Annotated in this window: 45 protein-coding genes and 1 tRNA gene (1 of these 46 running past the window's edge); 27 read left to right on the forward strand and 19 right to left on the reverse strand. The window is 71.7% G+C overall.

The annotated features are described in order from the left end of the window. From ACFWYM_RS19245 to ACFWYM_RS19255, 3 genes are all read right to left on the reverse strand, one after another. A partial coding sequence (locus tag ACFWYM_RS19245) for an NAD(P)H-dependent oxidoreductase subunit E (RefSeq protein WP_384838083.1) occupies nt 1-507 on the reverse strand: 507 nt, incomplete at its 3' end. Beyond that, nucleotides 507-2,423, reverse strand: coding sequence for a molybdopterin oxidoreductase family protein (locus ACFWYM_RS19250; RefSeq protein WP_384838086.1), 1,917 nt, complete (start codon nt 2,421-2,423; stop codon nt 507-509). The genes ACFWYM_RS19245 and ACFWYM_RS19250, both read right to left, overlap by 1 nt. Continuing rightward, entirely contained in the window at nt 2,420-3,391 is a 972-nt protein-coding gene (locus tag ACFWYM_RS19255) for a 2-dehydropantoate 2-reductase (protein ID WP_384838089.1), read from the reverse strand. Before ACFWYM_RS19255 ends, ACFWYM_RS19250 begins: the two co-directional genes overlap by 4 nt. 206 nt (nt 3,392-3,597) lie before the next feature. Between ACFWYM_RS19255 and ACFWYM_RS19260 the strand changes: the two genes are divergently transcribed. The 3 genes from ACFWYM_RS19260 to ACFWYM_RS19270 all read left to right on the forward strand — a co-directional run bounded on the left by ACFWYM_RS19260 (nt 3,598) and on the right by ACFWYM_RS19270 (nt 7,259). Then, entirely contained in the window at nt 3,598-4,932 is a 1,335-nt protein-coding gene (locus tag ACFWYM_RS19260; protein WP_384838092.1) for an OFA family MFS transporter, read from the forward strand. Between the two features lie 531 nt (nt 4,933-5,463). After that, a complete protein-coding gene (locus ACFWYM_RS19265) occupies nt 5,464-6,411 on the forward strand; it encodes a beta-ketoacyl-ACP synthase III (protein WP_384838095.1) in 948 nt (315 codons plus the stop codon). Nucleotides 6,412-6,581: 170 nt separating this feature from the next. Next, entirely contained in the window at nt 6,582-7,259 is a 678-nt protein-coding gene (locus tag ACFWYM_RS19270) for a GntR family transcriptional regulator (RefSeq protein ID WP_384838098.1), read from the forward strand. A 352-nt stretch (nt 7,260-7,611) separates the two neighbouring features. Here the strand turns inward: ACFWYM_RS19270 and ACFWYM_RS19275 are convergent, their stop codons facing one another. Further along, nucleotides 7,612-8,841, reverse strand: coding sequence for a low temperature requirement protein A (locus ACFWYM_RS19275; protein WP_384838101.1), 1,230 nt, complete (start codon nt 8,839-8,841; stop codon nt 7,612-7,614). A gap of 291 nt (nt 8,842-9,132) precedes the next feature. Between ACFWYM_RS19275 and ACFWYM_RS19280 the strand changes: the two genes are divergently transcribed. From ACFWYM_RS19280 to ACFWYM_RS19355, 16 genes are all read left to right on the forward strand, one after another. Then, nucleotides 9,133-10,314 (forward strand): ROK family protein, encoded by a 1,182-nt coding sequence (locus ACFWYM_RS19280; RefSeq protein ID WP_384838103.1) that lies wholly within the window; start codon nt 9,133-9,135, stop codon nt 10,312-10,314. Between the two features lie 228 nt (nt 10,315-10,542). Continuing rightward, complete coding sequence (locus ACFWYM_RS19285) at nt 10,543-12,117, forward strand: sugar ABC transporter ATP-binding protein (protein ID WP_384838106.1); 1,575 nt, start codon at nt 10,543-10,545, stop codon at nt 12,115-12,117. Then, complete coding sequence (locus ACFWYM_RS19290; protein ID WP_384838109.1) at nt 12,114-13,121, forward strand: ABC transporter permease; 1,008 nt, start codon at nt 12,114-12,116, stop codon at nt 13,119-13,121. The genes ACFWYM_RS19285 and ACFWYM_RS19290 overlap by 4 nt, the downstream gene beginning before the upstream one ends. A gap of 80 nt (nt 13,122-13,201) precedes the next feature. Beyond that, nucleotides 13,202-14,254 (forward strand): substrate-binding domain-containing protein, encoded by a 1,053-nt coding sequence (locus ACFWYM_RS19295; protein ID WP_384838112.1) that lies wholly within the window; start codon nt 13,202-13,204, stop codon nt 14,252-14,254. A 171-nt stretch (nt 14,255-14,425) separates the two neighbouring features. Beyond that, nucleotides 14,426-15,604: a Gfo/Idh/MocA family protein gene (locus ACFWYM_RS19300; protein WP_384838444.1), complete on the forward strand. Its 1,179-nt coding sequence runs from the start codon at nt 14,426-14,428 to the stop codon at nt 15,602-15,604. A gap of 12 nt (nt 15,605-15,616) precedes the next feature. Continuing rightward, complete coding sequence (locus ACFWYM_RS19305) at nt 15,617-16,630, forward strand: sugar phosphate isomerase/epimerase family protein (RefSeq protein WP_384838115.1); 1,014 nt, start codon at nt 15,617-15,619, stop codon at nt 16,628-16,630. 315 nt (nt 16,631-16,945) lie between these two features. Beyond that, nucleotides 16,946-19,414 (forward strand): PQQ-dependent sugar dehydrogenase, encoded by a 2,469-nt coding sequence (locus tag ACFWYM_RS19310; protein WP_384838447.1) that lies wholly within the window; start codon nt 16,946-16,948, stop codon nt 19,412-19,414. 18 nt (nt 19,415-19,432) lie between these two features. Next, nucleotides 19,433-20,821 carry a ThuA domain-containing protein gene (locus ACFWYM_RS19315; RefSeq protein ID WP_384838117.1) on the forward strand — a complete coding sequence of 463 codons (1,389 nt, stop codon included), beginning with the start codon at nt 19,433-19,435 and terminating at the stop codon, nt 20,819-20,821. A 91-nt stretch (nt 20,822-20,912) separates the two neighbouring features. After that, nucleotides 20,913-22,220, forward strand: a complete 1,308-nt coding sequence (locus ACFWYM_RS19320; RefSeq protein WP_384838120.1) for an inositol-3-phosphate synthase — start codon at nt 20,913-20,915, stop codon at nt 22,218-22,220. Beyond that, nucleotides 22,217-23,185, forward strand: coding sequence for an SCO3242 family prenyltransferase (locus tag ACFWYM_RS19325; protein ID WP_384838122.1), 969 nt, complete (start codon nt 22,217-22,219; stop codon nt 23,183-23,185). The genes ACFWYM_RS19320 and ACFWYM_RS19325 overlap by 4 nt, the downstream gene beginning before the upstream one ends. Before the next feature lie 20 nt (nt 23,186-23,205). Continuing rightward, nucleotides 23,206-24,213: a sugar phosphate isomerase/epimerase family protein gene (locus ACFWYM_RS19330; RefSeq protein WP_384838125.1), complete on the forward strand. Its 1,008-nt coding sequence runs from the start codon at nt 23,206-23,208 to the stop codon at nt 24,211-24,213. Beyond that, nucleotides 24,210-24,872, forward strand: coding sequence for an EboA domain-containing protein (locus tag ACFWYM_RS19335; protein WP_384838128.1), 663 nt, complete (start codon nt 24,210-24,212; stop codon nt 24,870-24,872). The genes ACFWYM_RS19330 and ACFWYM_RS19335 overlap by 4 nt, the downstream gene beginning before the upstream one ends. 6 nt (nt 24,873-24,878) lie before the next feature. Then, entirely contained in the window at nt 24,879-25,730 is an 852-nt protein-coding gene (locus ACFWYM_RS19340; RefSeq protein WP_384838131.1) for a TatD family hydrolase, read from the forward strand. Between the two features lie 3 nt (nt 25,731-25,733). Continuing rightward, nucleotides 25,734-26,903, forward strand: a complete 1,170-nt coding sequence (eboE, locus tag ACFWYM_RS19345; RefSeq protein WP_384838133.1) for a metabolite traffic protein EboE — start codon at nt 25,734-25,736, stop codon at nt 26,901-26,903. Next, on the forward strand, nt 26,900-28,318 hold the full coding sequence (locus tag ACFWYM_RS19350; RefSeq protein ID WP_384838137.1) for an alkaline phosphatase family protein: 1,419 nt from the start codon (nt 26,900-26,902) through the stop codon (nt 28,316-28,318). The genes eboE and ACFWYM_RS19350 overlap by 4 nt, the downstream gene beginning before the upstream one ends. A gap of 46 nt (nt 28,319-28,364) precedes the next feature. Beyond that, nucleotides 28,365-29,411, forward strand: a complete 1,047-nt coding sequence (locus ACFWYM_RS19355; protein ID WP_384838139.1) for a sugar phosphate isomerase/epimerase family protein — start codon at nt 28,365-28,367, stop codon at nt 29,409-29,411. A 37-nt stretch (nt 29,412-29,448) separates the two neighbouring features. Here ACFWYM_RS19355 and ACFWYM_RS19360 read toward each other — a convergent pair whose 3' ends face one another. The 6 genes from ACFWYM_RS19360 to ACFWYM_RS19385 all read right to left on the reverse strand — a co-directional run bounded on the left by ACFWYM_RS19360 (nt 29,449) and on the right by ACFWYM_RS19385 (nt 35,727). Then, a complete protein-coding gene (locus ACFWYM_RS19360) occupies nt 29,449-30,702 on the reverse strand; it encodes a cytochrome P450 (RefSeq protein ID WP_384838141.1) in 1,254 nt (417 codons plus the stop codon). After that, on the reverse strand, nt 30,699-31,853 hold the full coding sequence (locus ACFWYM_RS19365; RefSeq protein WP_384838144.1) for an aminotransferase class V-fold PLP-dependent enzyme: 1,155 nt from the start codon (nt 31,851-31,853) through the stop codon (nt 30,699-30,701). Before ACFWYM_RS19365 ends, ACFWYM_RS19360 begins: the two co-directional genes overlap by 4 nt. A gap of 338 nt (nt 31,854-32,191) precedes the next feature. Then, nucleotides 32,192-33,040 (reverse strand): class I SAM-dependent methyltransferase, encoded by an 849-nt coding sequence (locus tag ACFWYM_RS19370; RefSeq protein ID WP_384838147.1) that lies wholly within the window; start codon nt 33,038-33,040, stop codon nt 32,192-32,194. Beyond that, nucleotides 33,037-34,386 (reverse strand): glycosyltransferase family 4 protein, encoded by a 1,350-nt coding sequence (locus ACFWYM_RS19375; RefSeq protein ID WP_384838150.1) that lies wholly within the window; start codon nt 34,384-34,386, stop codon nt 33,037-33,039. Before ACFWYM_RS19375 ends, ACFWYM_RS19370 begins: the two co-directional genes overlap by 4 nt. Nucleotides 34,387-34,409: 23 nt before the next feature. After that, nucleotides 34,410-35,417, reverse strand: a complete 1,008-nt coding sequence (locus ACFWYM_RS19380) for an NAD-dependent epimerase/dehydratase family protein (RefSeq protein WP_384838153.1) — start codon at nt 35,415-35,417, stop codon at nt 34,410-34,412. Nucleotides 35,418-35,505: 88 nt separating this feature from the next. After that, entirely contained in the window at nt 35,506-35,727 is a 222-nt protein-coding gene (locus ACFWYM_RS19385) for a hypothetical protein (protein ID WP_384838156.1), read from the reverse strand. Nucleotides 35,728-36,131: 404 nt separating this feature from the next. Between ACFWYM_RS19385 and ACFWYM_RS19390 the strand changes: the two genes are divergently transcribed. Then, nucleotides 36,132-37,532, forward strand: a complete 1,401-nt coding sequence (locus ACFWYM_RS19390; RefSeq protein ID WP_384838159.1) for an MFS transporter — start codon at nt 36,132-36,134, stop codon at nt 37,530-37,532. Between the two features lie 243 nt (nt 37,533-37,775). Beyond that, on the forward strand, nt 37,776-39,005 hold the full coding sequence (locus ACFWYM_RS19395) for a methyltransferase (RefSeq protein WP_384838162.1): 1,230 nt from the start codon (nt 37,776-37,778) through the stop codon (nt 39,003-39,005). 230 nt (nt 39,006-39,235) lie between these two features. Here the strand turns inward: ACFWYM_RS19395 and ACFWYM_RS19400 are convergent, their stop codons facing one another. Then, nucleotides 39,236-40,816 carry an MFS transporter gene (locus ACFWYM_RS19400; protein WP_384838165.1) on the reverse strand — a complete coding sequence of 527 codons (1,581 nt, stop codon included), beginning with the start codon at nt 40,814-40,816 and terminating at the stop codon, nt 39,236-39,238. A gap of 116 nt (nt 40,817-40,932) precedes the next feature. Here ACFWYM_RS19400 and ACFWYM_RS19405 point away from each other — a divergent pair, with 116 nt between their 5' ends. Then, nucleotides 40,933-41,517, forward strand: coding sequence for a TetR/AcrR family transcriptional regulator (locus ACFWYM_RS19405; protein WP_384838168.1), 585 nt, complete (start codon nt 40,933-40,935; stop codon nt 41,515-41,517). A gap of 107 nt (nt 41,518-41,624) precedes the next feature. On the opposite strand, the gene ACFWYM_RS19410 is transcribed toward ACFWYM_RS19405, so the two are convergent. From ACFWYM_RS19410 to ACFWYM_RS19430, 5 genes are all read right to left on the reverse strand, one after another. After that, nucleotides 41,625-43,013, reverse strand: a complete 1,389-nt coding sequence (locus ACFWYM_RS19410) for an OFA family MFS transporter (protein ID WP_384838172.1) — start codon at nt 43,011-43,013, stop codon at nt 41,625-41,627. Continuing rightward, the gene (locus ACFWYM_RS19415) at nt 43,014-44,399 is read right to left on the reverse strand and encodes an OFA family MFS transporter (protein ID WP_384838175.1); all 1,386 of its coding nucleotides are present in this window, start codon (nt 44,397-44,399) and stop codon (nt 43,014-43,016) included. A gap of 122 nt (nt 44,400-44,521) precedes the next feature. Next, the gene (locus tag ACFWYM_RS19420; RefSeq protein WP_384838178.1) at nt 44,522-46,666 is read right to left on the reverse strand and encodes an acetate--CoA ligase family protein; all 2,145 of its coding nucleotides are present in this window, start codon (nt 46,664-46,666) and stop codon (nt 44,522-44,524) included. Between the two features lie 3 nt (nt 46,667-46,669). Beyond that, nucleotides 46,670-47,899 carry a formyl-CoA transferase gene (frc, locus tag ACFWYM_RS19425; protein ID WP_384838181.1) on the reverse strand — a complete coding sequence of 410 codons (1,230 nt, stop codon included), beginning with the start codon at nt 47,897-47,899 and terminating at the stop codon, nt 46,670-46,672. 14 nt (nt 47,900-47,913) lie between these two features. Next, nucleotides 47,914-49,599, reverse strand: coding sequence for a thiamine pyrophosphate-binding protein (locus ACFWYM_RS19430; RefSeq protein WP_384838184.1), 1,686 nt, complete (start codon nt 49,597-49,599; stop codon nt 47,914-47,916). A gap of 143 nt (nt 49,600-49,742) precedes the next feature. Here ACFWYM_RS19430 and sucC point away from each other — a divergent pair, with 143 nt between their 5' ends. The 3 genes from sucC to ACFWYM_RS19445 all read left to right on the forward strand — a co-directional run bounded on the left by sucC (nt 49,743) and on the right by ACFWYM_RS19445 (nt 53,533). Then, the gene (sucC, locus tag ACFWYM_RS19435) at nt 49,743-50,873 is read left to right on the forward strand and encodes an ADP-forming succinate--CoA ligase subunit beta (protein WP_384838187.1); all 1,131 of its coding nucleotides are present in this window, start codon (nt 49,743-49,745) and stop codon (nt 50,871-50,873) included. Nucleotides 50,874-50,884: 11 nt separating this feature from the next. Then, a complete protein-coding gene (sucD, locus tag ACFWYM_RS19440; protein WP_384838190.1) occupies nt 50,885-51,766 on the forward strand; it encodes a succinate--CoA ligase subunit alpha in 882 nt (293 codons plus the stop codon). Nucleotides 51,767-51,955: 189 nt separating this feature from the next. After that, nucleotides 51,956-53,533: an aldehyde dehydrogenase family protein gene (locus ACFWYM_RS19445; RefSeq protein WP_384838193.1), complete on the forward strand. Its 1,578-nt coding sequence runs from the start codon at nt 51,956-51,958 to the stop codon at nt 53,531-53,533. 31 nt (nt 53,534-53,564) lie between these two features. Here the strand turns inward: ACFWYM_RS19445 and ACFWYM_RS19450 are convergent, their stop codons facing one another. Then, on the reverse strand, nt 53,565-54,899 hold the full coding sequence (locus ACFWYM_RS19450) for a DUF2254 domain-containing protein (protein ID WP_384838196.1): 1,335 nt from the start codon (nt 54,897-54,899) through the stop codon (nt 53,565-53,567). A gap of 151 nt (nt 54,900-55,050) precedes the next feature. Here ACFWYM_RS19450 and ACFWYM_RS19455 point away from each other — a divergent pair. Further along, nucleotides 55,051-55,138: transfer RNA gene (locus tag ACFWYM_RS19455), tRNA-Leu, on the forward strand. Nucleotides 55,139-55,229: 91 nt separating this feature from the next. On the opposite strand, the gene ACFWYM_RS19460 is transcribed toward ACFWYM_RS19455, so the two are convergent. Then, nucleotides 55,230-56,657 (reverse strand): alkaline phosphatase family protein, encoded by a 1,428-nt coding sequence (locus ACFWYM_RS19460; RefSeq protein ID WP_384838199.1) that lies wholly within the window; start codon nt 56,655-56,657, stop codon nt 55,230-55,232. Between the two features lie 310 nt (nt 56,658-56,967). On the opposite strand from ACFWYM_RS19460, the gene ACFWYM_RS19465 reads away from it, so the two are divergent. Next, a complete protein-coding gene (locus ACFWYM_RS19465; RefSeq protein ID WP_384838202.1) occupies nt 56,968-57,465 on the forward strand; it encodes a peptidylprolyl isomerase in 498 nt (165 codons plus the stop codon). Nucleotides 57,466-57,559: 94 nt separating this feature from the next. On the opposite strand, the gene ACFWYM_RS19470 is transcribed toward ACFWYM_RS19465, so the two are convergent. After that, nucleotides 57,560-57,671, reverse strand: partial view of a hypothetical protein gene (locus tag ACFWYM_RS19470; RefSeq protein ID WP_384838205.1) — the final stretch only. The gene runs 260 nt beyond the window's last position; 112 of the gene's 372 nt are visible here — the last part of the coding sequence; the start codon falls outside the window, past its right edge — the gene reads right to left on this strand; the stop codon is at nt 57,560-57,562.

Here is a 57,671-nt window from a genome sequence, read left to right on the forward strand (position 1 = left end):
GGGTCCGGGGCGGAGCCCCGGGGCCTCAGCCCCGGCCCGCACCACCAGCGCCGCCGGGGCGCGCTCGCACAGGCCCAGGCAGGGGCTCGCCTCCACGGCCACCCCGGAGGCGGGGCCGAGACGGGCCCCCACCTCCTCGCACAGCGAAGCCCCGCCGCAGGCGATGTCCGTACACACCCGCACCACCGTCGCAGGCCGCGGCCGCACCGAGAACATGGAGTAGAACGTCGCCACCCCGTACCCCTCCGCGGGCGGCACCGTCAGCCGCCGGCACAGGTAGTCGAGGCCGCCCTCGCTCACCCACCCCACCCGGTCGTTCAGCGCGTGCAGCCCCGGCAACAGCAGGTCGCGCCGCTCGCGGGCCGCCCGCCCGCCCCTGGCCCACCGCAGATCGGCCTCCGGCCGGTCGTCGGCGCCCTCCCAGGCGGAGTCCGGCGGGCCGAGCAGCGCGTCGACCGCCGCCCGCTCCTCGTCCGTCGGCTTGCTGTCACCGAAGCGCAGGTCCATCAGCCGGCCACCTCCACCTTGTCGATGCGTATCGCCGACGCCTTGAACTCCGCCGTGCCCGCGATCGGGCAGTTCGCCTCGATCGTCAGCTGGTTGGTGTCCACCTCGTCGGGAAAGTGCATGGTCATGAACGCGAGTCCGGGGCGGAGCCCGGGGTCCACCCAGACCGGGGCGAGGACGGTGCCGCGCCGCGAGGACACCTGGACCTCCTCGCCGACCACCACCCCGTACCGCTCGGCGTCCTCCGGGCACAGCTCCACGTACTCGCCGCGGCGCAGCGGGGATGCGAAACTCCCGCTCTGTACGCCGGTGTTGTAGGAGTCGAGCCGTCGGCCGGTCGTCAGCCGGATCGGGTACTGCTCGTCGGTGAGGTCCACGGGCGGGTCGTGCGCGACCAGGCCGAAGGGGGCGGTGTCGCCGCGCTCGGCCACGTCCGTCCTCCACAACCTGCCGTGCAGGTACGTCGGTTCGAGGCGGTCCTCGTCGGGGCAGGGCCACTGGATGCCCTGAAGGGAGTCCAGGCGTTCGTACGTCATGCCGTGGTGGTCGGGGGAGAGGGAACGCAGCTCGTTCCAGACCGCCTCCGCGTCCGCGTACTTCCACTCGTGGCCGAGCCGGGCCGCGAGGTCGCAGATGATGTCGATGTCCTCGCGGGCCTCGCCGGGCGGGCGCACCGCCGCGCGCACCCGCTGGACGCGGCGCTCGCTGTTGGTCGTGGTGCCCTCGGTCTCGGCCCAGCCCGCCGTCGCGGGCAGCACGACATCCGCGAGCTCGGCGGTCTTCGTCAGGAAGATGTCCTGGACCACCAGGAAGTCGAGGGCGCCGAGGCGGCGTACCGCCTGGTCGCTGTCGGCCTCCGACTGGGCCGGGTTCTCGCCGATGCAGTAGACCGCCCGCAGCGATCCCGCCTCCATCGCCTCGAACATCTCCGTGAGGTTCAGGCCGTAGCGCGGCTGGATCGGCACCTCCCACGCCGACTCGAACTTGAGGCGCGCCGCGTCGTCGAGGATGTCCTGGAAGCCGGGCAGGCGGTTGGGGATCGCGCCCATGTCGCCGCCGCCCTGCACGTTGTTCTGGCCGCGCAGGGGCTGCAGGCCGGAGCCGTGGCGGCCCACATGGCCGGTCAGGAGGGAGAGGTTGATCAGGGCGCGGACGTTGTCCGTGCCGTTGTGGTGCTCGGTGATGCCGAGCGTCCAGCACAGCTGGGCCCGTTCCGCGCGGGCGTAGGCGTGCGCCAACTCCCGTATGGCGGCGGCCGGTACGCCCGTGACCTTCTCGGCGAGCGAGAGGGTCCAGGGTTCGACGAGGGCCTTGTAGTCGTCGTATCCGGAGGTGGCCCGTTCGATGAAGGCGTGGTTGGCGAGGCCCGCGTGGATGATCTCGCGGCCGATCGCGTGGGCCATCGGGATGTCCGTGCCGACGTTCAGGCCGAGCCAGCTCTCCGCCCACTGCGCGGTGCTGGTGCGGCGCGGGTCGACCGCGTACATCCGGGCGCCGTTCCTGATGCCCTTCAGGACGTGCTGGAAGAAGATCGGGTGCGCGAAGCGGGCGTTGGAGCCCCACATCACGATGAGGTCGGTCTGTTCCACTTCCGCGTACGAGGAGGTGCCGCCGCCCGAGCCGAACGCGGCGGACAGGCCCGCGACGCTCGGGGCGTGACAGGTGCGGTTGCAGGAGTCGACGTTGTTGGTGCGCATGACGACGCGGGCGAACTTCTGCGCCACGTAGTTCATCTCGTTGGTGGCGCGGGCGCAGGAGAACATCCCGAACGCGCCCTTGGCAGCCCCGAGTCCGGCGGCGGCGCGGGTGAGGGCCTCCTCCCAGGTGGCGGTGCGCAGCGGCTCGTCGCGGGAGTCCCGTACGAGGGGGTGGGTGAGGCGGGTGTAGGTCTTGGGGGTTCGGTCGCGTTTGCTCATGCGGCGGTCCTCAATGCGAGCAGGTCCGAGATGGCGTGGACGGTGCGGAGCGTCGGCACCGGAACCCCGGTGATGTCCGCCAGTTCGACGACGGCCGCGAGCAGCACGTCCAGCTCCAGGGGCTTGCCGCGCTCCAGGTCCTGCAGGGTGGAGGTGCGGTGGTCGCCGACGCGTTCGGCGCCCGCGAGGCGGCGCTCGATGGAGATGTCCGGTTTGCAGCCGAGGGCGGCGGCGACCGCGAGGGTCTCCGACATCATGATCTCGATGACGCGCCGGGTGCCGCCGTGCAGACACATCTCGCGCATCGTGGCGCGGGCGAGCGCGCTGATCGGGTTGAAGGAGATGTTGCCGAGCAGCTTGATCCAGATGTCGGCCCGGAGTTCGGGCTCGACCGGGCACTTGAGGCCGCCCGCGACCATGGCCTCGCTGAAGGCGGCGCAGCGCGGGGAGAGGGACCGGTCGGGCTCGCCGATGGAGAAGCGGGTGCCTTCGAGGTGCCGGACCACTCCCGGCCCCGCCAACTCCGTTGCCGCGTACACCACGCAGCCGATGGCGCGCTCCGGCGCGAGCACCGCGCTGACGGCGCCGCCCGGGTCGACGCTCTCCACGCGGTGGCCGTCGTGCGGTCCGCCGTGCCGGTGGAAGTACCACCAGGGAATGCCGTTCTGCGCGGCGATCACCGCGGTGGTGTCGTGCAGCAGGGGCTCGATGAGCGGCCCGCACGCCGCGTACGAGTTGGCCTTGAGGCCCAGGAAGACATAGTCGACGGGGCCGATGTCGGCCGGGTCGTCGGTGGCGTGGGCCTGCGCGGTGAAGTCGCCGCGCGGGCTGAGGACCCGGACGCCGTGCTGCCTCATGGCCGCCAAGTGCGGTCCACGGGCGACGAGATGGACGTCGGCACCCGCGCGGTGCAGCGCGGCTCCGACATAGGCGCCGATCGCACCGGCGCCGAGTACTGCGACTTTCACGGTGGGGCGCTCCGTTCGGTCGAGGGATCCGAAGAAGGCTCAGAGCAGTTGCCGACTGTCGATGGAATATTGTCTACAGTATGGAAGTTGGGCCAGCAAGAGGTCTGACGCGCCTCGCGGCAGATTGCATAGCGTCGACGAAGGAGCGGACGAAGCGGCGCCCGCCCTCTTCCCAACTCCCCGGCTGATTCCTACCGTTCGGGATCATGAGACCCCCCGTCGCGCCACCCGGCTGGAGCCGGTGGCTGGTACCGCCCGCCGCCCTCTCGGTGCACCTCTCCATCGGCCAGGCTTATGCCTGGAGCGTCTTCAAACCGCCCCTGGAATCCGCGCTCGACCTCAGCGGCACGCAGAGCGCGCTCCCCTTCCAGCTCGGCATCGTCATGCTCGGCCTGTCCGCGGCGTTCGGCGGCACCCTCGTCGAACGCAACGGCCCGCGCTGGGCCATGGCCGTCGCCCTCACCTGCTTCTCCTCCGGCTTCCTGCTCGCCGCGCTCGGCGCCGCCACGCAGCAGTACTGGCTGATCGTGTTCGGCTACGGCTTCGTCGGCGGCATCGGGCTCGGCATCGGGTACATCTCGCCGGTGTCGACGCTGATCAAGTGGTTCCCCGACCGGCCCGGCATGGCCACGGGCATCGCCATCATGGGCTTCGGCGGCGGCGCGCTCATCGCCTCGCCGTGGTCGGCGCGGATGCTCGACTCCTTCGGCACGGACGCGGACGGCATCGCGCTCGCGTTCCTGGTGCACGGGCTCACGTACGCCGTGTTCATGGCGCTCGGGGTGGCCCTGGTGCGCGTACCGCGGGCGGAGGCGGCGCCGAAGCCGGGCGCTCCCGCGCCGCTCGACGGGCCGCAGGTCTCCGCGCGGCAGGCGATCCGCACCCCGCAGTTCTGGTGCCTGTGGCTGGTGCTCTGCATGAACGTGACCGCCGGGATCGGCATCCTGGAGAAGGCCGCCCCGATGATCACCGACTTCTTCGCGGACTCGGACACCCCCGTCTCCGTCTCGGCGGCGGCGGGCTTCGTCGCGCTGCTCTCCGCCGCCAACATGGCCGGGCGCATCGGCTGGTCCTCCGCCTCCGACCGCATCGGCCGCAAGAACGTCTACCGGCTCTACCTCGGCGCGGGCGCGCTCATGTATCTGCTCATCGCCCGGTTCGGCGACGGCTCCAAGCCGCTGTTCGTCGTCTGCGCGCTGGTGATCCTCTCCTTCTACGGGGGTGGGTTCGCCACCATCCCGGCCTACCTGAAGGACCTCTTCGGCACCTATCAGGTCGGCGCCATCCACGGCCGCCTGCTCACCGCGTGGTCCACGGCCGGCGTCCTCGGGCCGCTCATCGTGAACCGGGTCGCCGACCACCAGAAGGACGCGGGCAAGCACGGCCCCGAGCTCTACGGCCTCTCCCTCACGATCATGATCGCGCTGCTCGCCGTGGGCTTCGTCGCGAACGAACTCGTCCGCCCCGTCCACGCCCGCCACCACATCCCCGACCCCAGGAAGGCCGCAGATGTCCACGCCGACGAGCCCGCTCCCCAGTGACCCCGCCCCCTCCGCCGCCCCCGGGGCCCCACCCCGGCGCCGGGCACTGATCGCCGGGGCCTGGCTCTGGGTGCTCGCCCCACTGGGTTACGGTTTGTACGAGCTCGTACGGAAGGCGACACAGCTGTTCACCGGGTGACGCCCCGCGCCGGGGTGGCTGAGGTGACTCCCGGCGCCGAAGGCCAGTAGGAAACCGGTCAACCGGCTGGCATTGGCTGAATCTGATCGGCGTATGCGCTGGTCAACTGGCCTTCCAGGAAGCCCGGTTGGGGCTTCCAAGCCGCTTTCAATACCCCTGCCGACGTGCCTTTGTTGTGGGATCCTGACCGCGGTGCGGTGATGTTCGGTCACGCTCTGCTCAACGCGTGCACAGGTCCGTGCGTCTCTTCACCAGGTGGCGGAATTGATGAGATCCATCCAAACCCGCTGCCGCAATCCTGTCGCTTTACGTGCACGGTTACCCATCAGTCTCTGACCAGACTGGTGGGTCCCGCAGCTCCGGCAACTCGGCATAAAAGGGGGATCCGCTCCATGCATGGCTCGCGCATCACGTCCGTCGGTCACTATCAACCGGCCGGTGTGCTCACCAACGAGGACCTTGCCGCCATGGTCGACACCAGCGATGAATGGATCCGGTCGCGGGTGGGCATCCGCACCCGTCACATCGCGGGCCCGGAGGAGCCCGTCGACGAGCTGGCCTGGCACGCGGGGGCCAAGGCACTCGCCGCCGCGGGCCTGCCGCCCGACGGCGTCGACCTCGTGGTGGTGGCCACCTCGACCGCAGTCGACCGCTCCCCGAACATGGCCGCCCGCGTCTCCGCCCGCCTCGGCATCCCGGCCCCCGCGGCCCTCGACGTGAACGTGGTGTGCGCCGGGTTCACCCACGCCCTCGCCACCGCCGACCACGCGGTACGGGCGGGCGCCGCGACCCGCGCCCTCGTCATCGGCGCCGACAAGATGTCCTCCATCGTGGACTGGACCGACCGCAGCAGCTGCGTCCTGGTCGGGGACGGCGCCGGAGCGGCCGTCGTCGAGGCGTGCGAGCCGGGCCAGGAGCCCGGCATCGGGCCGGTGCTGTGGGGCTCGGTGCCCGAGATGGGCGACGCCGTGCGGATCGAGGGCGAGCCGCCGCGCTTCGCGCAGGAGGGGCAGAAGGTGTACCGATGGGCGACGACGCAGCTGCCGCCGCTGGCCCGGCAGGCGTGCGAGCGGGCCGGGTTCGCCCTGGACGAGATCGCCGCGGTCGTGCTGCACCAGGCCAACCTGCGCATCGTCGAACCCCTCGCCGAGCGCATCGGCGCGGTGAACGCGGTGGTCGCACGCGACGTCGTCGACTCGGGCAACACCTCGGCCGCGAGCGTGCCGCTCGCCCTCTCGAAGCTGGTGGAGCGCGGCGAGATCGTCACCGGGGACCCCGTCCTGCTCTTCGGGTTCGGCGGCAACCTGTCGTACGCGGGACAGGTGGTGCGCTGCCCGTAGTGGCCCGGCGAGTTCGCGCGTGTGACTGGCTCAACTCCCCCTGGCCCTGGTCATTGTGCTCCGTAGACTGTAGACAAAAGGCAATCGGCTGTTGAGCGATGTCTGTTGTCTGATGTCTGATGTCTGATGTCTGTTGGCCGGGACCGCACATCGGGGCCAGAGGGGGCGTGATGTTGTCCGCAGGACTGCCACAGGGGGCCGTGCCCCGGCTGGAGCGGCCCGGTCCGCTGCGGGAGCGGGTCTACGAGGCGCTGCTCGAACTCATCACGACCCGCGCCCTGCAGCCGGGCCAGCACCTGGTGGAGAGCGAACTCGCGGGGCACCTCGGGGTGTCGCGGCAGCCCGTACGGGAAGCGCTGCAGCGCCTCAACACCGAGGGCTGGGTCGATCTGCGCCCCGCACAGGGCGCGTTCGTGCACGAGCCGACGGAGGAGGAGGCGGACCAGCTCCTCACCGTCCGCACGCTCTTGGAGGCCGAGGCCGCCCGGCTCGCCGCCGCCAACGCGGGCACGTCCGGGATCACCGCCCTCGAAGAGCTCTGTGCGAAGGGCGAACAGGCCGTCGCGGACGGGGACGTGGACCTGGTCGTCGCCACCAACGCCGCGTTCCACGGCAAGGTCATGGAGCTCGCGGGCAACCTGGTCCTCGCGGAGCTCGCGGGGCAGGTGGACCGGCGGGTCCGCTGGTACTACACGCCGGTGGCGCGGCAGCGGGGCAAGCAGTCCTGGATCGAGCACCGGGCGCTGATCGCGGCGATCGCTGCGCGCGACGAGCGGCGGGCCACGGAGGTCATGCGGGCGCATACGGAGCATACGAGGGAGACGTACCACCACCGCGAGCAGGGCTAGTCGCCGGGGGGCTGGTCCCTCTCCGTCGCTCCGCGACGGTGCGTTGCTGTGGCTTGTGCGGTCCTTGGGTTGGGCGCCCTTGGTTCGGCGCCGCTCCGCGGCTGTGCCTTGCTGCGGCTCCGCCGCGCTGGTTCCTCGCCGCTCCGCGGCCCTGACTCCCCGCGGCTCCGCCGCGTGACTTCCCCGCCGCTCCGCGGCGGTCTCCCACCCGCCCACCCGTATCTCTCTCACGCAGGGTGGGTGCGTATTTCTCTCACGTGGGGTGGGTCCGTATCTCTCTCACGCGGGGTGGGTTCGTGCGCTCTCACGTGGGGTGGGTGTGTGTCCTCACCCGGGATGGGTCTGTGTGCTCTCACCCGGGATGGGTTCGTGTGCTCTCGCGCGGGGGCGTCTCCGACGTCAGCATGCCCGCCAACACCACCACCAGGCCCAGGAGTTCCGCCACCGCCGACAGGCCCGTCCCCAGGAGCGTCGTCGCCAGCGTGACCGGGACCGCCGTCGCCCGGTACCTCACCGGGCCGAAGCCGAGAGCCCGGCGGAACGCCACGTCGCCCGCGAGGAACAGGGCCACGCCGCCCGCGAGCGCCAGCGCGGGGGCCGTGGGCAGGGACTCGGTGAGGTGGCCGATCGACTTCTTCACGCCTGCCGCGAAGAACGCGATGCCGAGGAGCATCGGCAGGAACGAGTAGTAGTACGCCCGGATCGCGAGAGCGAACCGGCGCGTCGGCGGGGTGCGGGCGAACACCGCCTCCGCCGCGCCCTCGTCACGCACGAAGTACGTCCACCACAGCGCCGCCGCGACGGCGAGCGCCAGGAACGCACCGGCCGCGAGCTCGCCGGTGATCCGCAGGTCGCCCGCGCCGACCCCGATCGCGACGATCGACTCCCCGAGCGCCACGATGAGGAGGAGGCCGTGCCGCTCCACCAAGTGGGTGGCGCTCAATCCGCCCAGGCGCAGGCCGAGTTGGCCGGGGCCCGGCGTGCCGGTCCCGGCCGCAGCTCCCTCCCGCCGCGTCGCCCTCACGATCACCCGCGGTGTCGCGATCTGCAGGACGAGAGCGAGGAGCCACAGCGCCTCCGCGGTGATGCCGTTCGCCGCGCCCGCACCCGTCACCGCGAGCGCGCCCAGGACGTTCGGGAGTGCGAACCACGCCACGTCCCGTCCGTGCACCAGCGCGTAGAGGGCCGTGTGGACCACCACGACGAGGAGGTAGCCGAGGCCGAAGGGGACGCCGCCCGCGCCGAACACCGTCGGCACCGCGAGCGCGCACACCAGGAAGCCGCCCATCCCGACGATGAGGAGCAGTCGGCGCCAAGGGCGGTGGGGCGGGACCTGGTTGGTGAGATAGGCGTAGGCGTCGTACATCCAGAAGACGACCGTGAAGACGAGGACCACGCGGCCCGCGTTGGCCCAGGACAGCTCGTGCGTGAGCAGCACGGTCAGCTGGGTCAGCGTGAAGACGAAGACGAGGTCGAAGAAGAGCTCCAGCGTGCTGACGCGGCGCTCTGCCTCGGCCGCTTCGTCACCCGCCGCCTCGTCACCCGCTGACCCGTCGCCCGCTGGGCCCTGCGTCCGTTCCATGTGATCCCCCTTGGCCGATCCGGTGGCCAATCCGGCTGCTCCGGCCGGTCGTTGGTCGCGATGTGCCGCGCTACCTCAGCAGGCGGGCCCGGTGCTGTCCAGGCGGTATCGCCATGCGGACGTGCGGCGCGTTCTCATCGGTCCTTTGTCCTGTCACGGGAGAAAGTCACCGCCATTTACTGCGCAACTTCTTCCCAGTCCGCGCAGCCGCTGCTACGTTCCCCTCGAAAGCCAGCCGGAGAGGCCCAAGGCCGAAAGGCCCGATGAGGCGGGGAGGGGCGCGTGAGACGTATGACGGCTCGACCCGCCAACGCGCACCAGGCGCGGCTGCTGCGGCTGCTGCGTGACGGGGGGCCCAACTCCCGGGCCCAGCTGGGCGATCAGGTCGACCTCTCGCGGTCGAAGTTGGCCGTCGAGGTGGACCGGCTGCTCGAGACCGGGCTCGTGGTCGCCGACGGGCTCGCCGCCTCGCGCGGCGGCCGCCGCTCCCACAACATCCGGCTCGCCCCCTCGCTCCGCTTCCTCGGCGTCGACATCGGCGCGACCTCGGTCGACGTCGCCGTCACCAACGCCGAGCTGGAGGTCCTCGGGCACATCAACCAGCCCATGGACGTGCGGGAAGGGCCGGTGGCCGTCTTTGAGCAAGTGCTCGCGATGGCGGGGAAGTTGCGGGCCTCCGGGCTCGCGGAGGGGTTCGACGGGGCCGGGATCGGCGTCCCGGGGCCCGTTCGGTTCCCCGAAGGTGTCCCGGTCGCCCCGCCGATCATGCCGGGCTGGGACGGATTTCCCGTACGGGAAGCGCTCAGCCAGGACCTCGGCTGCCCCGTCATGGTCGACAACGACGTGAACCTGATGGCCATGGGGGAGCAGCACGCGGGCGTCGCCCGCTCCGTGGGCGACTTCCTGTGCGTCAAGATCGGTACGGGCATCGGCTGCGGCATCGTCGTCGGCGGTGAGGTCCACCGCGGCACGACGGGCAGCGCGGGCGACATCGGGCACATCCAGGTCGAGCCCGACGGGCGGCCCTGCGCCTGTGGCAACCGGGGCTGTCTGGAGGCGTACTTCAGCGGCGCGGCCCTCGCCCGCGACGCGGACGAGGCCGCTGCCCAGGGGCGTTCCACGGAGCTTGCCGCCCGACTGGAGACGGCGGGTTCGCTGAGCGCCGTCGACGTCGCCGCGGCGGCCGCCGCCGGGGACGCCACCGCCCTCGACCTCATCCGCGAGGGCGGCAACCGCACCGGCCAGGTCATCGCCGGGCTCGTCAGCTTCTTCAACCCCGGCCTCGTGGTGATCGGCGGCGGCGTGACCGGCCTCGGCCACACGCTGCTCGCCGCGATCCGCACCCAGGTCTACCGCCAGTCGCTGCCCCTCGCGACCGGCAACCTCCCCATCGTCCTCGGTGAGTTGGGGCCCACCGCCGGAGTCATCGGCGGTGCCCGGCTCATCAGCGATCACCTCTTCTCACCCGCGTAACCAGGTCTCTCGAGCACGTCCCACGAGCACGTCCCACGAGCACGTCCCACGAGCACGTCCCACGAGCACCTCTCACGAGCACGTCCCACGAGCACGTCTCACGAGCACGTCTCACGAGCACCTCTCACCGCCACGCCTCACGGCGAGCACCAAGCCGCTCCCGTACCTGCACAGCGCCCTGCTCTGCCCTGCCCTGAATCCGGCCAGCACCCGCGTAGGGGACCCGCCATGGCACCAGAACCACCGCTGCTCACCATGTCCGGCATCACCAAGTCCTTCCCCGGCGTCCGCGCCCTCGACGGCGTGGACCTCACCGTCCAGGCGGGCGAGGTGCACTGTCTCCTCGGCCAGAACGGCGCGGGGAAGTCCACGCTCATCAAGGTTCTGGCCGGGGCCCATCAGCCCGACGACGGCGAGATCACCTGGCGCGGCGCCGCCACCCGGCTCCGGTCGCCGGTCGCCGCCGTGCGCCTCGGCATCGCCACCATCTACCAGGAGCTCGACCTGGTCGAGCACCTCTCCGTCGCCGAGAACGTCTTCCTCGGGCATGAGCCGACGACCGCCGGATTCGTCGTACGGAGGCGGGACGCACGCACCTCAACCGGCAGGCTGCTCAAGCGACTCGGGCACGGTGAGATCGACCCCGGCACCCTCGTCGGGGAGCTGTCCGCCGCTCAGCAGCAGATCGTCTCCATGGCCCGCGCCCTCTCCCACGAGGTGCGCCTCATCGTCATGGACGAGCCGTCCGCCGCCCTCGACCCGGACGAGGTCGACAACCTCTTCCGCATCGTCGGGGACCTCACCGCCGACGGCGTCGCCGTCGTCTACATCTCGCACCGCCTGGAGGAGATCCGGCGCATCGGGGACCGCGTCACCGTACTCAAGGACGGGCGCGCCGTCGCGGGCGGGCTGCCCGCCAAGTCGACGCCGACCCGCGAGGTCGTCGCGCTGATGACGGGGCGCAACGTCGAGTACGTCTTCCCGGACCGGCCGGAGGACCGGCCGGAGGGCCGGCCGGAGGGCCGGCCGGGGGAGGAGGGGCGTCAGGAGTCCCAACAGGGCGCGCCGCCGCCCGTGTTGAGCGTGCGCGGACTCGCCCGTGACGGGGAGTTCGCTCCCCTCGACCTGGACCTGCGGCGCGGCGAGATCGTCGGCCTCGCCGGGCTCGTGGGCTCAGGGCGCTCCGAGATCCTGGAGACGATCTACGGGGCGCGGAAGCCGACGGCCGGTCACGTCGCGGTGAACGGGCGGGTGTTGCGGCCGGGGAGCGTGCGGGCCGCCGTGCGGGCCGGGCTCGGGCTCGCGCCCGAGGAGCGCAAGGCGCAGGGGCTGCTGATGCTGGAGTCCGTCACCCGCAATGTGTCGGTCTCCTCCATGTCCCGCTTCGCGCACGCCGGTTGGATCGACCGCAGGGCCGAGCGGGAGGCCGCCCGGGCCGCGACCCGCGAGCTGTCGCTGCGCCCCGACCAGCCGACCGCGCCCGTGCGCACCCTCTCCGGCGGCAATCAGCAGAAGGCCGTCCTGGCCCGCTGGCTGCTGCGCGGCTGCACGGTGCTGCTGCTCGACGAGCCGACCCGCGGCGTCGACGTCGGCGCCCGTGCCGAGCTGTACGCGGTGATCCGCCGCCTCGCGGACGAGGGGCTCGCCGTGCTCCTCGTCTCCAGCGAAGTCCCCGAAGTCCTCGGCCTCGCCGACCGCGTCCTGGTGCTCCGCGAGGGCCACGTCGTGCACACCGCCCCCGCACGCGACCTCGACGAACACCGCGTACTCGACCTCGTCATGGAAGGGAGCCCGGCGTCATGACGCAGCCCGCATCGCCCGCCCGGCCCGTCGCCCCGAAACGCGCCCCCGCCGAGCACCGCCCCCGCGTCATCCGCTTCGACGTGCGCACCCTGTCGCTGCTCGGGGTCCTGGCGATCCTCGTGCTGGTCGGCGGTGTCACCCAGCCCGACTCGTTCCTGGACACCGACAACCTCCAACTGGTGCTCACCCAGGCGTCCGTCATCGGTGTCGTCACCGTCGGCATGACCTTCGTCATCATCTCCGGCGGCATCGACCTCTCCGTCGGCGCGATCGTCGCGCTCGCCTCCGTGTGGGCGACGACGGTCGCCACCCAGGAGTACGGCTTCGCGGGCATCCTCTTCACCGCCGTGATCGTCGGCCTGGGGTGCGGCCTCGTCAACGGGCTGCTCATCGCGTACGGCGGGATCGTCCCCTTCATCGCGACGCTCGCCATGCTGGCCTCCGGCCGCGGACTCGCCCTCCAGATCACCGACGGCAAGACCCAAATGGTCACCATCGACCCGGTGTTGAAGCTCGGCGAGCGCGACGCCTATGTCCTCGGCATCCCGCCGCTCGTCATGGTCTTCGCCGCGGTGACCGTGATCGGCTGGCTGCTGTTGAACCGGACCACCTTCGGGCGGCGCTCCGTGGCCGTCGGCGGGAACGCGGAGGCCGCGCGGCTCGCCGGGATCGACGTGCGCCGCCAGCGGCTCTACCTCTATCTGCTGTCCGGGCTGTGCTGCGGCATCGCGGCCTTCCTGCTGATCGTCCTGGCCGGCTCCGGCCAGAACACCAACGGCAACCTCTATGAGCTCGACGCCATCGCCGCCACGATCATCGGCGGCACCCTCCTCACCGGCGGCCGGGGCACCATCACCGGCTCCGTCCTCGGCGTCCTGATCTTCACGACGATCCAGAACATCTTTGCGCTCAACAACCTGGAGACCGCGGTCCAGCAGATCGCCAAGGGCGCGATCATCGTCGCCGCCGTCCTCGTCCAGCGCCGCACCGCCACCTCCGTTTGAAGCCAGCCGGCGCAGCCGCAGCCAGCTGACGCAGCCGTAGCCAGCCGTAGCCAGCCGAAGCCATCTGAAGGGCCATCGCCATGCCAGAGTCGCCACAGTTCGCCAGTCGCAGAGGACTGCTCTTCGGCACCGCCGCCGTCGGCGCGGGCGCCCTGCTCACCGCCTGCACCAGCAACGACACCAAGGACGACAGCTCCGACAGCGCCAAGGACCAGCCCGTCGCCGACGACAAGCCCGGCAAGCACGTCACCATCGGCTTCGCCGGACCGCAGGCCGACCACGGCTGGCTCAACGCCATCAACGACAACGCCAAGGAACGCGCGAAGAAGTACTCCGACGTCAGCCTGGAGGCGACGGAGGGGTCCAACGACACCGCCGCCCAGATCGGCCAGATCGAGACGCTGATCAACAAGAAGGTCGATGTCCTCGTCATCCTCCCCGCCGACGGCAAGGCCCTCACCCAGGTCGGCCTCAAGGCGATGAAGGCCGGCATCCCCGTCGTGAACCTCGACCGGGTCTTCGCCACCCCGCAGGCGTACCGCTGCTGGGTCGGCGGCGACAACTACGGCATGGGCCTCAACGCGGGCCGCTACATCGGCGAGAAGCTCAAGGACAAGAAGAACGCGAAGGTCGTCGAACTCGCCGGGCTCGACAACCTGGAGCTCACCAAGCAGCGCACCAAGGGCTTCGACGACGCCCTCAAGAACTACCCGAACATCAAGAAGGTGGCCCGCCAGGCCGCCGAGTTCACCGTCGAGTCCGGCCAGTCGAAGATGTCCCAGCTGCTGCAGGCGCAGAAGGACTTCGACGCCCTGTGGAACCACGACGACGACCAGGGAGTCGGCGCCCTGCGCGCCATCAAGCAGGCCGGGCGCGACGACTTCCTGATGGTCGGCGGCGCGGGCGCGCTCTCCGCCCTCCAGGAGATCAAGCAGGACCGGGGCGTCCTGAAGGCCACCGTCCTCTACCCGCCCACCATGGCCGCCTCCGCCATCGACCTGGCCCGCGCGCTCGGCCAGAGCAAGGGCGTGAGCGGCATGGCGGAACAGGAGATCCCCGCCTTCATCACGCTCTACTCGGCCGTCGTCGACAAGGACAACGTCGGCCAGTACATGTCCACCGGCTTCAAGTAGGAGGTGCGTCGCATGCGAGAGACGGAACAGTCGGAGCAGTCCGATCCGTCGTCGCGGTCGGAGGAGGCCCGGCCTTCGGAGGGGTCCCCGCCTCAGGAGGGGGCCGAGCCGTCGGAGGGGGCCGAGCCTTCGGAGGGGGGCGGCGCGGCGAAGCGGGCGCTGGGCGTGGGCATGGTCGGCTACGCCTTCATGGGCGCGGCCCACTCCCAGGGCTGGCGCACCGTCGGCCGCGTCTTCGACCTGCCGGTGCAGCCGGTCCTGGCCGCGGTGTGCGGGCGTGACGGCGCGGCCGTGCGCGCCGCCGCCGACCGGCTCGGCTGGGCGGCGGCCGAGACCGACTGGCGGGCCCTCATCGCCCGCGACGACGTGCACGTCGTGGACATCTGCACCCCCGGCGACAGCCATGCCGACATCGCCATCGCCGCCCTGGACGCGGGCAAGCACGTGCTGTGCGAGAAGCCCCTCGCCAACACCGTCGAGGAGGCCGAGGCGATGGCCGAGGCCGCCGAACGGGCCCGCGCCCGCGGCCGGATCGCCATGGTCGGCTTCAACTACCGCCGGGTGCCCGCCCTCGCCCTGGCCCGCCGCATGGTGGGCGAGGGCCGCCTGGGCACCCTGCGCCACATCCGCCTCGCCTACCTCCAGGACTGGCTGGTCGACCCCGCCTTCCCGCTCACCTGGCGGCTGCGCAAGGACCGCGCGGGCTCCGGCGCCCTCGGCGACCTGGGCGCGCACATCGTGGACCTCGCGCAGTACCTCGCGGGGGAGCCGCTCGCGGGCGTGTCGGCGCTGACCGAGACGTTCGTACGGGAACGGCCGCTGCTGGACGGGGCGTCCAGCGGTCTCGCGGCGACCGGCGCGGGACGGCCCGCGGACGTGGGCCCGGTGACCGTCGACGACGCGGCGGTCTTCACCGGCCGCCTCGCCTCCGGCGCCCTCGCCACCTTCGAGGCGACCCGCTTCGCCGCCGGGCGCAAGAACGCGCTGCGCCTCGAACTCAACGGCTCCGACGGCTCGTTGGCCTTCGACCTGGAGCGCCTCAACGAGCTCTCCTACCACGACCACACCGAACCCGCGTTGTCCTCCGGCTTCCGCCGCATCCTCGTCACCGAGCCCGACCACCCCTACCTGGACGCCTGGTGGCCGCCGGGCCACGGCCTCGGCTACGAGCACACGTTCGTGCACCAGGCCCGCGACCTGCTGCACGCCATCGCCACCGGGGAGCACCCGGCACCGTCGTTCGCGGACGGCCTGTCCGTGCAGCGGGTGCTTGCGGCTGTGGAGGAGAGCGCGACGAAGAACTCGGTCTACACGACGATCCCCGCCGGTCCCGCCAAGATCCCCGCCTGAGGAGGCCAGCCGATGCCACGCCCGTACACGCTCTTCACCGGCCAGTGGGCGGACCTGCCGCTCGAGGAGGTCTGCCGCCTCGCCCGCGACTTCGGCTACGACGGCCTCGAACTCGCCTGCTGGGGCGACCACTTCGAGGTCGACAAGGCCCTGGCCGACCCCGCCTACCTGGACGGGCGGCACGCGCTGCTCGACAAGTACGGCCTCAAGTGCTGGGCGATCTCCAACCACCTGGTGGGCCAGGCGGTCTGCGACGCCATCATCGACGAGCGCCACCAGGCGATCCTCCCGGCCGCGATCTGGGCCGACGGGGACGCGGAGGGCGTCCGGCAGCGGGCCGCCGCCCGCATCAAGGACACGGCCCGCGCGGCGGCGGCCTTCGGCGTGGACACGGTCATCGGCTTCACGGGGTCGGCCATCTGGCACCTGGTGGCCATGTTCCCGCCCGCCCCCGAGTCGATGATCGAGCGCGGCTACGAGGACTTCGCGGAGCGCTGGAACCCGATCCTGGACGTCTTCGACGCGGAGGGTGTCCGCTTCGCCCACGAGGTGCACCCCAGCGAGATCGCCTACGACTACTGGACGACGCACCGCGCCCTGGAGGCGGTCGGCCACCGCCCGGCCTTCGGCCTGAACTTCGACCCCTCGCACTTCGTGTGGCAGGACCTGGACCCGGTCGGCTTCCTCTACGACTTCCGCGACCGCATCTACCACGTCGACTGCAAGGAGGCGCGCAGACGCCTGGACGGCCGCAACGGCCGCCTCGGCTCCCACCTCCCGTGGGGCGACCCGCGCCGCGGCTGGGACTTCGTCTCGGCGGGCCACGGCGACGTGCCCTGGGAGGACGTCTTCCGCATGCTGCGCTCGATCGCGTACGAGGGCCCGATCTCGGTGGAGTGGGAGGACGCGGGGATGGACCGCCTGCAGGGGGCGCCGGAGGCGTTGGAGGCGCTGAAGCGGTTCGACTTCGAGCCACCGGCGGGGTCCTTCGACGCGGCGTTCAGCACCAGCCCGTCCGGCGTTTGAGGACGAGGCGCGAAGCGCCGACGGGGGGCAAGGGGCGCAGCCCCATGACGGCACCCCAGGCCGGGGTCCAGGGGCGAAGCCCATGGTTACGGGAACGGGCGGGGTGGGGTGAACTCCCCCTGCCCACCCCCACTTTGTCCCGCTCCAGGAAAAAGCCCAACGAACCCTCTGCGCAAAGGCTTCCAGCCAAAGACAAAGCTCGCTACGGTCCCTGAGATGTACAGGACATGAACCTCCCCGGGGTGACGGCGCACCCCGGTGCACGCAGACACGCAACGCACCCGCTCCGTACACCCCTCCCGGAGGAGAACCGTGCTGCACAGGATCCGCCGCCCAAGACGCCGTAAGACGCTCGCCCTGCTCACCGCCCCCCTCCTCATGGGCGCGACCCTCACCCTCGCCGCCCCGCACGCGGGCGCCGCACCCAAGGACCCCGCCACCGGCGCGGGAGCGTCGGCCGCCGAGGACTTCCAGCAGGTGACCCTCGCCAAGGGCGAGCCCGAGATGGGCGAGCCGATGACGCTCGCCGTGCTCCCCGACCGCTCCGTCCTGCACACGTCCCGCGACGGCACTCTCCGCCTCACCGACGCGAACGGCGACACCAAGACCGCGGGCAAGATACCGGTCTACTCGCACGACGAAGAGGGCCTCCAAGGCGTCGGCATCGACCCGAAGTTCAGCACCAACCGGGCGATCTACCTCTACTACGCCCCGCCCCTGGACACCCCCGCGGGCGACGCCCCGAACGAGGGCACCGCCGACGACTTCAAGAAGTTCGACGGCGTGAACCGCCTCTCCCGCTTCACGCTGAAGGACGACGGCACCCTCGACGCGGCCAGCGAGAAGAAGGTCCTCGACGTCCCCGCCAACCGCGGCATCTGCTGCCACGTCGGCGGCGACATCGACTTCGACAAGGACGGCAACCTCTACCTGTCGACGGGCGACGACTCCAACCCCTTCGCCTCCGACGGCTTCACGCCGATCGACGAGCGCGCCAACCGCAACCCCGCCTACGACGCCCAGCGTTCGGCCGGCAACACCAACGACCTGCGCGGCAAGATCCTCCGCATCAAGGTCGCCGACGACGGCTCGTACACGGTCCCCAGCGGCAACCTCTTCACGCCCGGCACGGACAAGACCCGCCCCGAGATCTACGCGATGGGCTTCCGCAACCCCTTCCGCATGAGCGTCGACAAGCCCACCGGCACGGTCTACGTCGGTGACTACGGTCCCGACGCGGGCGCCGCCGACCCCAAGCGAGGGCCCGGCGGACAGGTCGAGTTCGCGCGCGTCACCAAGCCCGGCAACTACGGCTGGCCGTACTGCACCGGCAAGAACGACGCCTACATCGACTACGACTTCGCCAACTCGACGTCCGGAGCGGCCTTCAACTGCGCCGCCCCGAAGAACGAGTCCCCGCACAACACCGGCCTCACCGACCTGCCGGCCGCCCAGGAGGCGTGGATCCCCTACGACGGCGGCTCCGTACCCGAGTTCGGCACCGGCTCCGAGTCTCCGATGGGCGGCCCGGTCTACCGCTACGACGCGAACTCCGACTCGAAGGTCAAGTTCCCGCAGGCGTACGAAGGGAACTTCTTCGCCGGTGAGTTCGGGCGCCGCTGGATCAAGCGCATCGACCAGGGCACGGACGGCACGGTGAAGACCATCAACGCCTTCCCCTGGAAGGGCACCCAGGTGATGGACATGGCCTTCGGGCCCGACGGCGCCCTGTACGTCCTCGACTACGGCACCGGCTACTTCAACGGCGACGAGAACTCCGCCCTGTACCGCATCGAGAACGCCACCGAAGGACACTCCCCGGTCGCCGAGGCCGCCGCCTCCGTGACCAGCGGACAGGCGCCCCTGAAGACGAAGTTCACCGCCAAGGCCACCGACGCCGACGGCGACCGGCTCACCTACGCCTGGGACTTCGGCGACGGCGGCAAGTCCACCGAACAGAACCCCACGTACACGTACAAGAAGAACGGCACCTACACGGCGACCGTCACCGTCAAGGACACGACGGGCCGCACCGGCACGGCCAGCGCCCATGTCACCGTCGGCAACACCGCGCCCAAGGTGACCCTGCAACTCCCGGGCGACGGGCAGCTGTTCACCTTTGGCGACAAGGTGCCCTTCAAGGTGAAGGTGACCGACCCGGAGGACGGCACCATCGACTGCTCGAAGGTGAAGGTCACCCACATCCTCGGCCATGACAGCCACGGCCACCCGGTGACGTCCGCCAACGGCTGCGAGGGCACCATCCAGACCTCCGCCGACGGCGAGCACGACCCGAACGCGAACATCTTCGGGGTCTTCGACGCCGAGTACACCGACAAGGGCGCGAACGGCCAGCCCGCGCTGACCACCCACGACCAGAACGTCGTCCAGCCCAAGCACCGCCAGGGCGAGCACTACGGCGACTCCAAGGGCGTCTCCGTCATCAACCACGCCCCGGCTCACGGCGGCAAGACCGTCGGCGACATCAACAACGGCGACTGGGTGTCCTTCAAGCCCTACATCCTCGGCAACGCCACCTCGCTGACCGCCCGCGTCTCCTCCGCCGGATCCGGCGGCACCCTGGAGATCCGCAGCGGCGCCGCCGACGGCAAGCTCCTCGGCAGCGCCAAGGTCGACCCGACCGGCGGCTGGGAGACCTTCAAGGACGTCAGCACGCCCATCACCGCGCCCCCGAAGGGCACGACCACGCTCTTCCTCGTCTTCAAGGGCGAAGGCACGGGCGCGCTCTACGACGTCGACGACTTCACCATCACCACCGGCTGAGCGAGAGGAGTGACCGCGATGCGCACACGAATGCGACTCATCACCGCCGCCGCGGCGGCCGCCCTGCTCATCGGCTGCACCTCCGGCCCGGCCGCCTCCAAGCCGGGCCCGGGGAAGCCGGGCAGGCCCGGCAAGGACGCCCCCCGCGTCCTCGTCTTCTCCAAGACCGCGGGCTTCCGCCACGACTCGATCCCCGACGGCATCGCCGCCGTCAAGGACCTGGGCGCCGCGAACGGCTTCACCGTCGACGCGACGGAGGACGCCGGGGCGTTCACGGACGCCAACCTCGGCAAGTACGCCGCCGTCGTCTGGCTCTCCACGACCGGCGACGTCCTCAACTCCCAGCAGCAGTCCGCCTTCGAGGGGTACATCCGGGGCGGCGGCGGATACGTCGGGGTGCACGCCGCCGCCGACACCGAGTACGACTGGCCCTTCTACGGCGGCCTCGCGGGCGCCTGGTTCCAGTCGCACCCGGCGATCCAGCCCGCCAAGGTGAACGTCGAGGACCACGCCCACCCGGCCACGGCCCACCTCGGCGACGTCTGGAACCGCACCGACGAGTGGTACAACTACCGCTCCAACCCCCGGGACCGCGCGCGGGTGCTCGCCTCGCTCGACGAGTCCTCCTACACCGGCGGCACCATGTCCGGCGACCATCCCATCGCCTGGTGCCAGGAGTACGAGGGCGGCCGCTCCTTCTACACGGGCGGCGGGCACACCAAGGAGTCCTACGCCGACCCCGCCTTCCGGCAGCACCTGCTCGGCGGAGTGCGCTGGGCGATCGGGGCGGCCCAGGCCGACTGCCGCCCGGAGAAGGGCTACACCAAGCTCTTCGACGGCACGGCCGAATCGCTGGGGAACTGGAAGCAGGCGGGCCCCGGCTCCTTCGCGCTGAAGGACGGCACGCTCACGACCACCGGCGGCATGGGCATGCTCTGGTACGACCGGCGCGAGCTCGGCTCGTACTCCCTCAAGCTCGACTGGCGCATGGAGGGCGACGACAACTCCGGTGTCTTCGTGGGCTTCCCGCCCTCCGACGACCCGTGGTCGGCGGTCGACAACGGCTACGAGATCCAGATCGACGCCACCGACGTACCGGAGAAGACCACCGGCTCCGTCTACGGCTTCCAGTCCGCCGACCTGAAGGCGCGCGACAAGGCGCTGAACCCGCCGGGGGAGTGGAACACCTACGAGATCAGAGTCGAGGGCGAACGCCTGCGCATCTATCTCAACGGCGTGCAGATCAACGACTACACGAACACCGATCCGGCGCGCAGCCTGCTCCAGGGCCACATCGGCATCCAGAACCACGGCGCCGACGACCAGGTCTCCTTCCGCGACATCAGAGTGAAGGACCTGCCGTCGGAGCCGGGCTCCGCCACGGCCCCGGGCTCCGGGGGCCACTAGGGCGGCGGCGGGCGGAGGACGCCGGACCTCCGCCCGCCGTCTCACGCCGCTCCCCTTCCCACCACTCGCTTCGGCCGCACGGGAGGCATCCGTGTCCACTGTCAGCACCTCACCCGCCACTGATGTCTCACCTCCTTCCGTCCCTCCCGTCGGCGTCTGGCTGATCGGCGCGCGCGGCTCCGTCGCCACCACGGCCGTCGCGGGCTGCGCGGCCGTCGCCGCCGGACTCCACCCACCCACCGGCATGGTCACCGAGACCCCGCCCTTCACGGACTGCGGCCTGCCCGCCCTCACCTCCCTCGTCTTCGGCGGCCACGACACCACCGACTGCCCGCTGCCCAAGCGCGCCGAGGCCCTCGCCGCCGGGGGAGTGCTCCCGCACGCCCTCCCCGCCGCCCTGCACGCCGAACTCGCCGCCGCCGACGCCGAGATACGCCCCGGCGGCCCCCACCCCGACGACACCCGCCCCGACGCCGAACTGATCGCCGCCTTCGCCGCCGACATACGGGACTTCACCCGCCGCCGGGGCCTCGCGCGCACCGTCGTGGTGAACGTGGCCTCGACGGAACCGGCACCGGCACCGGCACCGGCACCGGCGCCGGGCGTCACCCTCGGCCCGGACGCGCGGCTGCCCGCCAGCTCGCTCTACGCCGCCGCCGCGCTCCAAGCGGGCTGCTCCTACGTGAACTTCACCCCCTCCACGGGCCTCCACCACCCCTCCCTGCTCGGCCCGACCGGACTGGCCGGGCCGTCGACGGCCTCCGCCCCGCCGCACGCGGGCCGCGACGGCAAGACCGGCCAGACCCTGCTCCGCTCCGTGCTCGGCCCGATGTTCGCCCAGCGCGCCCTCGCCGTCCGGGCCTGGTCGGGCACCAACCTCCTGGGCGGCGGCGACGGCGCGGCCCTCGCCGACCCCGCCGCGGCCGCCGCCAAGAACGCCGGCAAGGAACGCGTCCTCGTCGACACCCTCGGCACCGGCGCCGCGCCCGAGGGCGAGGTCCACATCGACGACGTCCCGGCCCTCGGCGACTGGAAGACCGCCTGGGACCACATCGCCTTCGACGGCTTCCTCGGCACCCGCATGATCCTCCAGACGACCTGGCAGGGCTGCGACTCGGCCCTGGCCGCCCCGCTGGTCCTGGACCTCGCCCGCCTCCTCGCCCGCGCTCACGAGACCGGCCTGACCGGACCCCGCCCCGAACTCGGCTTCTACTTCAAGGACCCCGACCCCGGTGCCCCCGCCGGGCTGGGCGACCAGTACGCGGAGCTGGTGCGGTTCGCGGGGCGGTTGCGGGGGAGCGCGGACCCTGAGTCGGCGTCGGATCCGGAGCCGGATCTGGAAACGGATCCGACGCCGGAGCCGGAGTCGGAGTCGGGCTCGACGCGGGCGTCCCGGTGAGCGCCCGCGCCAGTGGCGGTGGCGGTGGCCTCGGCGGTGGCGGTGGCCGTGGCCATGGTCGAGCTCGCGCCTGGGCCGAACTCCTGCGCCTGCCCGCCCTGTTCACCGTGCCGGGCGACGCCCTGGTGGGCGCCGCGGCGACGGGACTGCGCCCCAACCGCCGTACGCTCCTCGCCCTCACCTCCTCCCTCTGCCTCTACGAAGCGGGCATGGCTCTCAACGACTGGGCGGACCGCGCCGAGGACGCCGTGGACCGCCCCGAGCGGCCCATCCCCTCGGGCCGCATCGCCCCCACCGCGGCCCTCGCGGCGGCCACGGCTCTCACCGGGGCCGGCCTGGCCGTGGCCTCCCGCGCGGGCCGCCCCGCCCTGGCGGTGGCCACCACCCTGGCGGCCACGGTGTGGGCGTACGACCTGGGCCTGAAGCGGACCTGGGCGGGGCCGGTGGCGATGGGGGCGGCGCGGGGGCTGGACGTGGTGTTGGGGGCGGTGGGGACGGGCAGCCCCGCACTCCCGGTTCGGCGCGCCCTCCCCGCCGCCGCGGCCATGGCCGGGCACACCCTCGCCGTGACGGCCGTCTCCCGCCGCGAGACCCAAGGCGGTTCCGCCGCACCGCCCCTGGCCGCCCTCGCCACGACGGCCGCCCTCGCCCAGCTCATCGGCCGGGGCAGCACGCCCGAACGGCCCTCCGGGACTCCCGGACACACCACCACCCTCGGTACCCGCCCCGCCCTGCGCGAGGCCCTCGCCGCCGGCTACGCCGCGACCGCCGCCCGGCCCCTCTTCCACGCCGCCCTCAACCCCTCACCCCCGCTCACCCAACGCGCGGTCGGCGGCGGTATCCGCGCCCTCATCCCGCTCCAGGCCGCGCTCTGCGCCCGCGCGGGAGCACCCCGCACGGCACTGTTCGCCGCCGCCCTCGCCCCGGCGGCCCGGAAGTTCGCGAAGAAGGTGAGCGTCACGTGACCGGTGACAGGAGCGGCGGCATGAGCGGCGACATAGGCGATGGCACGGGCGGTGGCACAGGTGGTGCCTTGAGCCACGACCTGAGAGGACCCCTCCACCTCGGCTACGGCACCAACGGCCTCACCGACCTCCGTCTCGACGACGCCCTCCACCTCCTCGCCGACCTCGGCTACTCCGGCGTCGGGCTCACCCTCGACCACATGCACCTCGACCCCCTCGCCCCCGACCTCGCCGCCCGGACCCGGCATGTGGGGCGGCTCCTTGAACGGCTCGACCTCTCCGTCACCATCGAGACCGGCGCCCGCTACGTCCTCGATCCGCGGCGCAAGCACGGCCCCTCTCTTCTCGACCCCGACCCGGAACGGCGGGCCGCCCGCGTCGAGTTGCTCACCACCGCCGTGCACGTCGCCGCGGAACTCGGCGCCCACGCCGTGCACTGCTTCAGCGGCATCGCCCCCGACGGCACCGACGAGCCCACCGCGTGGGAGCGCCTCGCCGACGCCCTCGGCCCCGTCCTCGACGCCGCCACCGACAGCGCCGTGCCGCTCGCCGTCGAACCCGAACCCGGCCATCTCCTCGCCACCCTCGCCGACTTCCACCACCTCCGCACCGCACTCGACGACCACCCCGCCCTCGGCCTCACCCTCGACATCGGCCACTGCCAGTGCCTCGAACCCCGCTCTCCCGCGGACTGCGTGCGCGCCGCCGCGCCCTGGCTGCGGCATGTCCAGATCGAGGACATGCGCCGAGGCGTCCACGAACACCTTCCCTTCGGCGACGGAGAGATCGACTTCCCCTCCGTGCTCCACGCCCTGGCCGCCACCGGCTACCAGGGGCTCACCGTCGTCGAACTGCCCCGTCACTCCCACGCGGGCCCCCAACTCGCCGCCGAGTCCCTTGAGTTCCTGCAGCGTGCGGCCCGGCTCGCCCGGGCCACCGCACCCGCGGAGGCCGCCGAAGCCGCCGCACCCGCCCAGGCCGCCGCACCCGTCGCCGTCGTCGCGGCCGCCGAAGGAGGAGCCCCGTGACCGACCTCCCTCCCGTCGCCCCCCTCCGCGCCCATCTCGACGCCGCCCTCGCCGGAGCCGCCCGCGCCTGGCTCGACCAGGCCACCGACGAAGCCGCCGCCCACCACGAGGAGCCCGGCCAAGGGCCCGTACCGTCCTGGGAGTTGCGCTTCGCCGAGGCCGGGCGGCGCTGCGGAGCCGAGCACGCGGACGCCGCCCGCGTCGTGCTCCTGGACGCCGCCCGGGCCGACGCCACGACGCTCGACCGCCTCTACGCCCGGGGCACCGCCGCCGAACGCCGTGCCGTCCTGCTCGCCCTGCCCCACCTGGTGCCGGACGCCGAAGCCCTGCCCCTGGTCGAGGACGCCCTGCGCACCAACGACACCACGCTCGTCGCCGCCGCCCTCGGCCCCTACGCCGCCGCGCACCTCGCCCCGCACGACTGGCGGCACGCCGTCCTGAAGTGCCTGTTCACCGGCGTGCCCGTCGACGCCGTCGCCGACCTCGCGCGCCGTGCCCGCGGGGACGCCGAACTCGCCCGGATGCTCGGCGACTTCGCGCACGAGCGCACCGCCGCGGGGCGCCCCGTCCCCGGTGATCTGCACCGTGTCCTGGCCCTGACCACGCCCGCCCCCGACCGGGCGACGGGTGGACGGGCATCTGAGGCAGAGGAGTCCTGAGCCCTGATGCGCATCTTCGATCCGCACATCCACATGACCTCCCGGACCACCGACGACTACCAGGCCATGCATGCCGCCGGTGTCCGCGCCGTCGTCGAACCCTCCTTCTGGCTCGGCCAGCCACGGACCTCGCCCGCCTCCTTCTACGACTACTTCGACTCCCTCCTCGGCTGGGAGCCCTTCCGCGCCGCCCAGTACGGCATCGCCCACCACTGCACGATCGCCCTCAACCCCAAGGAGGCCAACGACCCCCGCTGCACGCCCGTCCTCGACGAGCTGCCCCGCTACCTGGTCAAGGACAATGTCGTCGCGGTCGGTGAGATCGGCTACGACTCCATGACCCCCGCCGAGGACACCGCGCTCGCCGCCCAGCTCCAGCTCGCCGCCGACCACGCGCTGCCCGCCCTCGTGCACACCCCCCACCGCGACAAGCTCACCGGACTCCACCGGACCCTCGACGTCGTACGGGAGTCCGCGCTCCCGCCCGGGCGGGTCCTCGTCGACCACCTCAACGAGACCACCGTCAAGGAAGCCAAGGACAGCGGCTGCTGGCTCGGCTTCTCCGTCTATCCCGACACCAAGATGGACGAGGAGCGGACGGTCGCGATCCTGCGCGCCTACGGCCCCGAGAAGGTGCTCGTCAACTCCGCCGCCGACTGGGGCAAGAGCGACCCCCTCAAGACCCGCAAGGTCGCCGACGCGATGCTCGCCGACGGCTTCGACGAGGACGACGTCGACCTCGTGCTGTGGCGCAACCCCGTCGCCTTCTACGGGCTCAGCGGCCGCCTCCGGCTCGACGTCCAGGAAACGGACGCGGCCACCCACGAGGGGAACTCCATCCTGCGCGGCGGGGCGTGAGCCATGCGCTTCCGCCACCCCGACGGCTCCACCGTCCACCTCGCCTACTGCACCAACGTCCACCCGGCGGAGACCCTCGACGGAGTGCTCGCCCAACTCCGCGACCACTGCGAGCCGGTGCGCCGACGCCTCGGCCGTGACCGCCTCGGCATCGGCCTGTGGCTCGCCAAGGACGCCGCCCACGCCCTCGTCACGGACCCGGCCGCCCTGCGCGGCCTGCGCACCGAACTCGACCGGCGCGGCCTCGAAGTCGTCACCCTCAACGGCTTCCCCTACGAAGGCTTCGGCGCCCAAGAGGTCAAGTACCGCGTGTACAAGCCCGACTGGACCGACCCCGAACGGCTCTCCCACACCACCGACCTCGCCCGCCTGCTCGCCGCGCTCCTTCCCGACGACGTCAGCGAAGGCAGCATCTCCACCCTCCCGCTGGCCTGGCGCACCCCCTTCGACAGCGGCCGGGCACAGGCGGCCCGCACCGCGCTGCTCACCCTCGGGCAGCGCCTCGACGCCCTCGCCGAACTCACCGGCCGTTCCATCCGCGTCGGCCTCGAACCCGAACCCGGCTGCACGGTGGAGACCACCGCCGACGCCATCGCCCCGCTCACCGCCATCGGCCACGACCGCATCGGCCTCTGTGTCGACACCTGTCACCTCGCCACCTCCTTCGAAGACCCCGAGACCGCGCTCGACGCCCTCGCCGCCGCCGGCATCCCCGTCGTCAAGACCCAGCTCTCCGCCGCCCTGCACGCACCCCACCCCCGGCTCGCCGCCGTGCGCGAGGCCCTCGCCGCCTTCGACGAACCCCGCTTCCTGCACCAGACCCGCACCCGCACCCCCGACGGACTCCACGGCACCGACGACCTCGGCGAGGCCCTCGCCCGCGACGCCCTGCCCGACGCGGCCCCCTGGCGCGCCCACTTCCACGTCCCCCTGCACGCGGCCCCCGCCCCGCCCCTCACCTCCACGCTCCCCGTCCTCAAGGACGCCCTCGCCCGGCTCGTCGGCGAACCACAGCCGCGCACCCGCCACCTCGAAGTCGAGACCTACACCTGGCAGGCCCTGCCGCCCGAGCTGCGCCCCCGCACCCGGCCCCAGCTCATCGACGGCATCGCCGCCGAACTCACCCTCGCCCGCGACCTGTTGACGGACCTCGGCCTCAAGGAACTCCCATGACCGCACCCGGAAGCGAGCCCACCCCCCTCCTCGTCCTGGACGTCGTCGGCCTCACCCCCCGCCTCCTCGACCACATGCCCCATCTCAAGTCCCTCGGCCAGTCCGGCTCCCGGGCGCCGCTCGGCACCGTCCTGCCCGCTGTCACCTGCGCCGCCCAGTCCACGTTCCTCACCGGCACCATGCCCGCCGAGCACGGCATCGTCGGCAACGGCTGGTACTTCCGTGAACTCGGCGACGTCCTGCTGTGGCGCCAGCACAACGGCCTCGTCTCCGGCGACAAGCTGTGGGACGCCGCCCGCCGCGCCTGCCCCGGCTACTCGGTCGCCAACATCTGCTGGTGGTACGCCATGGGCGCCGACACCGACATCACCGTCACCCCCCGACCCGTCTACTACGCCGACGGCCGCAAGGAACCCGACTGCTACACCCGGCCCCCGGCCCTGCATGACGAACTCACCGCCAAACTCGGCACGTTCCCCCTCTTCCACTTCTGGGGCCCCGGAGCCGACATCGTCTCGAGCCGCTGGATCGTCGACGCCACCCGGCACATCCTCGCCACCCGCACCGTCGACCTGGCCCTGTGCTACCTCCCCCACCTCGACTACGACCTGCAGCGCTACGGCCCCGACGACCCCCGCGCCCACCAGGCCGCCGCCGACCTGGACACCGCACTCGCCCCGCTCCTCGACGAGGCGCGCACCCAGGGCCGTACCGTCGTCGCGCTCTCCGAATACGGCATCACGAACGTCTCCCGACCCGTCGACATCAACCGCGCCCTGCGCCGCGCGGGCCTCCTGGAAGTCCACACCCAGGACGGCATGGAGTACCTCGACCCGATGACGTCCCGCGCCTTCGCCGTCGCCGACCACCAGCTCGCCCACATCTACGTCCGCAGGCCCGAGGACCTGGACGCCGCCCGCGCCGCCCTCGCCGACCTGCCCGGCATCGAGCAACTCCTCGACGACGAGGGCAAGAAGGCCCACCAGCTCGACCACCCCCGCTCCGGCGAGCTCGTCGCCGTCGCCGAACCCGACGCCTGGTTCACGTACTACTACTGGCTCGACGACGCCCGCGCGCCCGACTTCGCGCAGCTCGTGGAGATCCACCGCAAGCCCGGCTACGACCCGGTCGAGCTCTTCATGGACCCGCACGACCCCTACGTCAAGGTGAAGGCCGCGGGCGCGCTCGCCCGCAAGAAGCTCGGGATGCGCTACCGCATGGCGGTGGTGCCCCTGGATCCCTCACCTATTCGCGGCAGCCACGGCCGCCTCCCCGCCGACCCGAACGACGGTCCGCTCATCCTGTGCTCCACCCCCCACGCCCTCACCGGCCCCCTGCGGGCCACCGATGTGAAGTCACTGCTGCTCCGGCTGGCCGGCCTCGCACCCCCGCCGACCCCGACCACAGCCAACTGAACCAGACACCACTGACAACGCCCCCGCCACCCCGAGGAGTTCCCGCATGCCCCGCACACCCCAGGACCCAGAACTCGGCCGCAGACTCAGCCGCCGCGGCATGCTCGGCGTCGCCGCGGGAGCCTCCGCCGCGGCCGTCGTCGGCGCCGCCGCGAGCCCGGCCGCCGCGCGCCCCGCCCCGGACGCCGCCACCGGCCGCGGAGGCCGCCCGGTGCTGCCCCCGGGCCGGCTCGGCATCCAGCTGTACAGCCTGCGCGACAAGGTCTCCACCCTCGGCTTCGCGCCGGTCTTCGCCGAGCTCGCCAAGTACGGCTACGACGAAGTGGAGTTCGCGGGCTACACCCAGGGCAGCGCGGGCCCCATCACGCTCGCGCAGCTCAAGCGGCTCGCCGCCGACCACGGCCTCCATCCCATCGGCAGCCACGTCGGCTACTACGCCGACGGCGACCCGAACGCCTACACCTTCGCCCAGAACCTGAACAAGGTCCTCGACGAGGCCCAGGCGCTCGGCCTCCAGCACATCGGCACCGCGTCCGGCCCCTGGCGCTACGGCAAGACCGTCGACGGCTGGAAGCGCTGCGCCGAGGAGTTCAACACCTACGGCGCCGCGGCCAGGAAGCGCGGCATGAAGTTCTACCAGCACAACCACGGCGACGAGTTCTCCTTCGCCACCGACCGCCCCGACGTGCGGCTCTACGACGTGCTGCTCGCCGAGACCGACCCGGACCTGGTCTTCCTGGAGATGGACATCTACTGGGCGTACACCGCCCAGTTCCGCTTCTCCAAGCGCCCGGACGGCACCCCCGCCCCCTTCGAGCCCCTGGACTACGTACTGAAGCAGCCGCACCGCTACCCGCTCTTCCACGTCAAGGACGGCATCCGCGACGACACCGCCCCCGACGGCTACCGCATGGTCGACGTGGGCGACGGCGACATCGACTACCGGACGTTCCTCTCCAAGGTCGGCCGCACCCACCACGGCCGCCGCTACCACCACTGGCAGACCGAACACGACAACCCCGTCGAGTCGTTCGCCTTCGCCCGCAAGTCCAGCACGCACCTGCACGGGCTGCGGGAGAGGTGCGGCGAGTAGCACACCGTGCGCAGCGGGGTGGTGGACCGTGCCCGACTCACCCCGCTCCGCCCGCCGCCCACTCCACCTCCAGCGGAATCTCCCGGGCCCCGATGGTGTGCCGGGGATCCTCGTACGTCACCTCCCCGCCCGGCGTGAAGTGCCGCCACCGCCGCAGCAGTCCCGCCAGCGCCACCCGAAGCTCCAGGCGGGCCAGCGGCGCGCCCAGGCAGTAGTGGATGCCCTTGCCGAGCGCCAGGTGCCGGTTCGGGGTGCGGCGGATGTCGAACCGCGCCGGGTCGGGGAAGACCCGGGGATCCCTGTTCGCCGCGGCCAGCCAGAGCAGCACCACGCTGTCCTTCGGCAGCCGCCGTCCGCGCAGGACCACCTCCCTCGTGGTGCGCCGCGCCGCCGCGGGCAGCTGGCCCCGGTGGCGCATCACCTCCTCCACCGCGCCCGCCGTCAGCGACGGATCCGCCCGCAGGGCCGCCGCCGCCCGCGGGTGCTCGTGGAGCAGCAGCACCGAACTGGTCAGCAGCATCGTCGTCGTGATGTGCCCGGCGACCAGGAGAAAGCCGCACACCCCGAGGATCTCCTCGTCGCGCAGCCGCTGCCCGCCCTCCTCGACGGTGGCGAGCCTGCTGATCAGGTCGGGGCCCGGCCGGGCCCTGCGGCTGCGGATGACGTCCAGGAAGTACGCGTTCATCTCGGCGATGAGCGGGTCGATCGAGCGCAGCATCTCCGCCGTCGCCACCAGCACCGGCTCGCCGTCCCGGCCCTGGAAGAACAGGGCGTCCGACCACGCCCGGAAGCGCGCGCGGTCCACGACCGGGATCTGCAGGATGTCCGCGATCACCGTCAGCGGCAGCGGATAGGCGTACCGCTCGACGAAGCCGACGTGCCGCGCCCCGCCCAGCGCGTCCAGCAGGCCGTCGCTGATCCCGGTGATCCGCTCCTCCAGCTCCTGGATCATGCGGGGCGTGAAGACCTTGCTCACCAGCGACCGCAGCACGTCGTGCTCGGGCGGGTCGAACCCCAGGAACGCGCCCTGCGCGACCTTCGAGAACGCCTCCGGCTGCTCGATCAGGTCCCGCATGTCGGAGGAGAAGGTCCGGTGGTCCGCGAGGGCCGCCGCCACGTCCTCGTGGCGGAACACATGCCAGTTGCCCAACTCCTCGTCGTAGTGCACCGGTTGCTCTTCGCGCAGATACGTCCACCAGTCGAGCAGCGCCTCGTACGTGGGGGGCTGCGCGGCGAGCCCGAGGGACCGCAGGCCGTGGCCGCCCCGCACCCCGGCCGTGTCGCCGGTCACCGGGCGCCCTCCCCGATGACCTGCCGCAGCGCGTCCACCGCCCGGTCGATGTCGTCCGCCGTGTTCAGCACGCCGGGCGCGTACCGGACGGCGCTGCTGCGGTACGGCGTCTGCCCCGCCATCACCCGCCGCCGCTCAAGACCCGCGACGACGTCCGCCGGATCGCGGCCCGCGACGTCGAAGCAGACCATCCCCGCCCGCAGCCGCGCCGACTCGGGTGTGCGGATACGGACCTGGGGGACCTCCGCCAGCCGCCGCCTGCAGTACGTGGTGAGCTCCGCGATCCGCTCGGCCACCTGCGCCTTGCCCAGGGCGAGTTGGAAGCGGAACGCCTCGTGCAGCGCCCACCGGTGCTCGTACGCGGGGAAGCCGCCCGGCGAGCACATCCGGGCGGGCGGCGCCTCACCGTCCGGGGTGCGCCCCAGGTACCACGGCCAGAAGACCTCCACGTCGAACGAGGTGGTCACCGGGGCGACGCGCGACCAGCCCCGGTCGCTGCCCCACACCACCCCCGTCCCCCGCGGGCCGAACAGCCACTTGTGGCACCCCGCGACGAAGAAGTCGCAGCCGAGCGCGGTCACGTCGAAGTCCTCCACGCCGAGGGCGTGCACCGCGTCCACGCACAGCACGACCTGCCGGTCGGCGGGCCGCGCGGCGTTCACCGCGGCGACCGCCTCGCCGATGGCCGCGAGCGGCAGCTTCACGCCCGTGCCGGAGTGCACCCAGGTGACGACGAACAGGCGCGTGCGCTCGCCGATGCCGCGCGCCACGGCCTCCACGATCCGGTCGGCGTCCGCGTCGGGCGCATGCTCGTACAGCGCAATGACGCGGCGCGACGCCCCGCTGGCCGCCGCCTTGAAACGGAGGATCTCCGTGGCCGCGTAGTGCTCGTGGTCGGTGCTGAGGATCTCGTCGCCGGGTTCGAGGCGCATCCCGGCGCAGACCACGGCGAGGCCCGCCGTGGTGCTCTCGGTCAGGGCCAGCGAGTCCGGCCGCCCGCCGAGGTAGGCGGCGGCGCTGTCCAGGACCTGGCGGACCTGCCCGTCGCGCTCGTGGAAGTGCAGCGCGGGATTGCGGTCCAGGGCCCGGCGGTGGCGCTCGATGGCCTCCCGTACGGGGCGGGGGTGCGGGGCCAGCATGGAGAGCGCCAAGTGCACATAGTCCGGGTCGAGTTCGAACTGGCCGCGGGCCCGTGCCCAGCGCTCGGCGTCGGCCGGACGCGCGTACGCGGCGGGAGGAATCTGCTGAGTGGTGATGGTCGGCCTCCTCGGTCGTGCGGCCTCTGGGGCGCGTGCGATAGGGGGTGGGGGACGGACGATGCGGACGATGTGGATGGCGCGCGTTGCGGGTGCTGTGGGCCCAGGCGCCGCGCGGGGCACGGCAGTTCACCGCTCTCCGCGCCGCGCGCGCCGCGGTACAGCAGGTCACCGCTCGGCGTGCGGAGCCCGGCAGTCCACCGCTCGGCGTGCGCGGCCCGGCAGTTCGGAGCTCAGTGCGGCGGCCGCGTCCCCGTCGCGTACAGGACGGGCACCGGAATCACCACCCGCCCCTCGACGATGTGCCGCTCCCCGATCTCGGCGGCGATCCGCTCCTCGAGGTCCGCGCGCCGCGACGGCTCGACGCGTGCCCACAGGCGCCGCATCCCGTGGGTCCACGTCCAGCGCACCACGTCGTACGGCGACGCGGCCCTGATGTACGCGTCCTCCACCGTGAGCCGCACCCCGGCGAACCCGCTCCGGGACAGCTCGGCGCGGAGCCGGTCCCGCCCGCCGAACGACTCGCTGTTCGGATAGACGCCGCTGCCGGTCGCATACCGCTCCGCCATCGCGGCGATCGTGCGCAGCCCGAACACGCGGGGCAGGCCGTCCGGTTCCGGCGCCGCGTCCGTGGCGGGGGCCGCGAGGCCCAGGCGCCCGCCCGGCCGCAGCAGCCTGCGGTACGCGCGGTACGCGGCGGGCAGGTCGTCGATCATGTGGACGCTCATGCTGCCCACGACGGCGTCGAACGTCCCCGGTACGAGGTCAGGATCCTGGCCGTCCATGACCCGGGCCCGCGCCTGGCCGAGCCCCAACTCCCCGACCAGACGCCCGGTTTCCCCGGCCATGCGGGGCGAGAGGTCGATGCCGAGGACCCTGCCCGTGGGCCCCGTGGCCCGCGCGGCCGGTACGGTGACGGCGCCCCGGCCGCACCCCACGTCCAGGACCCGCTCGCCCGGACCCACCGAGGCGAGCCGCACCAGGCGTTCGCCGACAGGGCCGAAGAACTCCACCGGCAACTGGTCGTAGGCGGTGGCGACTTCCTCGAAGAGCACATGCTCACCGGCCGGCCGGTCGGTCATCCGGCCACCCCCTCCTGTCCGGCGCGGGCCCTCTCGCGCTCCATCACGGAGAACAGCTCGTTGTGCAGCTCGCGCAGCAGCCGCCGCTCTCCCGGATCGGTCTGGTCGAGCAGGCCCAGTGCGTCGGCGCGCCGCAGGAGCGTGCTCGCGTCGGTGAGCCCGTAATGCTTCAGGAGCGCCACCACCGGCCTGGGCAGCCGCTCCAGGTCGAGCGGGCGCGGCCCGTCCGCCGCGCCCGGCCCATCCGCCGTGCCCGGTCCGTCCGCCGCTGCCGCCGACGACGTGTGGGCCGGGACCCGGGCCATGTCCTCGATCAGCCCGGGCAGCAGACGCATCGTCCGTTCGTAGCGGGCCCACTCGGGGACCTCGTAGGCGAGCGGTCCCGGCCGGGCCAGCACCAGTCGGCAGGCGGCCACGCAGTCGTCGACGTCCACCCGGGCGAACTCGTAGGGATTGGCGACCGGATCCACCGGCTCCGGCAGGAACTCCACGTCCACCAGGGCGCCGTTGGTGTCGTCGACGTAGTACGGGAAGCCGTCCCAGCGCGGCACCACGACCGGCACCCCGCAGGCGAGCGCCTCCAGCGCCGACTTGGCGTACGTCTCGAAGACGCTGGTCGCGCACGACACGAAGAGGTCGGCCGCGCTGTACAGGTGCGCGGTCTCCGCCTTGTCCAGACGGTTGAAGAGGACGACGCCCTCCATGCGTGCGGCCAGGCGGTTGAAGTACGGCGGGTCGATGTGCGTCGTGGAGAGCGCGAGCAGGATGCGCGGGTCCTCCTCGCGCAGGGCGCGCGCGACGGCCAGCAGGGGCTCCAGGCCCTTGTCGTTCATGAACCGGCCCGTGTACAGCAGGATCGTGCGGTCGGACGGCAGCCCCAGGCGCCGCCGTGCCGCCGCGCGCGGCAGCGGGCGGTACACCTCGGAGATGCCGAACGTGCAGATGGCGCTCGCCCGGATGCCGGTCAGGTGCTCGTACGCGCGGCTCGCGTTCTGCGAGCCGCACAGCACCAGGTCGCCGGGGTGGGAGTAGGCGGCGAGGAGCAGGAAGTAGCACAGGATGTGCAGGGGGTACGGGTTGTTGTGCGGGACCATGAGCGCGGGACAGGAGTAGCCGTCGCGCCGCATGAAGTACAGCAGGGGGAGCGACTCCACGTACTCCGCGACCACCACGTCGATCGTCGAGAGGTCGCACGCCTCCTTGAGGGTCCGGTAGATCTCCTCGAAGTGCTCGAAGGTGTGCTCGTGAGCGGGCAGCAGCTGGATGCGGAAGACGAACGTCGACCCCTCGGGACAGAAGTGCCGGATGTCCTCGGTCGAGTCGGTGAGCGCCAGGACTGTGGTCATGACGGGCGCCGCTCCCCTCTCCCTCAGCCGCGCCGGAGCGTCTCGAAGTACATCTGCGCCCCGCTGAGCCGCTGTTGCTGGCGCGGTTCCTCGACCCGGCGGGCCGCGGCCACGATGCGGCGCACGCCCTCGGCGACGTCCACCTCGTGCCGGAAGCCGAGGACATCGGTGGCGCGGGTGACGTCGGCCCACAGCCGCTCGGCGTAGATGCTGATGGGCACGTCGACGTGGTCGGGCCGCACCTCGACGCCGAGTTCGCCGCCGATCAGCTTGAGCACCTCGTTGAACGTGGTCTCGATGCCGGTGCCGACGTTGAACTCCTGGGTGGGCAGGTCGGCGGCGAGCGCGGTGCGGAAGGCCCGGCCCGCGTCCTCGACGTAGATGAAGTCCCTGGTCTGGTTGCCGTCGCCCCACAGGACGGGCGTGGCACCGTGCAGCAGCGCCCAGACGAACAGCGAGATGACGTTGGCGTAGCCGCCCTTGCTGAACTCGTCGTGCCCGTACACGCTGAACGGCCGCAGCCCGATGGCCGTGATCCCGTACCGCTGCGTGTACTGCCGCGCCACCTCTTCGTTCCACTTCTTCGACAGCGCCTTCAGGTCCGGCGGCGCGAGCGGCATGTCCTCCGTGTACGGCACGGGGTTGCCCTCGTAGACGGCGCTGGTGCTGGCGTAGACGAGCTTGCCGATGTCGTTCCTGCGCATCGCTTCGAGGACGTTGAGGAAGCCGTGGGTGGTGACGGACGCGCCGTCGACCGGGTCCTCCTCGTACATCAGGAAGGACGAGGGGGCGGCCAGGTGCAGCACGGCGTCGTGTCCCCGGGCGGCCTTGAGCAGCAGGTCGAGGTCGCGGGTGTCGCCCTCGATCCACTCCACGTCCCGCCGGATGCCGTCGGGTATGTACTCCTGTCCGCCGATCTTGAAGTTGTCGAGCGAGGTGACCTCGCAGCCGTCGTCGAGCAGACCCTGGATCATGTTGCGCCCGATGAAGCCGGCGCCGCCGGTGACGAGGACTTTCCTGTACGAGCTCATGCCACTCCCTCACTGCTTTCGCGATGGGTGTGGCCGCTGCCTCCTCAGCGGGGCGCAGCGGCCACACGGTTCGGGGATACGGGTCGGGTCAGAGCCGGACGAGCTGGTAGACGTCCGGCGCACCGGTCGCGTCGCGGGCGGGGGCCCATGCGCTGCGGGCCGGAGCCCACGCGGTGCGGGCCGGTGCCCATGCGCTGCGGGCCGGGGCCCATGCCGTGCGGGCGGGGGCCCACGCGGTGCGGGCCGGTGCCCATGCGCTCCGGGCCGGAGCCCACGCGCTGCGGGCCGGAGCCCAGCCGGTGACTGCCATCGCATTCTCCGTTCTGATTCGAGTGCAGAGACACGTGCAGAGAGTCGAGTTGGCCTGGAAGGGATCGGTGCCCCTGCCAATTAAGAGCAGCCGAAGTTCACCCCCGAAGGCTCGGAAACAAGAAAGAAGCCGCCTTTTAGGCATGGTTGTTTCACACAGCATCCACTGCTGGCATCCGCTCGACTCCATCCACGCTGCATGGCCATCGAGTGAAGTGTCAACATCAGTCGGCAGCAAGATTTCGAAGCGGCTTGTTTCTGCCGACCGGCATTGTCCGCACGGGAGTTGCCGTGTTTCACTCCCGGCGGGGCGACGCGCCCCTACGGAGGCATTCCATGGCACTCAAACGTGACCTGCCACGGCCGGCCTCGCATGCCAGGGCACGCCGAATCTCCCTGTTCAGCATGGTGGGCACGAGCATTCAGTACTTCGACTTCTTCAGTTACGGCCTCGCCGCCGTGCTGATCTTCCCGGACGTCTTCTTCCCGCATCTCAAGGGCTCGGACGCGCTCCTCGTGTCGTTCTCGACGATTGGCGCGGCATTCGTCGCCAGACCACTCGGCGCGCTCATATTCGGCCACTTCGCCGACCGCACGGGAAGAAAGCGAGCGCTGATTCTGTCGCTCGTACTCATGGGATTGAGCACAACTCTCATGGGAGCTCTGCCCTCGTATGCGGTGGCGGGTCCCTCCGCCCCCGTGCTCCTGGTAATTCTGCGCATTGCCCAGGGAATTGCGCTGGGCGCGGAAGGCATGGGCGCGACGGTTCTCGCCATCGAGCACGCGCCGCCGGCGCAGCGGGGCCTGCACTCCGCGTTCCCCGGCGCCGGGGCCTCCCTCGGGTCTCTGGCGGCCAACGCCGTCTTCCTCGGCCTTGCCCGCGCGCTGAGCCCGGCGCAGTTCGAGACATGGGGCTGGCGGATCCCGTTCCTTGCCGGGGCGGCGCTGGTCGCCCTGTCGCTGTACGCGCGGCTCTCCGTGACGGAGTCCCCGGTCTTCGTCGCCGACCGCGCTGCCGCCGGCCTTGCCGCTACGGGTCAGGCCGTCACGGACCTTGCCGTCACGGGCCAGGCCGCTCCCGAACGGCCCTCGCCCGTACCGCTGTTGGCCGTCGTACGCGCCCAGCCGGCGGCGCTGCTCCTCGGGGTCGCGGCGCTGGTGGTGGGGAACGTCCTGTACTTCGTCACCCACACCTTCGCCCTCGCGTACGGCACGAACACGCTGGGCGTGCCCAAGGCGGCCATGCTCCGGGCGACCCTGGTGGCGCTCGCCGTGCAGACCGTGGCGGGGTTCGCCTCGGCCGTCCTGTCCGACCGCCTGGGTAGGCGCAGGACGGCACTGGTGGGCGCCGTGCTCTGCGGCGCCTGGGCCTTCCCGCTGGTCGCCCTGGTGCGCACGGGCCAACCCGCCGCGATCACCTGGGCGTTCGCCCTGGCCATGCTGGTGTACGGGATCTACTCGGGCCCGCTCGGGGCGCTGCTGGCCGGGGTGTTCCCCACGCGCTACCGCTTCACCGCGGTCGCGCTGGTCTTCAACAGCGGGGTGCTGGTCGGCGGGGCGCTGGCCCCTGCCGCAGCCGACCGCCTGCTCGCGGCCACGGGCTCGCTGTGGGCGGTGTCCGGGATGGTCTTGCTGAGCGCGGCCCTGAGCGGGGGTGCGCTGTTGAAGTTGACGGAACGTCATCCGGGGGAACTGCACGAGGAGTTGGAGGAGGTCGGCGGCGAGCGGGGCGGCGAGGCGAGAGGCGGTGACGAGAGGGGAGGTGGCGAGGTGGCGCCGCGGCATGTGGCCGGGCCGAGCCCCTGATGCGGGCGACGGCCACGCGGCGGACGGCCACGTGGCGGACGGCCACGCGGTGAACGGCCACGTGGCGGAGGGCCGGTGCCGCCCCGCGGGCGGTGGCCCCGGCCCCCACTGCCGAGACCACCGCCCGCTCCGGGACCGCGGCCGACGCCCAGGGCCGGGGGCCCTCCGGCCGGACGCCGGCCCTTCCCGACCCCACTGCCAACGGCACGACACAGCGAGCACGACGACAGCGAGGAGACTTCGATGGAGCAGCCGCAGAAGAAGACGGAGAAGAAGACGGAGAAGAAGACGGAGGTGGAGACGCGGACAGGGGAGGGGGCGGTGTCGCGGACGGGAGGGGACGCGAAGGCGCAGGCGGGGGAGTCGCCCGGCGCCGCCGCCCCGGACGGCCCCGTCGACCAAGTGGCCCGCATGGCCACCCTCTTCACCCCATGGGCCCTGCGTACGGGCGTCACTCTGGGGCTCTTCGACCTGATCGATGAGGGAATCGGCGCTCCCGCCCTCCTCGCCCGGCGGGCCGGAGCGGACGAGGACGCCGTCCAGCGGCTCCTGCGCCACCTCGCCAACCTCGGTCTGCTCGACGGGAGTTCGGACGGCTACCGGCTCACGGCCTCGGGATCCGTCCTCACATCCGGCCACCCCTCCGGTCTCGCGCGCGGCCTCGACCAGTCGGACGCCTGGGCCGCGGCCGGCGACCGCGCCGTACCCGCGCTGCTCTCCGCCGTCACCACGGGTGCCCCTTCCTGGGCCGAGGTCGCCGGAGCGCCGTTCTGGGAGACCTTGGCGAACGACGCCCCGCTCGCGGCCTCCTTCGACGCCGCCATGTCGGCGCACGCCGGAGCCGTGGGGCCGTGGCTGGCCACGGCGTGGGACTGGAGCGGGGCGGGGCGCGTCGCGGACATCGGCGGCGGGACCGGCGGCACTCTGCGCGACGTCCTGGTCCGCCATCCGCACCTGCGGGGCACGCTCGTGGACCTGCCGGGCACGGTCGGCCGGGCGGCGGACGCGTTCGGCGTCGAGCAGGAGCTGGCGGGCCGGGTGGACTTCGCCCCCGGCAGCTTCTTCGACCCACTGCCCGGCGGGCACGACGTCCTGGTCCTGGCGCACGTCCTGCACGACTGGAACGACGACGACTGCGTCCGGCTGCTGCGCCGGTGCGCCGAGGCCGTCGTCGGGGGCGGGAGCGTCCTCGTCGTGGACCGGGTGGTGGAGGACGCCGCCGCGCCAGGTCAACTCGCGGTCAGTCAGCGGGACTTGGCGATGATGATCCTGCTGGGCGGCAAGGAGCGCACGGGGGAGGAGTTCCGGCTGCTGGGCAAGGCGGCCGGTCTTACACCGCGCCGCCCACCCGTCCCGGCGCCCCATGAGGGGCTGTGCCTGCTGGAGTTCGGCAGGAGTGGAGGGGATGAAGGTGGGAGTGGGGACGGGGGCGAGGACGGGGACGGGGACGGAGTAGGGCAAGGGCAAGGGTAGGGGCGAGGAAACAAAGGCTGCTGAGAACGGCGTGCCACCAACGGCCGGGCGTACGGTTTTGCCAGCGGCTCGGGCGGCTCGGGCGGCTCGGGCGGCTCGGGCGGCTCGGGCGGCTCGGGCGGTTCCGGCCGCTCCGGTGGCTTCGGCGGCTCCATCCGCGAACGGCCGAGGCGGCCCGGCCGTCCCCCTTGCCGCTGCACGCCCGTTCGCCGCAGGCCGCCGCCCCGCCTTCATCGCGGGTCGCCTCGTCCCGGCCGGATGGCACCGTCGGGTGCACCCTGCCGCGCCACTCCCGACTCCGGCGCGCCGCGCTGTGCCGATCCCGACTCCGGTACGCGCCGCGCTGCCGCGTCCGGCTCCACCGTGCTCCGCCGCCCCGCCTCCTGCTTCGGCGGGGTGACGGTCGGGCTCGCGGACTCGGTCGCGGTCGCCGACGGGGTCTGCGCCCCCGCGGCCTCGGACCCCGCCCCGGCCTTGGCCCCAGCCCTGGCCCCGGCCTCGGACCCGGCCCCGGCCTCGGACCCGGACCCGGCCTCGGCCCCGGACTCAGCCCCGGCCCCGAACTCCGCCTCGGCCCCGCACCCAGCCCCAGACACCCCCTCTCTCAAGACGCCCGCCCCGCCGGACCCCGCGGTCGGGGCGGACCGCACGGCCCAGCGGACGGCGCCCAGCGCGAGGCCCACCAGCACGGCGGCCACCGCGGGCAGCAGCCCGGGGTCGACGACCACCAGCGCACCGCCGAGACCTCCGCCGATCGCGGCTCCGACATACGCGGAGCTGGAGTGCAGCGCCATCGCCTGGGTGGCGCCCTCGGGCCCGACTCGGTCGACCATCAGGGCCTGGATGGCGGGCGGCACCGCCCAGGCCGCCGCCGACCAGCACATCAGCAGCGCGGCGACGGCGACGAGCGGGACCGGCCGGGCGAGCCACAGCGCGCAGAACGCGGCCATCCCCACACAGAACAGGCCGCCCGCCGCGACGAGGGCGCGCATCGACCCGTACCGGTCGACGATCCGCCCCGCGAGGCGCGTCCCGACGAGGCCGCCCGCTCCGGCGAGCACCAGCAGGACCGCGAGCTGCTTGCTCGTCACGGAGGCGAGGTCGGCCAGGAAGGGCGCGAGGTACGTCTGGAAGGCGAGGTTGCCCGCGACGGTCACGACGGTGACGAGGAGAACGACGAGCACGGCGCGCTGCAGGACGGGGCGCAGCAACTCCCTTGCCCCGGCGGCCGGTTCCGCTGCGGTCGGGGTGCGGGGCACGGTCACGAGGGCCAGGAGGAGGGCCACGGCGCCCAGCGCTCCGGCGAAGACGAACGTGGCCTGCCAGCCGGCCGCGTCGCCGATGTACGTACCGGTGGGGACGCCGATCAGGACCGCACCGGTCAGTCCGGTCATGACCGTGGCGAGATAGCGCCCGCGCCGGTCGGGCGGGGCCGCGGCGGTGGCGGCGGCGAGCGCGGCGGGCAGCACGACGGCCGCGGCGAGCGCGGCGGAGACCCGCAGCGCCATCAGCGCGGGGAAGGCCGTGACGAGCGGGACGGCGAGATTGGTCGCGGTGAACACGACGAGGGCCCCGCAGAGGGCCCGCTTGCGGTCGATCCGCGCGAGGAGCAGCGCCCACGCCGGGGCGGCCAGGGCGTAGACGAGGGAGTAGACGGTGACGAGCTGTCCGGCCGCTCCCTCGCTGACGTGCAGGTCATGGGCGAGGTCGGGGAGGACGCCGATGATGATGAAGTCGTCGGTCTGCACCGCGAAGGCGGCGAGCGTCAACGCGTAGAGCCAGACGGGTGTTTGACGGAAGGGCACACTCACCCCATTAAGGTAACAGATGTTTCCCTAACGTTGGGCGGGTGCCGATGTGAGACGGTGGCGGCCACACCGGGCCCCCGGAACGCCTCCGGGACCGCCGAGACAGGAGGACCGACCCCGTGCCCAGACCGGTGAATCCGGACCGCCGCCGCGAGGTGCTCGACGCCGTGACCGGGCACCTCGCCCGCACGGGCATCGGACAGTTCACCCTGCGCGGCATCGCGGCGGCCCTGGGGCAGAGCACCCGCGTCCTGACGCACCACTTCGCGGACAAGCAGGAGTTGCTCGTCGCCGTGATGCACCGCCTGGACGAACGGCAGCACGACGCGCTGCGCGCGACGTCGGGCTGGCAGGACCCGGCGGTCCCGGTGAGCGAGGTCGTACGGTCGGCGTGGGAGCGCAACCTCGGGGCGGACGAGCTGGCGATGACCCGCCTGATCCGCGAGATCGAGGGCCTGTCGGCGGCGGACCGGCTGCCGGTGGCGGTACCGGACTTCGTACGGGGCCGGGCACAGTTCGTGGCCTCGTGCCTGACGCTGCGCGGCGTCCCCGAGGCGACGGCCCTGGTCACGGCGACGCTCCTGAACGGCGCGTTCGCGGGGCTGCAGGCGGACTATCTGTCGACGGAGGACGAGGAACGGACCCACTCGGCCCTGGACGAACTGTGCCGCTGGGTGGACGCGGCGGTGGCAGCGGCGAGCTAGGCGACGGGTGCCTGGGCCCGGGGGCCGGCCGGGTGCCACGAAGGGAGCGGACACACAGAGGGGCCCGGCCCCCCGGCCGGACCCCTCTCGACTCTCGACGCACCCCCCTACGCGACCGCTCCCACCTCCTCCGTCCCCTTCTCGCTCCCCGGCTGCCGCAGCAGCAGCGCGACCGCCGCCGCCAGCATCGATATCCCCCCGGCCAGCGCGTACGCGCCGTTGTAGCCCCAGGCCGCGACCACCATCGAGCCGAGGCCGCCGCCGAAGAGGCCGCTGATGAGCTTGCCGCTGTAGACGAGGCCGTAGTTGGTGGCGTTGTAGTTCTCGCCGAAGTAGTCCGGAGTCAGTGCCGCGAACATCGGGTAGAACGCGCCGCCGCCGAAGCCCGACAGGAACGCGAAGAACAGGAACAGCCACTCACTGTGGAGGTCGCCCGCCCAGATCACGCCGAACTGCGCGAGGCCGAGCACCACGATCACGAAGACCAGGCTGAGCTTGCGGCCCCAGATGTCCGACAGCCAGCCGACGACGGCGCGGCCGACGCCGTTGATGACCGCCATGACGCCCATCGACGAGGCCGCCACCAGGGGCCCGAAGCCGACCTCCTTGGCGAAGTCCACCTGGAAGGAGATGCCGAAGATCGACACCCCGGCCGTGAGGACCAGGCTCAGCCACATCAGCGGCAGCATCCCCGTCCTGATGGCCTCCTTGGGCGTGAACTGCCGTACCGCGGGCGGGTTCTTCGACAGCGACCTGGCGCTCTTGCCCGAGCCGGACTTCTGCATGGGGTCGATGTCGTGCGGCCACCAGTTCTTCGGCGGGTCCCGGAAGAAGAACGCGCAGGCCAGCACGACGACCAGGACGTACACGCCGATCATGTCGAGCACACGGTGGTAGTTCGACGTGTCGAAGGCGTAGTTGAAGATGAAGATGAACGGCAGGGACCCGTACGCGAAGCCTCCGTTGACGAATCCCGTCTTGCCGCCCTTCCGCTCCGGGAACCACTTGCCGACCATGTTGATGCAGGTCGAGTAGACGAGACCGGAGCCCAGGCCGCCGATCACCCCGAACCCGAGGATCGCCAGCCACACATTGCTGAGGTGGGACAGCGCGAGGAAGCCGAGCAGGCAGAGGAAGGAGCCGATCGTCATGGCCCGGCGGGCCGGGACGATGCCCTTCTCCCGCAGCCAGCCGGCCGGGAACGCGATGCCCGCCTGGAAGAACACCCAGACGCTGAGGATCCAGAAGGTGTTGGACTGCGTCCAGCCGTGGGCGCTGGACAAGGTGTCCTCCGCCGAGCCGTACGCGTACTCGGAGACGCTGATGGCCATCATCGCGATCCATGGCAGGTACACCATGAACTTGCGGGAATGGCCGAGGATGTCGCGGTCCGTCTCGCCCACGCGATAGACGCGGCCGTGCTCGTCGGTGATCTCTCGGTACTTCGCGCCGGTGGCCGGCGCCGTACTTCCTGCGGCGATGGGCTCCGCCGTCATTTAGGCCATCTCCTCACCGAGGGGTTGTGGATTGGGGCGTATGCCACGGGACTTGGGCCTGCCGGGTGGGGACAGGAAGAGGGCGATGCAGCCGGCGAAGAACGAGATGCAGCCCGCCAGGGTGAAGGCACCGGAGTGCCCCCACGCGTCGACGACCACGGCGCCCATGCCCGCGCCGAGACCGGAGACGAGCTTGGAGCTGTAGACCATCCCGTAGTTGGAGGCGTTGTTGTTCTCGCCGAAGTAGTCCGCGGTGAGTGCCGCGAACATCGGGAAGATGGCGCCGCCGCCGAAGCCGGAGATCGCGGAGAAGATCAGGAACAGGGGCAGGTTCTTGGCCTCCGCCGACCACAGGACGCCGAACTGGGCGGCGCCCAGGATGGCGCAGACGACCAGCAGGCACTGCTTGCGGCCGTAGAGGTCGGAGAGCCAGCCGATGACACCGCGCCCGGTGCCGTTGACGACCGCCTTGAGCGACATCGCCGTGGCCACGATGCCGCCTGCGAAGCCGGCCTCGTCACCGAGGTCGACCTGGAAGGCGATGCCGAAGATGTTCACGCAGGACGTGCAGGCCAGACAGAACCACATCAGCGCCACCCGGCCGGTCTGCCATGCCTCCTTGGGGGTGTACTGCTTGACCGCCGGCGGGTTCTTGCGCAGGGAACGGCGGGCCCGTGGGTCCTTCGGAGGATTGAGGGGATCGACCTCGTGGGGCCACCAGTTCTTCGGCGGGTCCTTGAAGAAGAAGCCGGCGACGGCGACCGTCGCGGCCAGGAAGAGACCGACCGAGACCAGCACCCACCGGAAGTTGGTGAGGTCCATGAAGCCGGTGAACAGGAAGACGAACGGCACCGAGCCGTAGGCGAAGCCGCCGTTGACGAAGCCGGTCTTGCCGCCCCGCCGCTCCGGATACCACTTGCCGACCATGTTGACGCAGGTCGCGTACACCATGCCCGCGCCCATGCCGCTGAACATGCCGAAGCCTATGTAGGCCACGATGACGTGCGGCGCGAAGGCCAGCGACAGATAGCCGAGCAGCGTGCCCGCCGCGCCGAGCATCATCGCCCAGCGGGCCGGCAGTTTGCCGCTCTCCCGGAGTCTTCCCGCGGGGAAGGCCACCGCGGCCTGGAAGAACACCCAGACCGTCATCATCCAGAAGATGTGGTCGTTGTTCCAGCTGTGCGCGGTGTGGAGGGTGTCCTCCGCGGACGCGAACGCGTACTCGGCGGAGGAGATCCCCATCATGCCCACCCAGGGCAGGATCACCATCCACTTGCGCTTGCGGCCCATGATGTCGATGTCGCTCTCGCCAACCCGGTAGACCCGGCCGTTGGCGTCCGTCACCTCCCTGTGGGGGACGGAACTCGATAGTTCGGTTGTGGTCATGACGGTCGCACCCCTTGCATCGAAAGACTTGGCCAGCGCCCCCTGTCCAAATGGCTTTCGTGTGCGCACGGGTCCTGGACCCGGCCGGCGCGCACCGCCGGCCGGATCCGTCGAAGGTCACCTCATCCATCGCCCCCCAGGAGCCCGGCCGCCCGCGCCCACCGGTACTTGGCGCCGAGCACCGCCACCGGCTTCTCCGTCGTGTATGGGTAGGCGACCACCCCTCGCTCGTAGAGGTACTGGCACGCCTCCTCGACCTCGACGTCCCCGGCCAGCGAGGCGACCACGGGCTTCTCGATGCCGCGCTCGCGGAACTCCGCGACCACGCGCGCGGTCAGCTCGGCGAAGACCATGGGCGGCGTGACGATGGTTTGCCAGTAGCCGAGGACGAGCGCGTGGATGCGCGGGTCCTCCAGGCCGAGCCGGATCGTCGCCTCGTACGTCGACGGGGGTTCGCCGCCCGTGATGTCCACGGGGTTGCCCGCGGCCCCGAAGGGCGGGATGAACGTCCGGAAGGAGGCGTCCAAGTCGGCCGGAATCTCCATCAGTCGGAGACCGTTGTCCGTCACCGCGTCGGACAGCAGCACGCCGCTGCCGCCCGCGCCGGTGATGATGACGATGTTGTCGCCCTTCGGAGTGGGCAGGACCGGCAACGCGCGCGCGTACTCCAGCATCTCGCTCAGCCCGGGGGCGCGGATCACCCCGGCCTGGCGCAGCACGTCGTCGTACACGGCGTCGTCGCCCGCGAGGGCCCCCGTGTGCGAGCCTGCCGCCTTCGCGCCCGCCGCCGTGCGCCCCGCCTTGAGGACGACGACCGGCTTCTTCGGCACCGTGGCCCGCGCGGCCTCCACGAAGGCGCGGCCGTCCTTGAGGTCCTCCAAGTGCATGGCGATGCACTGGGTGTTGGGGTCCTCGCCGAACCAGGTCAGCAGGTCGTCCTCGTCCAGGTCCGACTTGTTGCCGAGCCCCACGATGGCCGAGACACCCGTCTTCGTGGTGCGCGCGAAGCCGAGGATGGCCATCCCGATGCCGCCGGACTGGCTGGTGAGGGCGACGCCGCCCTTCACGTCGTACGGGGTGCAGAACGTGGCGCACAGGTCCTGCCACGTCGAGTAGTAGCCGTAGATGTTCGGCCCGAGCAGCCGCACGCCGTGGCGTTCGCCGATGGCCACGATCTCGTCCTGGAGGGCCTGTTCACCGGTCTCGGCGAACCCGGAGGGGATCAGCACGGCGTTCGGGATGCCCTTGCGGCCGACCTCTTCCAGGGCACTGGCGACGAACTTCGCGGGGATAGCGAAGACCGCCACATCCACCTCACCAGGAACGTCGGTGACACTCTTGTACGCCTTGCGGCCCTGAATGTCATCGGCCTTGGGGTTCACCGGATGGATCTCGCCGGAGAAGCCGCCGTCGATGAGGTTGCGCATGACCGAATTACCGATCTTGCCCTGCTCGTTGGAGGCGCCGATCACGGCGACCGAGCGGGGCTGCATCAGGCGGCGCATCGACGACAGCATCTCCGCGCGCGTGTAGGTGCGCCGCCGCTTCGGCACCCCTTCGGAGAGGATGACGCGGATGTCCGCGGCGACCGCCGAACGCTCCGTGGCGATCACCGGGTTGAGGTCGACCTCCGCGATCTCCGGGAAGTCGGTGACGAGTTCGGAGACCCGGCGTATCTGCTCGGCGAGCGCCCACCGGTCCACGGCCGCCCCGCCCCGCACCCCGCGCAGCACCTCGGCCGCCCGGATCGAGTCGAGCATGGTGGACGCCTCGTGGGCGTCGACGGGCGCGAGCCGGAAGGTGACGTCCTTCAGGACCTCGACCAGCACCCCGCCGAGCCCGAAGGCGACGACCTTCCCGAACGTCGGGTCCGTCACCGCCCCGACGATGACCTCCTGGCCCGACGGCAGGAGCTCCTGCACCTGCACGCCTTCTATGCGCGCTTCCGGCGCGTACGCGCGCGCGTTGTCGACGATCTCGTGGAACGCCTCGCGGACCTTCGCGGCGCCCTCCACGCCGACGACGACGCCGCCCGCGTCGGTCTTGTGCAGGATGTCCGGGGAGACGATCTTCATGACGACGGGCCCTTCGAAGCGCGCCGCGTACGCGACCGCCTCGTCGACGTCCGTCGCCAGCTCCTCACCGGGGACGGCGATCCCGTACGCGTCGGCGATCACCTTGCCCTCGGGCGCCGTCAGCGACGTACGCCCCTGCGCGCGCACGGCATCCAGCAGCTCGCGGACCCGCTTCGCGCGGTCTTCGGCCATCACTCAGATCACTCCGTTCGACTTGAGCAGGCGCAGCTCCTCGTCGCCGAGGCCGAGCTCGCCGATGAACACCTCTTCGTTGTGCTCGCCGAGCAGCGGCGAACTGACGACGTCCACAGGGGAGTCGGAGAGCTTGAGCGGGGAGCCCACGGTGGTGAAGGTGCCGCGCTGCGGGTGGGGCACCTCGACGACCATCTCGTTCGCGACGAGCGAGGCGTCCTCGATGATCTCCTTGGTGGAGAGGATCGGCCCGCAGGGGATGTTGTGGGCGTTGAGGCGCTCCAGGACGTCCCACTTGGGGAGGGTGGCGGACCACTCCTCGATGAGCTGGAACATCTTGCCCAGCTTCGGCAGCCGGGCCTCCGGGGTGGCCCACTCGGGGTCCTCGGCGAGCTCGGGGCGGCCGATGAGCTCCGTGAGGGGCTGCCAGCCGACGGGCTGCACAATCACGTACACGTAGTCGTTCGGGCCGCCCGGGGCGCACTTGACGGCCCAGCCGGGCTGTCCGCCGCCCGACGCGTTCCCCGACCGGGGCACCTCGACCCCGAAGTCCTCGTTCGGGTACTCGGCGAGCGGCCCGTGGGCGAGCCGCTGCTGGTCGCGGAGCTTGACCCGGCAGAGGTTCAGGACCGCGTGCTGCATCGCGACGTTCACGCGCTGCCCGCGGCCGGTGTTCTCCCGCTGGAAGAGGGCGGCGAGGATCCCGGCGACGGCGTGGATGCCCGTCCCGGAGTCGCCGATCTGCGCTCCGGTGGCGAGCGGCGGCCCGTCCTCGAAGCCGGTGGTCGCCATGGATCCGCCCATGGCCTGGGCGACCACCTCGTACGCCTTGAAGTTGGTGTACGGGCCCTCGCCGAAGCCCTTGATCGAGGCGTAGACGATGCGCGGGTTGATCTCCTGGATGCGGTCCCAGGTGAAGCCCATCCGGTCGACGGCGCCCGGTCCGAAGTTCTCGACCATCACATCGGAGCGGCGGATCAGCTCGGTGAGGAGCTCCTTGCCGCGCTCGGTCTTGGTGTTGAGGGTGATGCTCCGCTTGTTGCAGTTGAGCATCGTGAAGTAGAGCGAGTCGACGTCGGGCAGGTCGCGCAGCTGCTTGCGGGTGATGTCGCCGGAGGGTGCCTCCAGCTTCACCACGTCCGCGCCGAGCCAGCCGAGCAGCTGGGTCGCGGAGGGTCCGGACTGGACGTGGGTCATGTCGAGGACGCGAATGCCCTCAAGAGCCTTGGTCATGGCGGCAGGGCTCCTCACTTGTACATGGTCTGGTTCATGGTTCCGGGGGCGTACGCGTCCGGGTCGACCCACACGTTGATCAGCGAGGGCTTGCCGGACTCGCGGGCGCGGCGCAGGGCCGGGCCGATGTCGGCGGGGTCGCGGACCTCTTCGCCGTATCCGCCGAGCATCTGGGCGAACTTGTCGTAGTGGACGTCTCCGAGGGTGTTGCCGACGCGCTCGCGCTCCTCGCCGTACTTGGCCTTCTGGCCGTAACGGATCTGATTCATCGAGGAGTTGTTGCCGACGATCCCCACGAAGGGCAGGTCGTAGCGGACGAGGGTCTCGAAGTCCCACCCGGTGAGGCTGAAGGCGCCGTCTCCGAAGAGGGCGACCACCTCCTTGTCGGGCCGTGCCTGCTTGGCGGCGAGCACGAAGGGGATGCCGACGCCGAGGGTGCCGAGCGGGCCCGGGTCCATCCAGTGGCCGGGCGACTTGGGCTGGACGACCTGCCCGGAGAAGGTGACGATGTCGCCGCCGTCGCCGATGTAGATCGAGTCCTCCGTAAGGAAGTCGTTGATCTCGCTGACGAGGCGGTACGGGTGAATGGGCGAGGCGTCCGAGCGCAGGCTCGGCAACCGCTTCTGGAGGGCGGTCTGTTCGGCGGCGCGCAGCTCGTCGAGCCACTCCTTGCGCTTGGAGGCACCGCCGTTGATGCGCCCCGACACCGCCTCGGTGACGGACTTCAGTATCTGTCCGGCGTCTCCGACGATCCCCAGATCGATGTCGCGGTTCTTTCCGACGGTGCGGTAGTCGAGGTCGATCTGGACGACAGTGGCGTCGGGGGAGAGGCGCTTTCCGTAGCCCATCCGGAAGTCGAAGGGCGTGCCGACGATGACGATGAGGTCGGCGTTGGAGAACGCGTAGCGGCGCGAGAGCTGGAAGTGGTGCGGGTCGCCGGGCGGCAGGGTGCCGCGTCCGGCGCCGTTCATGTAGGCGGGCACGTTGACGGCCCGTACGAGTTCCACGGCGGCCTCGGTGGCGCGGGTGGTCCATACCTGGCTGCCCAGAAGAATGGCCGGTTTCTCGGCGTGCACGAGGAGGTCGGCGAGCTTCTCCACGGCCTCGGGGTCGCCCCCGGTGCGGGTGGAGGCGCGGTACTGGCCGGCCTTCGGTACACGGGCCTTGTCGGCGGGCACCTTGGCGTCCAGAACGTCGCGAGGGATCTCCAGGAAGGAGGGCCCGGGGGCGCCGTGGTAGCACTCGCGGAAGGCCATCGACACCATGTCGGCGGCGCGCGCGGTGTCCGGCACGGTCGCGGCGAACTTGGTGATGGGCGCCATCATGTCGACGTGCGGCAGGTCCTGCAGTGAGCCCATCTTGTGCTGTGTGTGGGCGCCTTGGCCGCCGATCAGCAGCATGGGGGACTCGGCGCGGAAGGCGTTGGCGACGCCGGTCACGGCGTCGGTGGTGCCGGGTCCCGCGGTGACGACGGCGCAGCCGGGTTTTCCGGTGATGCGTGCGTATCCGTCCGCCGCGTGCGCGGCGACCTGTTCGTGGCGTACGTCGACGACGTCGATGCCCTCGTCGACGCAGCCGTCGTAGATGTCGATGATGTGGCCGCCGCAGAGCGTGTAGATGACCTCCACGCCCTCCGCTTTCAGTGCCTTGGCGACCAGATGCCCACCGGAAATCAGGTCCTGACTGTTGTCGTCGGGCATGGCGAAGTCCTGTCCCTTCGTAGGGGGTTGGAGCACTCTCACAGTACATTGCATACAGTCGACGAATACTGTATGAAGCTTGTTATCCCGTATCCGGTGGGTGGTGTCCAGGGGGCGTGCGGCACTTTCAGTCAGGAGCCGAAATGGACCTGTTCGAACACCAGGCACGGCAACTCTTCGAAGAACACGGCATCTTGGTGCCGAGGGCCGAGGTCACCGACGCGCACAAGGAGGCCCGCGAGATCGCGCGCCGCCTCGGCGGCCGCGTCGTCGTCAAGGCCCAGGTCAAGACCGGCGGCCGCGGCAAGGCCGGCGGAGTCAAGCTCGCCGCCGACCCGGCCGCCGCCGAGATCACGGCGCGCCAGATCCTCGGCATGGACATCAAGGGCCACACCGTGCGCACGGTGATGCTGGCCCAACCCGTCGACATCCAGCGCGAGTTCTACGTCTCCTACGTGCTCGACCGGGCGGCGGGCCGCTTCCTCGCCATCGCCTCCGCCGAGGGCGGCATGGAGATCGAGGAAGTCGCCGCAGCCCGCCCCGAAGCGGTCGTACGCATCCCCGTCGACCCCGCCGAGGGCGTCACCTCCGCCAAGGCCGCCGAGATCGCCGACGCCGCCGGACTGCCCCCGCAGACCGCCGACGTCCTGGTCCGCCTCTGGGACATCCTCAAGCGCGAGGACGCCCTCCTCGTCGAGGTCAACCCGCTCGTCCAGAGCGCACAGGGCCAGATCCTCGCCCTCGACGGCAAGGTCACCCTCGACGACAACGCCCGCTTCCGGCAGGCCCGTTGGGGCGAGCAGGCCGAGCCGCACGACGAGGAGCTGGAGGCCAGGGCGGCCGCCAAGGGCCTCAACTACGTGAAGCTCGACGGCGACGTGGGCATCATCGGCAACGGTGCCGGGCTCGTCATGTCCACCCTCGACGTCGTCGCCGGCTGCGGCGCGCGGCCCGCCAACTTCCTCGACATCGGCGGCGGCGCCTCCGCCCGCGTCATGGCCGACGGCCTCTCCGTCATCCTCTCCGACCCCTCCGTGAAGTCGGTCTTCGTCAACGTCTTCGGCGGGATCACCGCCTGCGACGCGGTCGCCGACGGCATCGTCCAGGCCCTCGACGAGGTGCGCCTCACCAAGCCCCTCGTGGTCCGGCTCGACGGCAACAACTCCGCGCGCGGGCGCGCCATCCTCGACGACCGCGCCCACCCCCTGGTGGAACAGGCCCCGACCATGGACGGCGCCGCCCGCCGCGCCGCCGACCTCGCCAACGCCGCATAAGGAGACGGGACATGGCCATCTACCTCACCAAGGAGAGCAAGGTCCTCGTCCAGGGCATGACCGGGGCCGAGGGTATGAAGCACACCCGCCGCATGCTCGCGGCGGGCACCGACGTCGTCGGCGGCGTCAACCCCCGCAAGGCGGGCCGCACCGTCGACTTCGACGACCGCGCCGTGCCCGTCTTCGGCTCCGTGCGCGAGGCCGTCGCCGCGACCGGGGCCGACGTCACCGTGGTGTTCGTGCCCCCGGCGTTCACGTCCTCGGCGGTCGTCGAGGCCGCCGACGCCGGGATCGGCCTCGCCGTCGTCATCACCGAGGGCGTGCCCGTGCACGACGCCGTCGCCTTCCACGCGTACGCGAGCAGGCGCGGCACCCGTGTCATCGGCCCGAACTGCCCCGGGCTCATCACCCCCGGCCAGTCCGACGCGGGCATCATCCCCGCCGACATCACCAAGCCGGGCCGCATCGGCCTGGTCTCCAAGTCCGGCACCCTCACCTACCAACTCATGTACGAGCTGCGCGACATCGGTTTCTCGACCTGCGTCGGCATCGGCGGCGACCCCGTCATCGGCACGACCCACATCGACTGCCTCGCCGCCTTCGAGGAAGACCCGGAGACCGAACTCATCATCCTGATAGGGGAGATCGGCGGCGACGCCGAGGAACGGGCCGCGGCCTACATCAAGGAGTCCGTCACCAAGCCCGTCGTCGCCTACATCGCGGGCTTCACCGCCCCCGAGGGCAAGACCATGGGCCACGCCGGCGCCATCGTCTCCGGCTCCTCCGGCACCGCGCGCGCCAAGAAGGAGGCCCTGGAGGCCGTCGGCGTCCGCGTCGGCAACACCCCTTCGGAAGCCGCTCAGTTGGTGCTCAAGCGCCTCGAGGAAGGCTAGGCAGCTCCCTGCCCGCCCCGCCGCGTGACGTCCACGTGACGTCACTCATAGGTGATGTCACGTCCCTCAACTAGCGTTTCCTACCGGCGCGTACGGGAGTCCCCGCCCTCCCGCGGACGGACTCCCGTGCCCGAGCGACCAGAGCCATGCACCCCGCCCCGACTGTGCACCGTGAGCGGAGACACCCGAATGGCACCCACTTCACCCACTTCACCCACTTCATCTGCCGCACCCACCCTCACCCTCAAGTCCGGCACCGCCTGGACCGACGCCTGGCAGCGCTGCCTCGCCGTCGCACCCGAGGCGTTCCAGGACGACCGCGTCCTCAACCTCTGGGCCGGCACCTGGCACGCCGACGGCCGCCCCCTGCCCGCCACCAGCCCCGTCGACGGCCGCCCCATCGCGGGCCCGCCCCGGCTCGACGCCACCGCCGCCCACGCGGCCGTCCGCGCCTCCCTCGACCAGCACCGGGCCTGGCGCCACATCCCGCTGCCCGAACGCCGGGCCCGCGTCGCCGCCACCCTCGACGCCCTCACCCAGCACCGCGAACTCCTCGCCCTCCTCCTCGTCTGGGAGATCGGCAAGCCCTGGCGGCTCGCCCAGGCCGACGTCGACCGGGCCATCGACGGCGTGCGCTGGTACGTCGACGGCATCGACGCCATGGTCGAGGACCGGTCGCCCCTCGACGGCCCGGTGTCCAACATCGCCAGCTGGAACTACCCGATGAGCGTCCTCGTCCACGCCCTGCTGGTGCAGGCCCTCGCGGGCAACGCGGTCATCGCCAAGACCCCCACCGACGGCGGCGTCGCCTGCCTCACCCTGGCCTGTGCGCTCGCCGCCCGCGAGGGGATCCCCGTCACCCTGGTCAGCGGCAGCGGCGGCGAACTCTCCGAGGCCCTCGTCCGGGCCCCCGAGATCGGCTGCGTCTCCTTCGTCGGCGGCCGCGACACCGGCGCCGCCGTCGCCACGGCCGTCGCCGACCTCGGCAAGCGCCACATCCTCGAACAGGAGGGCCTCAACACCTGGGGCATCTGGAACTACAGCGACTGGGACGCGCTCACCGCCGTCGTCCCCAAGCTCTTCGACTACGGCAAGCAGCGCTGCACCGCCTACCCGCGCTTCGTCGTCCAGCGCGCCCTCTTCGACGAGTTCCTCGCCGCCTACCTGCCCGCCGTCCGCACCATCAAGGTCGGCCACCCGCTCGCGGTCGCAGCGGCCGAAGACCCCTGCCCCGACCTCGACTTCGGCCCCCTCATCAACGCGGCCAAGGCCAAGGAGCTCACCGACCAGGTCAGCGAGGCCATCGACCGCGGCGCCGTGCCCCTCTACCGCGCCACCCCGTCGGCCGACCGCTTCCTGCCCGGCCAGGACACCGCCGCGTACGTCCAGCCGGTCACCCTCCTCAACCCGCCGCCGTCCTCGCCCCTCCACCACGCGGAGCCCTTCGGCCCGGTCGACACCATCGTCCTGGTCGACACCGAGGCGGAGCTCCTCGCCGCCATGAACGCGTCGAACGGCGCCCTCGTCAGCACCCTCTCCACCGACGACCCGGCCACCTTCGACCGCCTCGCACCCCAGATCCGCGCCTTCAAGACCGGCCGCGGCAAGCCCCGCTCGCGCGGCGACCGCGAGGAGCTCTTCGGCGGCTTCGGCGCGTCCTGGCGCGGCGCCTTCGTCGGCGGCGAGCTCCTGGTGCGCGCCGTCACCCAGGGCGCGGCGGGGGAGCGGCCACCGGGCAACTTCCCGAGCTACCACTTGATGGCCTGAGCGACCCCGCATCCGGCAGGGCATGCCGCGGCTAGCCGATGCCCTGCCGGTCGGCCAGCAGCGCGAACGCACGGTCCGCGGCCTCCGGGACCGTGCGTTCGACGGCCTGCGCCAACAGCTCCCGATGCCGTACGAGCGGCGCCCTGCGCTCCTGCGGCGCCAGCAACAGCAGATCGTCGAGCCCGGCCAGGATCCGCCGGGTGACCTGCGGACTGCCGACCGCACACCCCCGGATCTCCGCGAACCCCAGATCCACGAGCTCGGTCCACCCCGGCACCGGCTGCACGAGCCGCACCACCCCCTGCCGGTCCCGGTGCGGCAGCGCCCCCAGCGGATACGGCGCGACGGAGGCGAGGAACTGCACGATGCGGTCCAGGGCCTGCACGGCGGTGGTCGGGTCGTTCACCGCGGGAGACAGCGCCCGCAGCCCGATGTCCGACAGCTGCCGAAGCCCGAACCCCAGATCCTGGTGAAAGGTCCGCTCCACCCCCACGGACACCGAGTACCGCAGCGCCCGGGCGGGCGGGGCGGCCCCGCCGTGCACCGTGAACACCGGCGTCCCCGGCACCACGAAGTCCCCGATCCGCGGCAGCAGCCGCAGCACCACCCCGCGCCGCCGCGCGGCCTGCACCAGGCGCGCGATGTTCACGTCCCGCAGCACCCCGGCCCGCCCCTGGTGCGTGACCCGCCCCGTCTCCGGCCCGAGCTCCGCGCCGTCGTCCGCGCGCTCCATGGGCTGTTTCGCGGCGACCCGGAGCGCCTCCCGGGCAATGCGGTCGATCACGAACCCCACCCGCATCATCCGCAGCGTCCCGTTCACGTACGCCACGAACAGCAGCAGACTCAGCAGCACCATCGCCACCGCGAGGATCCCCTCGACCAACGGCACGTTCGAGACGATGCGCGGGTCCTTCTCGCTGTCGAACGACGTCAGCGTCATCAGGGAGAACAGAAACGTGGCGAGGAAGACGGTCAGCGTGCTCTTCGTGATCCGCGACCGGACGAAGATCCGCACCACCCGCGGGCTGAACTGACCGCTGGCCATCTGCACGGCCACCAGCGAGATGCTGAAGACCACACCGATGAAGGTCATCATCGCCGAGCCGATGGTGCTGATGACCGTCTTGGCGTCCTCGGAGACCCCGATGAGCGTCTTCACGCTGTCGTAGTCCTCGTGGTCCTGCAGCGTCCGCACGATCTCGGCGTCGACGCCCTCGGCGACCCACCACAGCAGCAGGGCGCCCACGAGCCCCACGGTCGGCGCGAACCACATGGTGTCCCGCAGATGCTCCCGCAGCGGTGACAGCATCCGCGGCCTGCGCACCTTGACGTCACCCAGCGCTCCGGTAAGCAATCCGTCACTCATGGTGAGACTGTAGGCCGGTCGCCCGGACCCGCCCCGGAGCCGTCGCCGGGCGCCGGGATACGCAGGTGAAAGGCACTCCGAAAGCTTGGTATTGTTGTCCATGTCGCCGCGGGGAACACCGCAGGGAAGACCCGGCGGAGACACACACCTAGTCCGGGTGGCGGAATGGCAGACGCGCTAGCTTGAGGTGCTAGTGCCCTTTAACGGGCGTGGGGGTTCAAGTCCCCCCTCGGACACCAGCAAGAAGGCCCCTCTCGAGGGGCCTTCTTCATGTTCAGGCTTCATGTTCCGGCTCGGGCTCGGGGAGTCGGGGCCCCGGGGGCTCGGTACTCAGCGGCGTTTGCGGCCGCCGGGCTCCTGGCGGGGGCGGTGCTGGCCGGGGCCCGGGAACGTGGGCTTCGGGAGATGGGAGACCTCCCACTCCGCCTCCTCCAGCTGTTCCTCCGTGTCGTCGGGGAGCCAGGGCGGGCGGTGCGCGGGGGAGCGGAAGCCGAAGGCCGAGGTGAGGTCGCCGAAGGTGGCGCGGCGCCAGTCGCTGATGTTCGGTTCCGCTATGCCGGTCCAGCGCTCCAGGAACTGGAGCACCGAGGTGTGGTCGAAGGGCTCGCCGGACGCCCAGCCGCCCACCGTCCACGGCGAGACGATCAGGCACGGGACGCGGTAGCCGCCGCCTATGGGGAGCCCGGCCACGAACTCGTCCGGGGTGCCCGAGGGCGGGGCCGGCGGGGGCACGTGGTCGAACAGGCCGTCGTTCTCGTCGTAGTTGAGGATGAAGGCCGTCTTGCGCCACACCTTCGGGTTGTCGGCGATGGCCTCGATCTTCTTCGCCACGTAGTCGGCGCCCGCGGCCGGGAGGTAGGCCGGGTGTTCGGACTGGTAGCTGGTCGGGATGATCCACGAGACCGCCGGGAGCCGGTCGCCCCGGGCGTCGTCCTCGAAGGTGCCCGCGGGGCGGCGGCGCATGCCGCGCTCGTAGAGGGGGGTGCCGGGCTGCGCGTCCCGGAACTGCTGGAACTCCTCCAGCAGATTGCACTCGTAGTTGTCCTCCTCCTGGTACACCTGCCAGCTGATGCCCGCCTGCTGCAGGCGCTCCGCGTAGGTCGTCCAGCGGTAGGGCTTCGGTGCTGTGTTGTTGATCACCGGGCCGCCGAGCGTGCCGCCCGGGTCGATGGTCCCCGTCATCCAGTACAGGCGGTTCGGCCAGGTCGGGCCGAGGACCGAGCAGAAGTAGTTGTCGCAGAGAGTGAAGGTGTCCGCGAGGGCGTACTGGAAGGGGATGTCCGCGCGGGTGTGGTAGCCCATGACGTACGGGCCGTTGACGCCGTCCGCCGCTCGGTGCGCGGGCAGCCAGCGGTCCATTTTCCCGCCGTTCAGCGCCTCGTGCTGGACGCGCCAGGCGTGGCTGGTGGAGGGGATGGCCTGGGCGCTGGTGCGGTGGGTGTTGAGGCGGAACGGCAGCAGGTAGCCGTCGGGGTGCTCCGTGTCCGGCTGGTAGAAGACCGGGCGGCCGTCGGGGAGCTCCAGGGCGTCGCGGTCGGAGAAGCCCCGTACGCCGCGCAGGGTGCCGAAGTAGTGGTCGAAGGAGCGGTTCTCCTGCATGAGCAGGACGACGTGCTCGATGTCGTGCAGCGAGCCGTGCCGTGGCCGGCCGGCCGCGACCGCCTTCTGGACGCTGGGCGGCAGCAGGGAGAGCGTGGCGGCACCGCCGATCGCGCCGGCGGTGCTGCCGAGAAGTCTGCGTCGGGTCATGTCGGGCATGCGAGTGCCCCCTCCCCTGAGTCCGGTGGGCCCGAAGTGGGCCGCACCGACTGTCGCGGCGGGGGCGCGCAGTGGGTAGGAGGGGCTGCGGGAATGCTCCCTCAATTGTCCGTGAACAGACGAGAGTTGACCTGATGGTGGGTCCTGGCGTCCGTGTCGGACGGGCCGGGTGGTGCAGGGGCGGGTACGGCGGTCGGCGGAGCGGAGACGGTGGCGGGGCGTCCCGCCTCACGGGCCCCTCACGACGCGCCCCGGCGCGGGAGCCGGGGCCTCTGTGACCTGGGCGCGAGCATCATGGAGAATCGGGGGCATGAGTGAAAACGTCTACTTCAACGTGTCCGCCAACGGCGAGAGCCTCGGCCGCATCGTCTTCCGTCTCTTCGACGACGTCGTGCCGAAGACCGCCCGCAACTTCCGCGAGCTGGCCACCGGCCAGAACGGCTTCGGCTACAAGGGCTCGCCCTTCCACCGCGTCATCCCCGAGTTCATGCTGCAGGGCGGTGACTTCACCAACGGCAACGGCACCGGCGGCAAGAGCATCTACGGCGAGACCTTCGCCGACGAGAACTTCCAGCTCAAGCACGACCGTCCGTTCCTGCTGAGCATGGCCAACGCGGGCCCGGCCACCAACGGCTCGCAGTTCTTCGTCACGACCGTGGTGACGCCGTGGCTCGACGGCAAGCACGTCGTGTTCGGCGAGGTCGTCGAGGGCGAGGACATCGTCAAGGCGATCGAGAAGCTGGGCAGCCGGTCGGGCTCCACGGCCAAGAAGATCGTCATCGACGACAGCGGGGTTGTCGCCGCCTGATCGGTGACCCCTTCCGGCTGGGCCGGTCGTCCGGGTGCGTCCCGGCCGGCCGGCCAGGAGCCCGCAGACCGCGCGGAGCCTGCCGCGCGGCCTCCTAGGCGTCGCAGAACGTGCCCTTGACCGACTGCACGATCAGTTCGGCCTGCTCGTCTGTCACCCCGAACCTGCGGGTCGCGTAGCTCCGGCCCGCGCCGTCCCCCGCGTCC

Origin of the sequence: Streptomyces sp. NPDC059009 (assembly GCF_042740175.1) — a bacterium.
In the GTDB taxonomy this organism is placed as follows: Bacteria; Actinomycetota; Actinomycetes; order Streptomycetales; family Streptomycetaceae; genus Streptomyces.

Excerpts from the sequence above, each read along its gene's own strand:
- ACFWYM_RS19250 (WP_384838086.1), bottom strand. The coding sequence starts at position 2,423 with ATGAGCAAACGCGACCGAACCCCCAAGACCTACACCCGCCTCACCCAC.
- ACFWYM_RS19260 (WP_384838092.1), top strand. The coding sequence starts at position 3,598 with ATGAGACCCCCCGTCGCGCCACCCGGCTGGAGCCGGTGGCTGGTACCG.
- ACFWYM_RS19265 (WP_384838095.1), top strand. The coding sequence starts at position 5,464 with ATGCATGGCTCGCGCATCACGTCCGTCGGTCACTATCAACCGGCCGGT.
- ACFWYM_RS19270 (WP_384838098.1), top strand. The coding sequence starts at position 6,582 with ATGTTGTCCGCAGGACTGCCACAGGGGGCCGTGCCCCGGCTGGAGCGG.
- ACFWYM_RS19275 (WP_384838101.1), bottom strand. The coding sequence starts at position 8,841 with ATGGAACGGACGCAGGGCCCAGCGGGCGACGGGTCAGCGGGTGACGAG.
- ACFWYM_RS19280 (WP_384838103.1), top strand. The coding sequence starts at position 9,133 with ATGACGGCTCGACCCGCCAACGCGCACCAGGCGCGGCTGCTGCGGCTG.
- ACFWYM_RS19285 (WP_384838106.1), top strand. The coding sequence starts at position 10,543 with ATGGCACCAGAACCACCGCTGCTCACCATGTCCGGCATCACCAAGTCC.
- ACFWYM_RS19290 (WP_384838109.1), top strand. The coding sequence starts at position 12,114 with ATGACGCAGCCCGCATCGCCCGCCCGGCCCGTCGCCCCGAAACGCGCC.
- ACFWYM_RS19295 (WP_384838112.1), top strand. The coding sequence starts at position 13,202 with ATGCCAGAGTCGCCACAGTTCGCCAGTCGCAGAGGACTGCTCTTCGGC.
- ACFWYM_RS19300 (WP_384838444.1), top strand. The coding sequence starts at position 14,426 with ATGGTCGGCTACGCCTTCATGGGCGCGGCCCACTCCCAGGGCTGGCGC.
- ACFWYM_RS19305 (WP_384838115.1), top strand. The coding sequence starts at position 15,617 with ATGCCACGCCCGTACACGCTCTTCACCGGCCAGTGGGCGGACCTGCCG.
- ACFWYM_RS19315 (WP_384838117.1), top strand. The coding sequence starts at position 19,433 with ATGCGCACACGAATGCGACTCATCACCGCCGCCGCGGCGGCCGCCCTG.
- ACFWYM_RS19330 (WP_384838125.1), top strand. The coding sequence starts at position 23,206 with ATGAGCGGCGACATAGGCGATGGCACGGGCGGTGGCACAGGTGGTGCC.
- ACFWYM_RS19340 (WP_384838131.1), top strand. The coding sequence starts at position 24,879 with ATGCGCATCTTCGATCCGCACATCCACATGACCTCCCGGACCACCGAC.
- eboE (WP_384838133.1), top strand. The coding sequence starts at position 25,734 with ATGCGCTTCCGCCACCCCGACGGCTCCACCGTCCACCTCGCCTACTGC.
- ACFWYM_RS19350 (WP_384838137.1), top strand. The coding sequence starts at position 26,900 with ATGACCGCACCCGGAAGCGAGCCCACCCCCCTCCTCGTCCTGGACGTC.
- ACFWYM_RS19355 (WP_384838139.1), top strand. The coding sequence starts at position 28,365 with ATGCCCCGCACACCCCAGGACCCAGAACTCGGCCGCAGACTCAGCCGC.
- ACFWYM_RS19370 (WP_384838147.1), bottom strand. The coding sequence starts at position 33,040 with ATGACCGACCGGCCGGCCGGTGAGCATGTGCTCTTCGAGGAAGTCGCC.
- ACFWYM_RS19375 (WP_384838150.1), bottom strand. The coding sequence starts at position 34,386 with ATGACCACAGTCCTGGCGCTCACCGACTCGACCGAGGACATCCGGCAC.
- ACFWYM_RS19380 (WP_384838153.1), bottom strand. The coding sequence starts at position 35,417 with ATGAGCTCGTACAGGAAAGTCCTCGTCACCGGCGGCGCCGGCTTCATC.
- ACFWYM_RS19385 (WP_384838156.1), bottom strand. The coding sequence starts at position 35,727 with ATGGCAGTCACCGGCTGGGCTCCGGCCCGCAGCGCGTGGGCTCCGGCC.
- ACFWYM_RS19390 (WP_384838159.1), top strand. The coding sequence starts at position 36,132 with ATGGTGGGCACGAGCATTCAGTACTTCGACTTCTTCAGTTACGGCCTC.
- ACFWYM_RS19395 (WP_384838162.1), top strand. The coding sequence starts at position 37,776 with ATGGAGCAGCCGCAGAAGAAGACGGAGAAGAAGACGGAGAAGAAGACG.
- ACFWYM_RS19410 (WP_384838172.1), bottom strand. The coding sequence starts at position 43,013 with ATGACGGCGGAGCCCATCGCCGCAGGAAGTACGGCGCCGGCCACCGGC.
- ACFWYM_RS19415 (WP_384838175.1), bottom strand. The coding sequence starts at position 44,399 with ATGACCACAACCGAACTATCGAGTTCCGTCCCCCACAGGGAGGTGACG.
- ACFWYM_RS19420 (WP_384838178.1), bottom strand. The coding sequence starts at position 46,666 with ATGGCCGAAGACCGCGCGAAGCGGGTCCGCGAGCTGCTGGATGCCGTG.
- frc (WP_384838181.1), bottom strand. The coding sequence starts at position 47,899 with ATGACCAAGGCTCTTGAGGGCATTCGCGTCCTCGACATGACCCACGTC.
- ACFWYM_RS19430 (WP_384838184.1), bottom strand. The coding sequence starts at position 49,599 with ATGCCCGACGACAACAGTCAGGACCTGATTTCCGGTGGGCATCTGGTC.
- sucC (WP_384838187.1), top strand. The coding sequence starts at position 49,743 with ATGGACCTGTTCGAACACCAGGCACGGCAACTCTTCGAAGAACACGGC.
- sucD (WP_384838190.1), top strand. The coding sequence starts at position 50,885 with ATGGCCATCTACCTCACCAAGGAGAGCAAGGTCCTCGTCCAGGGCATG.
- ACFWYM_RS19445 (WP_384838193.1), top strand. The coding sequence starts at position 51,956 with ATGGCACCCACTTCACCCACTTCACCCACTTCATCTGCCGCACCCACC.
- ACFWYM_RS19450 (WP_384838196.1), bottom strand. The coding sequence starts at position 54,899 with ATGAGTGACGGATTGCTTACCGGAGCGCTGGGTGACGTCAAGGTGCGC.
- ACFWYM_RS19460 (WP_384838199.1), bottom strand. The coding sequence starts at position 56,657 with ATGCCCGACATGACCCGACGCAGACTTCTCGGCAGCACCGCCGGCGCG.
- ACFWYM_RS19465 (WP_384838202.1), top strand. The coding sequence starts at position 56,968 with ATGAGTGAAAACGTCTACTTCAACGTGTCCGCCAACGGCGAGAGCCTC.